We start from the raw sequence: 55,788 nt of genomic DNA on the forward strand, positions 1-55,788 counted from the left end.
ACTGCTCCATCCCGCGTCTGTGTGTCGGCATTCTACAGAGGATCGCCGGGGTGTCAACCTTGAATCTGGATAAATCTGTTCCTGTTCAATCGGTTAGCGCTTTTTCCAGTGCAGGAGACGGGCGCGCAGGGCAGGCGGGACAAGGGTTTCAGCTCTATCGGCCGGTGATTCTCGATTGAGAAAATAAATTCATCGTGGTTTTCCCACAGGCTGAAAAGAACATTCAGACCACTGGTGCTATATACAGGTGTCAGTGAGATACTGCGTTTCCGGCTCGCCATGTTTCCTTTTCTGTCATGACCCAGCGAAAAATCATCCACGTCGACTGTGACTGTTTCTACGCCGCCATCGAGATGCGCGACGACCCGAATCTGGCCGGCAAGCCGCTGGCGGTGGGCGGGTCGGCGGATCGGCGTGGGGTGATTGCTACCTGTAACTATGAAGCACGGGCGTATGGCGTGCGTTCGGCGATGTCATCCGGACATGCCTTGAAGCTGTGCCCCGACCTGACCATCGTCAAGCCGCGCATTGAGGCCTATCGCGAAGCCTCGAAGGAAATCCATACGATCTTTCGCGATTACACCGACCTGATCGAGCCGCTGTCGCTGGATGAGGCCTACCTCGACGTCTCCGACAGCGCGCATTTTGGCGGCAGTGCCACGCGCATCGCGCAGGATATCCGCCGGCGGGTCTCCAATCAGTTGCACATCACCGTGTCTGCAGGCGTGGCGCCGAACAAGTTTCTGGCCAAAATCGCCAGCGACTGGAAGAAGCCCAACGGGTTGTTCGTGATTACCCCGGACCAGGTCGAGGATTTCGTCAGTGGCTTGCCGGTGAGCAAGTTGCACGGCGTCGGCAAAGTCACTGCCGACAAGCTGGGCAAGCTCGGCATCGTCGATTGCCTGCAACTGCGCGAGTGGGACAAGTTGGCGCTGGTGCGCGAATTCGGCAGTTTCGGTGAGCGACTCTGGAGTCTGGCCCGTGGGATCGATGACCGGTTGGTGCATAACGACAGCCGCCGACAGTCAATCAGCGTGGAAAACACCTACGACGTCGATCTGCCGGATCTGCGCAGTTGCCTCGACAAACTGCCGGAGCTGCTGGAAACCCTGAAAACCCGCATGGCGAGGATCGACAGCAGTTATCGACCGGGCAAGCCGTTCGTCAAAGTGAAGTTTCATGACTTTACCCAGACCACACTGGAACAGGCCGGGGCAGGGCGTGATCTGGGCAGTTATCAGTTGATGCTGACGCAGGCGTTCAACCGGGGCGGGAAACCGGTGCGGTTGTTGGGTGTGGGGGTGAGACTTGAGGATTTGCGCGGCGGGTTTGAGCAGATGGAGTTGTTCGAGCGGTAGATTTGTGGTGTCTGTCAGGACCTCTTCGCGAGCAGGCTCGCTCCCACATTAGATTGCATTCCACTGTGGGAGCGAGCCTGCTCGCGAAGCTTTTGCTGTTAATTCGGTCCCGGATCGGCGACCAGGCGCCCCGCATCCTTGGTCAGCGACTTGAGAAATTCCGCCTGCAACTCAGGATCGTTACGCGTCAGTTCAATGAGGCTTTGCTCCAGCTCGCTGGCTTCTTCTTCCAGACCCAGTTCCGACAGACGCTTGACCCGGTGGACCCACTGGCTCACTTCGTCGTCTTCCAGATCGTCGTAAATCAACCCGTGCGCTTCGAGCAACTTGCTGCGCAAATGGCTGCTGATCGCCAGGGATGAGTCGCTGTGCACGTCATCTTTGCCGTCTTCGACGCTGATCTGCAGTTTGCCGATATGATTCAGGTCATTTTCGGCGAACGGACTGTCCAGCAGGTTCAGGCGCAGCACGCCGTTGCGGTCGGTGGTCATGTCGAAGGTCTGCTTGCCGGCCTTGACTTGCACCGGACGCTCGCTCCACGGCAGGCTCGAATACTCCGTGCGCTTGTCGCGCTGGACTTCATCGATACCGGCCAGATTCTGTTGCGCACGACCGTGGGACTGCACGTTCATGAACGGGTTGACCCCGGCAATGCCGTAGTTCAACCAGTCCTTGGTCACGCTGTCCGGCAGGTTGCCCAGAGCGAATACGTTGACCACATTGGCGCCGATACCGGCAACCACGGCCACCGCGCCCAGCGGAATCTCGTAGATTTCGCGCCAGGGTTGGTAAGGCGTGTAGCGATCGTAACGGCGGGTGACCTCAAACTCGGTGACTTCGAAGGTCTTCTGTTCGTTGATTTTCACGCGACGCTGCGGCAGTTCGAGCACCTTAGGCTCACCGACATCGATCTGCAGGCTGTGATCGAGCAGTTTGCGCTCGACCCGCTCTTCGTGCTCGCTGCGCTGTGACATCTGATTGGCACAGCCGCTGACCAGCAGGGCGCCGCACAAGGCGGCGCCACCGAGGCCCAAGGTGTTTCGCTTGAACATGAGGTCTCTATCTGGATTCAGCGGCGGATACGGGCCTGAAGGAAGGACAGCACATCGGCAACCGGCAGCGCTTGCGCTTCGGCCTCGGTGCGGCTCTTGTATTCCAGGTTGCCTTCGGCGAGGCCGCGGTCGCTGACCACGATCCGGTGAGGAATGCCGATCAGCTCCATGTCCGCGAACTTGATGCCCGGGCTGGTTTTCTTGTCGCGATCGTCCAGCAACACTTCGAAACCGGCCGCCGTCAGTTCTGCGTACAGCTTGTCAGTGGCTTCGCGCACCTGCTCGGTTTCATAACGCAGCGGTACCAGAGCGATCTGGAACGGCGCCAGGGTGTCGCTCCAGATGATGCCTTTGTCGTCGTTGTTCTGCTCGATGGCGGCAGCGACCACGCGGGATACGCCGATACCGTAGCAACCCATTTCCAGGGTGACCGGCTTGCCGTTCTCGCCCAGTACTTCGCACTTCATTGCCTTGCTGTACTTGTTGCCCAACTGGAAGATGTGCCCGACTTCGATGCCGCGCTTGATTTCGAGGGTGCCTTTGCCGTCCGGGCTTGGGTCACCGGCCACGACGTTACGCAGGTCGGCAACGGTTGGAACCGGCAGATCGCGCTCCCAGTTCACGCCGAAGTAGTGCTTGTCGTCGATGTTCGCACCGATGCCGAAGTCGCTCATCAGTTCGACCGAGCGGTCGATGATGATCGGCAGCGGCAGGTTCAGCGGGCCGAGGGAACCGGCGCCGGCGCCAATGGCGTCACGCAGTTCGGCATCGGAAGCCATGACCAGCGGACTGGCCACGCCTGGCTGGTTGGCAGCCTTGATTTCGTTCAACTCGTGGTCGCCACGGATGATCAGGGCAATCAGCTTGCCTGGCTCTTCGGCATGGACGATCAGGGTCTTGATGGTCTTTTCAATCGGCAGATTGAATTTTTCCACCAGCGCGGCAATGGTCTTGGTGTCTGGAGTGTCGACCAGGCGCAGCTCTTCGGCCGGCGCTGGACGCGAGGTTTCGCGTGGCACGGCTTCGGCTTTCTCGATGTTCGCCGCGTAGTCGGAACCATTGCTGAAGACGATGTCGTCTTCGCCGGACTCGGCCAGTACGTGGAACTCGTGGGAGCCAGCGCCACCGATCGAGCCGTTGTCGGCTTCAACCGGACGGAATTTCAGGCCCAGACGGGTGAACACGTTGCAGTACGCCTGATGCATGCGGTCGTAGGTGACCTGCAGCGACGCCTGATCGGCGTGGAACGAGTAGGCGTCCTTCATGATGAATTCGCGGCCGCGCATCAAACCGAAGCGTGGGCGGATTTCGTCACGGAATTTGGTCTGGATCTGGTACAGGTTGATTGGCAGCTGTTTGTAGCTGCTCAACTCGTTGCGCATCAGATCGGTGATCACTTCTTCGTGGGTCGGGCCCGCGCAGAAGTCGCGACCGTGGCGGTCTTTGATGCGCAGCAGCTCAGGGCCGTATTCTTCCCAGCGCCCCGATTCCTGCCACAGCTCGGCCGGTTGGGTGCTCGGCATCAACACTTCAAGAGAACCGGCAGCGTTCATTTCTTCGCGAACGATGGCTTCAACCTTGCGCATTACCCGCAAGCCCATCGGCAGCCAGGTGTACAGGCCCGAAGCAAGTTTGCGGATCATGCCGGCGCGCAGCATCAGCTGGTGGCTGACGACGACCGCATCGGAAGGCGTTTCTTTCTGTGTGGCGAGCAAAAATTGACTGGTGCGCATGGTTGGCCGTTGTCGGTTGCTATGACTGGAAATGACGGAGCAGTGTACCGGCGAGATTTGCCGACGTACAGGATTGCGCTCGGCGGTGAGGCTCAACGGCGGGAATCCTCCCGCCGTTGCTGAAATGTCCTACGACTCCTCGACGACGGAGGTTGGTGCAGGCTTTGGCGTTGGCGTCGGGCCCGCACGGCGATTTTCCTGGAACCAGTGCAGGGCGATCAGCAGCAGTGTCGGCACGCCGAGCAGCGCCGTGATCATGAAGAAGCTGTGGTAGCCGAACTTCTCGACCATCACTCCGGAGTAACCACCCATCAGGCGTGGCAGCAACAGCATGATCGAACTGAGCAGGGCGTACTGGGTGGCCGAAAACTTGAGGTTGGTCAGGCTCGACAGATAGGCGACGAACGCCGAGGTCGCAAGCCCGGAACTGAAGTTGTCGAGCGAAATGGTGACCACCAGCATCTTCAGGTTCGGCCCCATATCGGCGAGCATCACGAACAGCAAGTTGGTCGCCGCCGACGCCGCGCCACCGATGAACAGGATCGGCAGGATGCCGAAGCGCACGATCAGCAGGCCGCCCATGCCGGCGCCGACCAGGGTCATGATCAGGCCAAAGATCTTGCTGACGCTGGCGATCTGGTCCTTGGTGAAGCCCTGATCGATATAGAACACGTTGGCCATTACGCCCATCACCGTGTCGGACATCCGGTAGGTGGCGATCAGTCCGAGCAGCAGCAACGCCTGCCAGCGGTAGCGCAGGATGAAGTCGTTTACCGGAGTCAACACTGGCGCCAGGCCGCGACGGCCCATGGTCGACAGGCACAGGCCGGTGAGCAGGGTATAGAGGATCGCGCGCAGGAAAGCGCGGTCTTCGAGCAGCAGGTCGAGCGGACTCATCTGGCCGAACAATACGCTGGCGAAATCGGTGTTGTAGAGCTGGGTGAACATCGCCGGAACCGACACCAGCAACACGATCAGTACGAATACCGAGGCCAGTTGATGCGCGAAGCTGTAGCGGCCGGCCTGCAGCTGCGTGCGCAGTGGCACTGGCGGCTCGCGCATCAGCAGCGAAGTCAGCAGGGCAGGGACCATCAACACGCCGAACAGCGCGTAGGTGCCGGTCCAGGCCGAATGTTGATAGTTGAAACCGGTGGAGCCGAAGCCTTCGGCAAAGAACAGCGCGCCCGCCGTGGCGAGCAGGGCGGCGACGCGGTAGCCGGACATGTAACTGGCAGCCAGCGCGGCCTGGCGGCTGTCGTCGGCGATTTCCAGGCGATAGGCGTCGACCGCAATGTCCTGGGTGGCGGAAGCGAAGGCGACGATGACGGCAATGGCGATCAGCCAGGACAGGTGTTTCTGTGGATCACAGAAGCCCATGCCGATCAGGCCCAGAATCACCAGCGTCTGCGAGAGCACCAGCCACGAACGGCGGCGGCCCAGCTTGCCCAATAAAGGCAGGCGCCATTGGTCGAGCAGCGGTGACCAGACCCATTTGAAGGCGTACGCCAGACCGATCAGGCTGGCGTAGCCGATGGTTTCACGGGCAACGCCGGCCTCACGCAGCCAGACGGAAAGCGTCGAAAACACCAGCATGTACGGCAGGCCGGCAGCAAAACCGAGCAACAACAGCACGAGCGTCGAAGGACTGGCATAGGCGGCGAGCGCGGCGCGCCAGGTTTTACGGGGCATGGGCTGAAGTCTGCCTCAAGATTGCGAAAACAAAGCGCGCACTCTAACCGCTGTGCTCTATCGGACGCCAGCCATGGCGCTGAATATCCACACGATTGTTCAGGACGGTGACGCCTTCAGAACGCAATCGTGCCCGTTGTTCGTCCCCCGAGGGGCTGCCCAGTGGCAGACTGATCCGACCGCCGGCACCCAGTACCCGGTGCCATGGCAGTTTGGTATCGCCGGGTAATTGGCTCAGGGTCCGGCCGACCCAGCGGGCGGCGCGCCCCAACCCTGCGAGTTCAGCTAACTGACCATAGCTGACCACCTTGCCCTCAGGCACTTGGGCAAGGGTGGAATAAAGCGCCGTGCGTCGGATTTGCGCTTCGCTTTCCTCGGGATGATTCGGCTCTTTCACCTGCGCGGTTCCTGAACAATAGTCGTATCGATGGGCTCAAGCGTAATCGCTCGTTGGCCAGATGAGAAATGAACTCAATGGAAATCGCTCGGTCAGTCCTTGTCAGGGTCTTATTCCTACGGATAATGCCGACCTTTTTCGCAAACTTGAGCCCTCGATCCGCTTATGTTGTCCAGAACCTTGCTGTGCCTTGCTGTTTTCAGTGCCTCCACGCCGCTGCTTGCCGATACCGTCTGGTTAAAGAACGGTGACAAGCTGAGCGGTAAGATCTCCGTTTTCGATGGCGGCAAATTGCTGATTCAGACCCAGTATGCGGGTGCGGTCAGCATCGACTGGAAAGAGGTCAAGACCCTGCAAAGCGATCAGGAACTGCTGGTCAAACAGGATGCCTACAACGGTGAAAAAGCCAAGTCGCTGACCGCTGCCGATGACGGCAAGGTCACCCTGGCCAACGGCGAGGCGCCGAAGACCGTCGAGCTGGCGAGCATTCAGCAGATTCTCAAACCCAAACCGGTGGTCGAGGATCTGGTATGGAAAGGCAATATAGGCCTGGCGATGGATTATCAACGGGCGGAAAAGGACACCGACGACTACGACATCGACTTCAAGACCACCGCGCGTCATGGCCGCTGGCGGCACACCGCCGAGGGCGAATACAACCGCGAGGTGCAGGACGAGCAGGTCACCACCAATAACTGGCGCGCCGAATACGCACTTGACCGCTTCCTCACCGACAAATGGTTCTGGCAGGGCCGTCTGAACTACAAGCGCGACTACGTTGAAGAGCTGTCGCGTCAGCGTGTGGTCGGTACCGGTCCGGGTTACCAGTTCTGGGACGACGAGCTGGGCGCGTTCTCGCTCGGTTCGCTGCTCAACCGCACCGATTACGAGTACAGCGATGGCGGCAAGGACAACTTCTATTCGGTCGCCATGAAGTGGGATTACAACCGTTACCTTATCGGCAAAAAAGTCGAGTTCTTCACCAATGGCGAACTGGGCAAGCCGCTGTCTGACGTAGCCAACTATGCGCTCGATGCCGAGATGGGCTTGCGCTACAAGGTCACCGACTGGGCCTCGCTCAATCTCAAGGCCGAACGCGACATCATCAGTGGTACCAAGGATGCGGACTTGAACAAAACCCGCTACACCGCAGGGTTTGGCGTGGCCTGGTAAGGCAAGTCGAAAAAAAGCAGCCGTGAGGGCTGCTTTTTTGTGGCCGTTAAAAAACACACGCCCACAAAAAAGCCCCGCTTTGAGGGCGGGGCTCTTTTCTAAAGAAGCTACAAGTTAGATAACTTGTACTTCTTCAGCTTGCATGCCTTTCTGACCGCGGGTAGCGATGAAAGAAACCTGTTGGCCTTCTTTCAGGCTTTTGAAGCCGTCGGATTGGATAGCTTTGAAGTGAACGAACAGGTCGTCACCGGATTGTGGAGTGATGAAGCCGAAGCCTTTTTCATCGTTGAACCACTTAACGGTACCGGTTTGGCGATTAGACATGGTGTAACTCCTTGAACAAAGATAACTGCGACTCAGGAAGAACCCTGGCCGAGACTGAGTGCAAAGAGCAGGAAAAATTCTTGTAGATGGTTGGATCGAAATTCAACATATCGTGTAGAGATTCTCAGTGACACAAGCAACACAGTGGCGCCACCTTAACCCTTTTTCCGGAACGTGCCAATGTTTCTTGCGAAGGTTTCTCTGTTTTAGGGATCGACGGTGTGACGGTTCGTCGCCAGGGCCTGTATTTCCAGGGTGTTCGGCGAGAATTGCAGCGCGGACTTTGAACCCGGCGGCGCGCCCGGTAAGATGCCGGACAGATTTTTTCCACCTCGCTATTCAGGACACCCGCCATGAGCATCAAATCGGACAAGTGGATTCGCCGCATGGCGCAGGAACACGGCATGATCGAGCCCTTCGTCGAGCGCCAGGTGCGCGGCAGCGACGACAGCCGTGTGATCTCCTACGGTGTGTCGAGCTATGGCTACGATGTACGCTGCACCAATCATTTCAAGGTGTTCACCAACATCAATTCGGCGATCGTCGATCCGAAAAACTTCGACGCCGGCAGCTTTGTCGACATCCACAGCGACGTCTGCATCATCCCGCCGAACTCCTTCGCCCTGGCCAGCACCGTCGAATACTTCCGCATTCCGCGCAACGTATTGACCATCTGCCTGGGTAAAAGCACCTACGCGCGCTGCGGTATCATCGTTAACGTCACCCCGCTCGAGCCTGAGTGGGAAGGCCACGTGACCCTGGAATTCTCCAACACCACCAACCTGCCGGCGAAAATCTACGCTAACGAGGGCGTGGCGCAGATGCTGTTCCTCGAATCCGACGAGCAATGCGAAGTTTCGTACAAGGATCGCGGCGGCAAATATCAGGGCCAGCGTGGCGTGACCCTGCCGCGTACCTGATCCATCCGGCAGTTCGCGGGAATTCTTTGGCGGGCAGACACTCTATGGGGTGTACTGCCCGTTTTTGCTTCTGGCAAAGCGGGCCTTCGCCGAGGAGGTTGCATGAAGATCGATCCGCATATCACCGCCCAACTGGCAAGGCTTGAGCCCAATCAGGTTGGCGTTTTGGCCTGGTCATTGTTGGCACACCCGGCTTTCCATATGGCAGGCGGCATTCCCGGTCAGCCTGATCCCGACACCCCTAACGAACAACCGACCGAACCCGGCGAGCCGACGCTGCCGGACGAGCCGCCACCCGCGCCAGTGGCCTGAGTCGCTACTCCATGAATGGCCAGTCGGCTGAGGTTTGCCCAAGACCTCAACTGACGGGCCATATTTCATTGTCGCCGATGACGAAAATCCTGCACTGAGCGTCTTTCTCGACCTGATAACCACCGGTAAAGGCACCAAAGGCCGGCAGCAGGCTCAATCGCTCACCCAGTCGAAAACATGCCAGGCGCAAACGCTGCCGCCCCTTGCCGTTGAGCCGATAGACCGGATGCACATGCCCGGCCAGCACGTGTCGTTCGGGATGCGGGGCGGGTTCGTGTTGCAGGGCAAACGGCCCGAGCAGCATCGGTTCCGGAACCACCCGGATATTCAGCGCCGTCGGTGGATCCCCGGCACGTTTGTCGTGGTTGCCGCGAATCAGCGTCATCGGCAGATCCGCGTGCCGTGCACGCCATTCGGCCAAGGCATTCAGCGTACCCGTCGCATGCGAACCGGGGCCGTGCAGAAAGTCACCGAGGAAAATCAGCTGCCTACAGGGCAGTCTGGCCAGCAAGCGGTCGAGCACTTCGATATTCGCCGTCGTGGTGCCTTGTGGTACCGGCTGGCCGAGGCTGCGATAGGCCGCGGCCTTGCCGAAATGCACATCGGCGATCAGCAGTGCTTGCTGCGCCGGCCAGTACAGGGCCTTTTCCGGCAGCAGCCAGAGTTCTTCACCGGCCAGGCGCACTGGATACGCTGCACTCATGAGGCTTGACCCTTGTCGGCGGATTTCTCCAGATCGCCGACCATGCGCCGGATGCGGTCAGCGAGTTTTTCCGAACTCATGCTTTCGCGCATGCGCTCCACCAGCAACGGAAAGCCTAGCGGTGTAGGACGTTTGATCAGGTGCATGTCCAGTTTCATCCGGTTGATCCGCTCCAATGTCTGTTCCAGACGACGAATATCCAGTTCTTCGCGCAGGACTTCTTCCCCGGCCTGGGCCAGCAGCAGGTTGTCGGCGTCGTACTGCTTGAACACCTCGAAGAACAATCCGCTGGAGGCCTGTACCTGTCGGGTACTTTTCGGCGCGCCGGGATAACCGGCGAACACCAGCCCGGCGATCCGCGCGATCTCGCGAAAACGCCGCAACGCCAACTCCCCGGCATTGAGGCTGGCCAGCACGTCGCGCAGCAGATGCTCGGGGCTGAGCAGCGCCGCATCGAATTGCTCGAACCAATCGACCGGCGTGGCGCTGAGCAACTCCAGCCCGTAATCATTCACCGCAATCGAGAACGTCAGCGGCTGGCGCTGACTCACGCGCCACGCCAACAGGCTGGCGAGCCCCAGATGCACCTGGCGCCCGGCAAACGGATAAAGGAAAAGGTGCCAGCCTTCACGGGATTTCAGCGCTTCGGCCAACAGACTGTCGGAGGTGGGCAGACCCGACCAGCGCGCCTGGGTTTGCAGCAACGGTTGCAGCGCCTGCATTTCCGGGCCGGCGAACTCACCGCGCGCTGCCGCCGTGAAGCGGCTGACCACAGCGGCGGCCAATTCGTTGGAAAGCGGCATCCGCCCGCCATTCCAGCGCGGCACGGCGGCTTTTTTCGCGGTGCTGCGTTTGACGTACGCGGTCATGTTCTCCACCCGCACCAACTCCAGCAGGCGCCCGGCAAAGAGAAAGCCGTCGCCCGGTTTCAGCCGCGCGATAAAACCTTCCTCGACGCTGCCCAACTGCTTGCCGCCGCCACCCTTGCTCCAGAATTTCAGATTAATGCTCGCGTCGCTGACGATGGTGCCGATGCTCATGCGATGACGGCGTGCCAATCGCGCATCGGGTACCCGCCAGACGCCGTGTTCATCCGGTTCGACCCGGCGGTAATCCGGATAGGCCGTCAGAGAAAGCCCGCCGTGACGTACGAAAGCCAGCGCCCAGGCCCAATCTGCCAGTGTCAGATCACGATAAGCCCAGGCACCACGCACTTCTTCGTACAGTTCTTCGGGAATAAAGCCACCGCCCAGCGCCATGCTGACCAGATGCTGCACCAGCACATCCAGCGGTTTGTGCGGCGACAGACGCGGTTCGATGAGTCGTTGCTCCACCGCGTCACCTGCGGCGGCGGCTTCGATCAGTTCCAGGCTGTGGGTCGGCACCAGCGTCACGCGCGAGGTGCGCCCCGGCGCGTGACCGGAGCGCCCGGCGCGTTGCATCAGCCGCGCTACGCCTTTGGCCGAGCCGATCTGCAGGACCCGTTCCACCGGTAAAAAGTCCACGCCCAGATCCAGGCTCGAGGTGCAGACCACGGCTTTCAAATTCCCGTCCTTCAAGGCTTGCTCGACCCAGTCGCGGGTCTCGCGGGACAGTGAACTGTGGTGCAGCGCGATCAGCCCGGCCCAGTCCGGCCGCGCTTCGAGCAACGCCTGATACCAGATTTCCGACTGCGCGCGGGTGTTGGTGAACACCAGGCTGCTGGCGCAGGCGTCCAGTTCGGCAACAACCTGCGGCAGCATCTTCAGACCGATGTGCCCGGCCCAGGGAAAACGCTCGATGGCCGGTGGGATCAAGGTGTCGACCTTGAGTGATTTTTCGCTCTGGCCCTGCACGCTGATCCCGCCGCCCTGTGGGATCAGCACCTGTTCGGCGTGGGCTTGATTGCCGAGGGTGGCGGACACGCCCCAGACGATCAGCTCGGGTTGCCAATGGCGCAGACGGGCGAGGGCCAGTTGCAGTTGTACGCCGCGTTTGTTGCCGAGCAGTTCGTGCCATTCATCGACAACGATCATCCGCAGGCTCGACAACGCAGTCCTGGCGTCGGCACGGGCGAGCAGCAGGGTCAGGCTTTCCGGGGTGGTGATCAGCGTGGTCGGCAGGCGCCGGCCCTGACGCGCACGTTCGGCGCTGCTGGTGTCGCCGGTGCGCAGACCGATGCTCCACGGAATCTGCAAATCGCTGACTGGCGCTTGCAGGGCGCGTGCGGTGTCGGCGGCGAGGGCACGCATCGGCGTGATCCACAGCACGGTCAACGGCTCGTTCTGGGATTTGCGTTTGCTGGTCGTTGCAGTTGGCGGCAGAAGGCGGGCGAAGCGGTTGAGCGCGGCGAACCACACCGCATAGGTTTTACCGGCGCCGGTGCTGGCATGGAGCAACCCCGACTGACCTTTTTTAACGGCGGCCCACACCTGCTTTTGAAAGGCGAACGGCTGCCAGTTGCGTGCGCTGAACCAGGTTTTTGCGAGGTCGGTGGAGGTGGGCATACCGGCGGCGTGCGCTCTGAAAGTGTTCCTTCAGTGACCGCGCCGTTGCGGGACAAGTTTAATTTTGTGCGATTACCTACACCATTGTGGGAGCGGGCTTGCTCGCGAAAGCGGTGTGCCAGTTAGAACAGTTTTGACTGACACACCGCTTTCGCGAGCAAGCCCGCTCCCACAGGTTTTTATCTGCGTCTGTTACTTGAGGTTCCCGCTGAGGAACTGCTTCAGCCGTTCGCTCTTCGGGTTGCCCAGCACGTCTTCCGGCGCGCCTTCTTCTTCCACCAGCCCTTGATGCAGAAACAACACCTGGCTGGAGACCTTGCGGGCGAAACTCATTTCATGGGTCACCATGATCATCGTCCGACCTTCTTCAGCCAGACCCTGAATCACCCGCAACACCTCACCCACCAGCTCCGGGTCGAGTGCCGAGGTCGGTTCGTCGAACAGCATCACTTCCGGCTCCATCGCCAGCGCCCGGGCAATCGCCACCCGCTGTTGCTGGCCGCCAGAGAGAAACGCCGGGTACTGATCGGCAACACGCGCCGGCAGGCCCACTTTATTTAGATAACGGCGGGCGCGGACTTCAGCTTCCTGCTTGCTGCAACCCAGCACCCGGCGCGGGGCCATGGTGATGTTTTCCAGCACGGTCATGTGGCTCCACAGGTTGAAGTGCTGGAACACCATGGCCAGTCGCGTGCGCAGGCGTTGCAGTTCATTCGGGTCGGCGACGTGCATGCCGTGGCGGTCGGTGACCATGCGGATCGCCTGGCCATCGAGGCTCATGGCGCCGTCGTTGGGTTGTTCGAGGAAGTTGATGCAGCGCAAAAAGGTGCTTTTGCCCGAGCCGCTGGCGCCGATCAGGCTGATCACGTCGCCGGTTTTGGCCTTGAGCGAAACGCCTTTGAGTACCTGATGGTCGCCATAGCTTTTGTGCAGACCTTCAACAGTCAATTTGTACATGGGACAGACATCCTCAAGGCGAAAGTAGATAGCCGCTGCGATAGGCTTCGGCGCCCGCCACGTGGGCGATCACCATACCGGCAGTAGCCATGCGCCGCAGCGAGCGGGCGTACAGCAGGCCGGCGGCAGTGCAATGAATGGGGGTGACCCGGTCGTGGATCGGGTCGATGATTTCGGCAATCTGTTGCCCGGCTTGCAGGTATTGCCCGGCCGTGGCGGTGTACACCAGCAAGCCGCCCACCGGCGTGGTCACCGGTTCGACGCCGGCCAGCGGTGTGGCGGGGAACGGCAGGGGCGGCTGCGGCTTGGTCTCGCCGACGATCGCATCGAACTGGATCAGGTAATCGATCAAGGCCTGGCAGTCACGACTGGCCATTGGGTGATTGACGTCACCCTGGCCGCGCAACTCCACGGTCACCGAAAAACTGCCCAGCGGAATCTCGAAGTGTTCGCCAAAGCGCTCCTGCAGTTGCCACCACAACAGGGTGAAGCATTCGTCGAATGACTGGCCGCCGGAATCGGTGGCCAGCAGACTGGCCTGAGCTTCGATGTAACGCGCCAGCGGCTCGACCTGCGGCCACGCTTCGGGCGTGGTGTAGAGATGAACCACGGATTCGAAATCGCAGTGCAGATCCAGCACCATGTCGGCATCGCACGCTAGCCGTTGCAAGGTCAGGCGCTGGGAGTGCAGTTGTGTGCCGGGCGTTTGACGGGCGAGGGCGTTGCGCAGGCTGGCGCGGATCAGCTCAAGGTTGCGCTGCGGGTCGTCGCCCAGTTTGCCCTCGATGTCGTTGCCGATTTCTTCGCTGAGGTCGACGAACCAGCGATTGAAGTTCTGCCCGCTCTCCATCTCGTACCGGCCCAGCGGCACGTCCATCAGCACTTGTTCGAGGCCGACCGGGTTGGCCACCGGCACCAGCACAATCTGGCTGCGCAGGCGCCCGGCGGCTTCCAGCTCCGCCAGTCGCTGCTTGAGGTGCCAGGCCACGAGCATGCCGGGCATTTCGTCGGCATGCAGCGAGGACTGGATGTAGATCTTGCCTTGGGCCTGCTCCGGGCCGAAGTGGAAGCTGTGGATCTGTCGTGCGGTCCCCGGCACCGGGGCCAACAGGTCATGGATCTGGTGTCGCATTACAGGTTTTCCTAGTGGGTCGGCCCGAGGAATGCCAGCCATCGGCGTTCGGCGAGGCGGAACAGGCCGACCAGCGCGAAGGTAATGGTCAGGTAGATCAGCGCGGCGATGCCGAACGACTGAAAGGTCAGGTAGGTCGCCGAGTTGGCGTCCCGCGCAACTTTCAGGATGTCGGGGATGGTCGCGGTGAAGGCCACGGTGGTCGAGTGCAGCATCAGGATCACTTCGTTGCTGTAATACGGCAACGACCGGCGCAGCGCCGACGGCATGATCACGTAGGCGTACAGCTTCCAGCCGGTCAGGCCGTAGGCCTTGGCCGCTTCGACTTCGCCATGGTTCATGCTGCGGATCGCCCCGGCGAAAATCTCCGTGGTGTAGGCGCAGGTGTTCAGGGCGAACGCGAGGATCGTGCAGTTCATCGCATCGCGAAAGAAACTGTCGAGCAACGGCTGCGCGCGCACGGCGGCCAGGCTGTAGATCCCGGTGTAGCAGATCAGCAACTGGATGTAGAGCGGCGTGCCACGGAACAGGTAGGTGTAGAACTGCACCGGCCAGCGCACATAGAAATGCGAAGACACACGGGCGATCGACAACGGGATCGACACCAGAAAGCCAATGAAGATCGAGGCGCTGAGCAGCCACAGGGTCATCGCCAGACCGGTGATGTTGGTGCCGTCGGTATAAAGGAAGGGTTTCCAGTATTCCTGCAGGAGTTCGATCATCGTACGGCCTCCCGGGCACCGGCGGCGTAGCGACGCTCAAGCCAGCGCAGGATGACGTTGGATGCACTGGTGATCAGCAGATAGATCAAGGCGGCGAGTACCAGGAAGTAGAACAGTTGATAGGTGCTTTTACCGGCGTCCTGCGCGGCTTTGACCAGATCCGCCAGACCGATGATCGACACCAGTGCGGTGGCCTTGAGCATCACCATCCAGTTGTTGCCGATGCCCGGCAAGGCGAAGCGCATCATTTGCGGGAACACCACAAAGCGAAAACGCTGGCCACGCTTGAGGCCGTAGGCGGTGGCCGCTTCGACCTGACCGCGTGGTACGGCGAGGATCGCCCCACGGAAGGTTTCGGTGAAATACGCGCCATAGATGAAGCCCAGGGTGATCACCCCGGCGGTAAAGGAGTCGATCTCGATGTAGTCCCACTCCATGACGTCGGTCAGGGCGGTCAGCCAGGTTTGCAGGCTGTAGAAAATCAACAGCATCAGCACCAGATCCGGCACCCCACGAATCAGCGTGGTGTAGAGCTGGGCAGGCAGGCGCAACAGTTTGGATTTCGACAGTTTGGCACTGGCGCCCAAGAGGCCGAGCAACACGGCCACCAGCAGCGACAACGCCGACAATTTGATGGTCATCCAGGTGCCTTCCAACAGCAACGGACCGAAGCCCTTGAGGCTGAAGGCGGAGAGCCCCAGATTTTGTAAGAGGTTTTCGAACATAAATCAGCAACCTGAGCGGATGGAAAAGGCGCCCATCGACTGATGGGCGCCAGGGCATTATTTACCGCTGTACAGATTCAGATCGCCAAAGTGTTTCTTTTGAATCTCGGCGTATTTGCCGTCATCGTGTAACGCTTTGATACCTTTATCTAAAAGCGCCTTCAGCTCTTTGTTACCTTTCTTAATACCGACAGCGGTTTTGGCTGGCAGCAGTTCGCTGTCAACTGGCTTGCTGACTTCGTAGTTGGCGCCATCCGGCGACTTCAAAAAGCCCAGTTCGGCTTGCAGCATGTCCTGGATCGAGGCGTCGAGACGGCCGTTTTTCAGGTCGGCGTAGACCTGATCCTGGTTGGCGTACGCCTGGATTTTTACCCCGGCCTTTTCCAATACGGCCTTGGCGTAGGCTTCCTGGATGGTGCCTTGCTCGTAACCCACAGACTTGCCCTTGAGGGAAGCGACGTCATCGCTCAGGCCGGAGCCCTTCTTGAACACGTAGGAAGTCGGGCCGGAGAACAGCTCGCTGGAGAAGTCGATCGCCTTTTCACGGGCCGGGGTCACGGTCATCGACGAGATCACACCGTCGAATTTGTTGGCGTTGAGGCCCGGAATCATGCCGTCGAAGTCGCTTTCAACCCATTTGCACTTGACCTTCAGCTCGGCGCAGATCGCGTTGCCCAGGTCGATGTCGAAGCCCACCAGGCTGCCGTCGGCCGCTTTCGACTCGAACGGTGCGTAGGAAGGATCAACGCCAAAACGCAGCTCTTTGTATTCCTTGGCCAGCGCGGAGCCGGCAGCCATGCACAACGCCAGTGCAGAAAGGGTCAGCAATGCTTTTTTCATTATTCAATCCCTAAGAACCAATATGAGCGCTTGTGGCGCAGAATTATTGTTACTGGAACGCGTACGACCTATAGAAAGTAGCAATTTCCGAACCAGAGTCCCGAACAAGTGTTTTAAAAGGTTGGGGGAGGGAGGAGGGAGAGGGATTGGTGCACGGGAATGGGCGGCTGTTGAAGGCTGCACCAAGTTGGGTCGATGCACGCATTTTTAAGTGATTCAGAATACTTGTAGAGAGGGGATTTATCCCCGATCGGCTGCGCAGCAGTCGCAAATCCGGTACACGCGGTTTACTGAAAGAATGATGGGGGGCCGCTTCGCGGCCCATCGGGGATAAATCCCCTCACCACAAGATCTCCTCACCAGAAAATCCACTCACTACAGGATGTTCATTCAGGATGATTGGAGGTTTGTCCCCGGAAACCGGGTCAGGCCAGCAAATCCTGCAACGTTGCCAGGCTATCGGCCTCATCCACCGTCTTGTCCTGCCGCCAGCGCAGCATCCTTGGAAAACGCACGGCGATCCCGCTCTTGTGCCGCCGCGACAGGGCGATGCCTTCGAAACCCAGTTCGAACACCAGACTCGGCTTGACGCTGCTGACCGGGCCGAACTTTTCCACGGTGGTCTTGCGCACGATGCTGTCGACCTGGCGCATTTCCTCGTCGGTCAGCCCCGAATAGGCCTTGGCGAACGGCACCAGCGCTCGCTGACTGGACTCGGGCGGGCCGTCCCACACGGCGAAGGTGTAATCGCTGTACAGGCTGGCGCGCCGGCCATGTCCGCGCTGGGCGTAGATCAACACCGCATCGACGCTGAATGGGTCGACCTTCCACTTCCACCACACGCCCATGTCCTTGGTCCGGCCTACGCCATACAGGGCGTCGCGGGCCTTGAGCATCATGCCCTCGACACCGAGGCGCCGTGAGGCTTCACGCTGGCGGGCGAGATCGAACCAGTCGCTGCCGGTCAGAATCGGCGAGGCCAGTAACACCGGGTTGTTACCGTGAGCGATGACCTGCTCCAGTTGCGCGCGTCGTTCGGCCTGCGGACGGTTGCGCCAGTCTTCGCCTTGCCACTCCAGCAAATCGTAGGCAAGCACCACCACCGGCACTTCTTCGAGGATTTTCTTGTCGAGGGTTTTACGCCCGATGCGTTGCTGCAGCAGCGCGAACGGTTGCACCGCCGGCGGTGCGCTCGATTGCGGATCGAAAGCGTCTTTGGTGCTCGGATGAGTGCTTTTCCAGACCACGATCTCTCCGTCGATTACCGTGCCGTCGGGTAACGCGTGGACCAGTGTGTCGAATTCGGGGAAACGCTCGGTGACCAGTTCTTCACCCCGCGACCAGACCCACAGCCGACCCTCGCGCTTGACCACCTGCGCGCGGATGCCATCCCACTTCCATTCCACTTGCCAGTTGCTCGCCGGCCCCAGCAGCGCTTCAAACTCCTCGACCGGTTGCGACAAGGCATGCGCGAGGAAAAACGGGTAGGGCTGGCCGCCACGTTGCGCATGTTCGTCGGCGGATTCCGGCGCGATCAGTTTCAGGTAGCTGGTCGCGTTCGGCCGGTTCGACAGGTCGGTGTAACCCACCAGGCGCTGCGCCACGCGTTTGCTGTCGAGGCCGGCCATCGACGCCAGAGCGCGGGTGACCAGCAGTTTCGACACGCCGACGCGGAAACTGCCGGTGATCAGCTTGATGCACAGCATCAGGCTCGGCCGATCCAGTTGCGCCCACAGCGCGGGCAGGTGGCGGGCGAGGTACTCCGGGGTTTCACCGCGCAGTGGCAGCAGCTTGTCTTCAATCCATTCGGCAAGGCCGGCCTCGGAGCTGTGCGAATTTTCCGGCAGCACCAGGGAAATGGTTTCCGCCAGATCGCCAACGGATTGATAACTTTCCTCGAACAGCCATGGTTGCAGTCCCGAGACTTCCACCGCCAGTTCGCGCAGGATGCGCACCGGCACCAGTTGCCGCGGGCGTCCACCGGACAGAAAGTACACCGCCCATGCCGCGTCCTGTGGTGCTGCTTGAGCGAAGTAGGTTTGCATCGCCGCCAGTTTGGCATTGCTTGACGTGGTGGCGTCGAGTTCGGCGTACAGCTCGGCGAAAGCTTTCATGCTTGCACCTCGGCGATAACCGGCTCGGCGCCAATGTTCTCCTCTTCATCGTCGCCGTATTCGGTGTTGAAACCCTGCGCGTCCAGGCCTTGTTCGCGCAGATGCCGGACCAGCACACCGATCGAGCCGTGTGTGACCATCACCCGTTCGGCGCCGGTCTGTTCGATGGCCCAGAGCAGGCCCGGCCAGTCGGCGTGATCCGACAGCACGAAACCGCGATCCACACCGCGCCGCCGGCGGGTGCCGCGCAGGCGCATCCAGCCGCTGGCAAAGGCGTCGCTGAAGTCGCCGAAACGGCGCATCCAAGTGCTGCCACCGGCCGAGGGCGGGGCGATCACCAGCGCCTGACGCATGATCGGGTCGGATTTTTTGATGTCGCCGGCGTAGATCGTCGGCGGCAGGTACACGCCGGCCTCGCGGTAGACCCGGTTCAGTGGCTCGACGGCACCGTGACTGAGGATCGGGCCGAGGCTGGCGTCGATGCCGTGCAGGATCCGCTGAGCCTTGCCGAACGAATAACAAAACAGCACGCTGGCCTTGCCCGCCGCGATGTTCGCCTGCCACCACTGGTTGATCTCGCTGAACACCTGCGCCTGTGGCTGCCAGCGGTAGATCGGCAGGCCGAAAGTCGATTCGGTGATGAAAGTGTGGCAGCGCACCGGTTCGAACGGCGCGCAGGTGCCATCGGGTTCGATCTTGTAATCGCCGGACGCGACCCAGACTTCGCCGCCGTATTCCAGACGTACCTGGGCCGAACCGAGCACGTGCCCGGCGGGATGGAAACTCAAGGTCACGCCGTGATGGGTCAGCCGCTGGCCGTAGGCGAGGGTTTGCAGGTTGATGTCCTGACCCAGACGCGCACGCAAAATCCCTTCGCTGGCGCTGCTGGCAAGGTAGTGCTGATTGCCGTTACGGGCGTGATCGCCGTGGGCATGGGTGATCACCGAGCGCTCGACCGGGCGCCACGGATCAATGTAGAAATCCCCGGCAGGGCAATACAAACCTTCGGGGCGGGCGATAACAAGGTCCATGTCGTTACCAGAATGGGGGGCTTGTTAGCTATGAGGTTGGCGCGAGTCCGGAAGTTCTATCGATTATTTTAGAGTCGCTACAAAACCAATGTGGGAGCGGGCTTGCTCGCGAATGCAGTGTGTCAGGCGATACAAAATCGCCTGACACGACGCCTTCGCGAGCAAGCCCGCTCCCACAGGGAGATTGCGTTTATTTGCCGGGGGTCAGGGTCAAACGCGTCTTGCCATACACCCGGTCAAAGTTCTGCGGCTGCATCGGCAAGCCGATGTACTGACCCTTGAGCCAAGCGTCGATGCCGTTGAGGTAATTCGGGCTGGCCGGGTTACCGGACTGGCCGGTGCCGTTCTGCCCCATCAGCGGTTCGCTCTGGCTGAAGTCGACGATGAAACGCATCGACGGCGCACGCGTGGTGCTGAAGTCCTGACCCCAGGCAAACGCCGCGGTATTGAGCGTGGTGTGATCGCCGCCGGCTGCCAGCGGGCCGCGAACGGTCTGGCCATTGGCGTTTTTCCACGTGTAGCTGTGCAGTTTGCCCCACTGCCAGGCCTTGCGGTCGCCGCCCAACTGACTGTCGCCAGCGTTGATCGCGGCGGCCAGACTGCGCGCCAGAATCACGGCTTTGTCTTCTTTCTGCGGTGTACGCAAGTCATCCCAGAACGGGCTGTCTTCGCGCCCGAGCAGGTGATCGGCCTGCGCCGCGTAGGACAAGTCGCCATTGGCAACAAAGGCTTTCCACGCCGGGCTCGACTCCGGGCCGAGCTCATCGAGGAAGATCTGCTTCATGCTTTCTTGCAGGAACAGTTCATAGATCGCCGCATCCGCCGAGGTCGGGTTGAGCTTGCCGTCGAACGCCATCAACCGGGTGAAGGCCTCGCGCGCCTTGCTGCGATCGGCTTCCGGCAGGGCGTCGATCGCCTGTTTCAGCGGCTGCTTCATGCCCGGCGCTTCAAACATTTTCTTCAGCTTGGCAGCGAAGGTGGTGGTCTGGTCGTACTGCATAGCGATCACGCTGCGACCGTCCTGTTTGCCGCTGTTGGCCAGTTCCGCCAAGCGCTCACCGCGCTCCGGCGCCGCCCACGAGTTGGACAACTGCATGCCGTAGCCGTGAGGAATGACCCGCTGGTTGGCGGTGCCGAGCCAGCCCTGGGTCGGGTCCTGATCGTACGGGTGCAACATCGGGTCGGCGTAACCGTCCCAGTCGTAACGACCTTCCCACCCCGGCGATGGCAGCAAACCTTCGCCTTCGCGACGGTTGGGGAAACGCCCGGTGACCTGCCAGCCGATGTTGCTGGCGTCGGCGAATACCATGTTCAGGGCGATGGCGCGGATCTCGCGACTGGCGTCTGACGCGCGTTCAACGTTCTGCGCGCGGGTCAGGTCAAAAAATGCGTCCAGTGATTTGTCGTCGGTGAAGCTCGGGGTTTGCAGGGCCAGGCCAAAACCGTTGCCCTGTATGGCCTGAGCACTGTTGAGCAGCGCGCCGTGGCGGGTTTCGTACACCGCTTCGCGAATTGGTCGCTGGCCTTTGACGAAATAGGTTTCGTTGCGCACGCCCAGCGGCTGCCATTTGCCATTGACCTCATAGGTCAGGCTGTTGCCCTGACGGCGGATTTTTTCCAGGAACAGGTCCTGATTGTCGCCGAGCACGCTGGTGGCGCTCCACGCGACTTTGCCGTTGAAGCCACCGAGGACCATCGGCAAACCGGCAACGGTGACACCGGCAGCCTGATACTTCGGCGCGCGGATCTGCACGAAGGTCCACAGCGACGGTGCCGCCAGTGGGCCGTGGCTGTCACTGGCGAGAATGCTTTTGCCGCTGCGGCTGCGTTGCGGGGCGATGGCCCAGTTGTTCGAGGTGCTGGCGCCGAGCAGATTCACCGCCGCCAGTTGTTGGCTGGCGTTGCTCAGCTCCGTCAGGCCGGGAATCTGCCCGTTGAGCTTGAGGCCTTGCAGCTTGTCAGCCTCGGCCAGTGGCAGGTTTTCATCCGGTGCGGACGGGGTCAGCCAGGCGAGTTTGTCGCTGCTCACGGTTTGCGCCAGCACCAGCGAGGCAATCTCTTCCGGCAGGTTGGCCGACTGGCTGAAGTTCAGCAACGCGAACATCAGTGCCGAATCTTCCGGTTTCCAGTATTCCGGCTTGTAGCCACTGGCGGCGAGATCGCCCGGCAGTTTGTCGGCGTAGCGGAACAGGTAGGCGTTGACGCCCCGCGCATAGACTTCGAAGAAACGCTTGAGGCGTGGCGACGAGGCCTTGTACAGCTCGTCGGCGCTTTTCTTCAGGTTGACCGCGCGCATGTAGCGGTCGGCGTCGAGCATCGAGGCGCCGGACATTTCCGCCAGACGCCCCTGGGCCAGCAGGCGCAGGGTGACCATTTGGTTGATGCGGTCGCTGGCATGCACGTAACCGAGGGTGAACAGCGCGTCGTGGAAGCTGTTGCTTTCGATCAACGGCATGCCCATGGCATTGCGTCGTACCGAGACGTTCTGTGCCAGACCCTTGAGCGGTTGCACGCCGGAGGTGGGAGGAACGGTGTCCTGCGCGTTCCAGGTCTGGCAACCGGACAGGCTCAAGACACCGGTCACTGCTGCGGCAACGCCGAACCGGGGTAGAAAATGTGTAAGGGCTGGCGAGGCCATGGCAAAGCTCCTGCGGGGGTGTAGAGGCTGGGGGCGCAATAAAGCCGCTACGTTAGTGAGCAGGAGATGGCCGCGCAAGCGGGGCGAGTGGTTATTTCTTGCCATTGATCGATGATTGTCTGATGGCTTGCTTATTTGCAGGGGTGGGTGATGAGGTGCGGGAATCAAATGACTCTCGTGAGAAGACGCCATGGAGCTCAAGGCCAACGCTGCACTGATCATCATCGACCAGCAACAAGGCATTCTGCAGCCGCGCCTGGGGCGGCGGAATAATCCGCAGGCTGAAGAGCGCATGCTCGATTTACTGAGGGCGTGGCGCAGTAGCGGGCGGCCGGTGATTCATGTGCAGCATCTGTCGCGTGAACCGGATTCGGTGTTCTGGCCCGGGCAGTCAGGGGTGGAATTTCAGCAGCGATTCATGCCGCAGGACGGTGAATGGCTGATCCAGAAACAGGTACCGGATGCGTTTTGTGCCACGGGGCTGGAAGCGCAGCTGCGTGAGGCGGGGATCGGGCAATTGATCATTGTTGGTGTAGCGACCAACAACTCGGTGGAATCCACAGCGCGCACGGCGGGCAATCTGGGGTTTGAGACGTGGGTGGCGGAGAATGCGTGTTTCACCTTCGACAAGGCCGATTATTTCGGCACACCGCGTTCAGCCGAAGAAGTGCACGGGATGTCGCTGGGGAATTTGCAGGGGGAGTATGCGACGGTGGTCAGCGCTGCGCAGATTCTGGCGGCTGTCTGAACATTTTGGGGGTGAATGTACCGGCCCATTCGCGAGCAAGCCCGCTCCCACAGTCGACTGCGTTCAGTCAGCGGGAACGCGGTCAACTGTGGGAGCGGGCTTGCTCGCGAAGGCAATGTGTCAGGCGAAGAATATCTTCACCTGAAGCATCAAGCGCCGTGGCACTTCTTGAATTTCTTGCCGTTGCCGCATGGGCAAGGGTCGTTGCGGCCGACGTCTTTCAGGGCGTTGCGCACCGGTTCCTGGTGGGCGTGGCCGCAGTTCGGGCCGTGGACATGGCCATGGTCGTGATCGTGATGATGGTCATGATCGTGGTTGCAGTCAGGGCCATGGACATGAGGTTGCTGAGTCATCGGTTGTGCTCCGGAATTAAATCGGCGGGGATTATCACGCCATTGCGCTCCAGGTGCACGTAGTGGGCGATGAATAAACCGGTTTCCATCTCGCCCTGCAATCGATAGGGCACCTGCTGGTGCTGACTTTTCAGCATTTTCACCACGTCCTTGACCCGCGGCCACAGGTTGGTGCGAATCGGTATCCGATAGAACGCGCTGCTTTTCGGCCCTACCGTGATCCAGTGTTCATGCTCGCCTTCGGCCAGCAACAGGTCTGCCAGATGAATGCGATATTCCATGCCGCGCACGGTCAGGTCGCTGTCGTTGGGGTTGTCGATGCGAAAGTGCAGGATGAATTTCTGTTCGAGCAGCTTGGCCCGCACCACCTCGACTTTTACCAGGTGCACGGCGGGGTCGACGCTGTCGTCGCTGAACCATGAGGCGCAACCGCCGAGGTTCAGGATCAGCATCAATAACAAGCCATGCAGTGTGCGACAGTGACCGAGCATCGAAAAAACTCCCTTTGTGCCCAGTCTAGTCGGCACTTCCCTTTATGCGCCGAAATACCCCGCACAGCACTTCTTGAACTTCTGCCCGCTGGCACACGGGCACGCGTCATTGCGCCCCAGCTTCAACTGCACGGTCGGGTCGATGAAGTACCAGCGCCCGGCGTTCTGCACGAAAGATGAGCGCTCGCGGTGGCTGTGTTCGCCCTGGCTGTCGTGCCAGCGCGCGGTGAAGGTGACGAAGGCATGCTCGGGCTGGCCGCCGAACACTTCCGAGCTTTCGACGTCAAGGCCGAGCCAGGTGCTCTGCGCGCTCCAGGCGCTGATCGACTGGCGATCCAGACCGGCCTGCTGGGCGGGCAGGGTGGTGGCCACCAGATAATCGATCAGCCCCAGCACGTAGGCGCTGTAGCGCGAACGCATCAGCGCTTCGGCGCAAGGCGCCGGGTGGCCTTCGTGATAGTGGCCGCAGCAGGCCTCCAGCAGGTTGCCGCTGCCGCACGGGCAAATGGCTGTACTCATTGCATTACCACCAGTATTTGCCGAAGTTTTCCGGATTGGCCCAGAATCGCGAGTTGAGCCAGTCGGGGACTTGTTTGTAGTCAAGCAGATCATAGGTGAACAGGGTCAGTACCTGATCGTCACGCTGGAAGCGTTCACTGGCCTGCAGCGCCAGCGAGTAGAAATCGGTTTCCTGCCAGCCGCTGGCCGGCAGATCCGCCAGCACTGCAATGCGACTGGCGTTGAGGTTGCGAATCCCGCCCAGCAGATTCAAGCCGTCACGCTTGGGCAGGTGCTCCAGGCAATCGACCACCAGCGCCAGGTCGAAGCGCCGCGCCGCCAGTTCGGCGGGCAATGCACCGGGTGCGGCGTGGGCCACGCAGGTGTCCGGATGTGCCTGCTTGAAAGCGGCGAGCGCCGGAAATTCGCTGGCGCCGATCAGCAGTAAACGCGCCGGGGCATAGCGATCCAGTAAAGCAGCCAGCGCCTGTTGCGGCGTGCGCGAAGAAATGGCGACGTTCATCGAAGCTCCTCAATCAGATCGCCAAGACTAGCGCGCCAGACGGATCCGGCCTAGACCCCGTTTTGTCACGCCTGGCAAAAGTGCCGAATCCCTGTGAACACGGTCCCAAATGCCAGTGGCCTATTGCTGGCGGAGATTAAAACTCCGGTCTTTACTCCGTGAATCGGTTCTAAGCCGATCCCTCAGGAGAAAACCAGATGAGCATAGTTCGGACAGCATTACCTTTGATTCTGCTAACCAGTGTGTTGACTGGTTGCGCAGGTTTGCAGAAAACCGACTGGCCGACCTGTGCGGCGGTCGGTGGTGTGGTCGGTGCCGGTCTCGGCGCGACGGAAAGTTCGGCGTGGGCCGGTTATGGCGCGCTGGTGGTCGGTGGTACGGCAGCCGCCTATTGCTGGGTGCACGGTGATGGCGACGAAGACGGCGATGGTGTGCCGGACAGTCGCGACAAGTGCCCGCACACGCCTAAAGGCGTGCAGGTCGATGCTGACGGCTGCCCACCACCTGCCCCTGCGCCAGTGGTAGAAGAGGCGGTTGTGGTCAAGGAAGAAACTATCGTCATTCGCGATGTGCACTTCCAGTTCGACAAAGCCACCCTGACCGGCTCCGACAAACAGGTGCTGGATAAAGTCGCCACGCGCCTGAAACAAGAGTCGTCCACGGCGCAACTGACCGTGACCGGCCACACCGACAGCGTCGGCAGCGATGCCTACAACAAAAAACTGTCGGATCGCCGTGCGCACTCGGTGGTGGAATACCTGATCCAGCAGGGTGTGCCGCGTGCCAGCTTCGTTTCGGTCTCGGGCATGGGTGAAAGCCAGCCAGTGGCGGATAACAAAACCGCAGACGGTCGCGCACAGAACCGTCGTACCGAAATCAAAATCGTCCGCTAGCCCCTCTCGCATCTGCGGCTTGTGCAGTCGCGGATGCGGGTCTTTACTCCTGTGTAACCGGTATGGGCCGGTGACACAGGAGCTTTCACAATGACTGTTTTCTCAAGGTCCGTCTTGCCGGTGCTGCTGCTGGGCAGCCTGCTCACCGGTTGCGCCACTCATAGCGATGGCGATGCCCCCCTCAATCAACGTACGTGGCCGATCTGCAGCCTGATCGGCGGGCTGGTCGGTGGCGGTCTTGGCGCCATTGAAAGTGGCGGCTGGGCCGGTGGCGGTGCGGCGTTGGGGATTCTGACTGGCGGGCTGATCTGTTATGCCCAGGATGGCGATGAAGACGGCGATGGCGTGTTCGACCGCCGCGACCGTTGCCCTGACACCCCGGCCAATACCCCGGTCGATCATCGCGGCTGTCCGCTGCCGCAATATCCGGTCACTGCAAAAACTCCCGAACCTGCACCGCAATCGGAAGTCATCACCCTCAGCGATGCCGGCAATGTGTTGTTCGATTTCGACAAGTCGGATCTGACCCCGGCCGCCAAGGCCCAGCTCGATACGCTGATGGACAAATTGCGCAACGCCGACGTGGTCAGCATCAAGGTTATCGGCCATACCGACAGCAAAGGTTCGGACGCCTACAACCAGGCACTGTCGGAACGACGCGCCAGCAGCGTGGCGGCGTACCTGCTGAGTCAGGGCATGGCGCCGGACAAACTGACCAGTGAAGGTCGCGGCGAGAGCGAGCCGGTGGCTGACAACGCAACGGACGAGGGACGGGCAAAAAACCGTCGGGTGGAGTTGCATATCAATCGCTAGGACTTGTCTGTAGTCCGCAGGCTAGAGCTGCCGGTCGACGATCGTCGTCGAACCGGCAGCGATCCGACGACTGACAAATGTTTTTTCTTTTGCCCCTCTGGCTTATCCCCCGCGTAAGCCGTTACTGTGCGCCCAAAGAATAATTCCGACACGGGGGAGCGTATGAAGGTTTTCTGGGGGCTGGGGCGTTTGCTGACCCTGCTGTTCTGGTGCGTGGTGGTGGTCAATCTGCTGCTGCCGTTTGTGCATCCGCTGCATGCGCTGGTCAATCTGGCCGGTGCCTCGCTGCTGGCGCTGCATGTGCTGGAGTTGCTTTTCTCGCGCCTCAAAGGGCGTCCCAACCCGTGGCGCGACCGTCTGCGCATCCTGCTGTTCGGCGTTTTTCACCTGCAAACCATCCCGGCCCCGGCCGCTCCGGAGGCTTCTTCCCATGCGTAAACTTTGCCTGCTCGCTGCATTCATCAGTCCTCTGGCCTGCGCCCAGGTGGTCAGCGTCGAAACCAACTCCCTGATGCGTTTGCCCAACACCGCCAGCACCTTGCAGCTGGAACGCCTGGAAGTGGCGGACTACGGCACCTTGCTGATTCCTGCCAATGTGACCGAGCTGACCGTCGGTGAATTGCGTCTGGGCCATGAAGCGCGCATCGCGATCGTCCCGAGTGAACAGGCGCTGGACATGAAAGTCATTCGTGCCGAACTGTCCGAAGGCAGCCTGATCACCGCACGCGGCGCGCCGGGCACCTATGAAAAAGCCGCCCGTGCCGGGCGCAATCTGAATTTGCAGTTCAAGGCGCTGAGCGCGCCAAAACTGTTTGTCGATGCCCGTGGCGGCACCGGTGCACCGGGTTTCGTCGGCCTGGATGGCGGCAACGGCGAAGATCCGGGCTGCACCTGGGGCGCGGCCGGTCACGGTTTTGATGGCAGCAACGGCAGCGACGGTCAGCCGGGCGCACCGGGTGCGTTGGTGCGTCTTGAAGTGCCGCGCGAGTTTCCGGCCGAGCTGATCAAGGTCAACGTTGCGGGCGGCGCAGGAGGTCCGGCAGGTGTTGGCGGCAAGGCGGGCAAGGGCGGCCAGTCCAAGGGCTGCCTGGTGTATCGCGCCGATGGCGGCAAGAACGGCAAGGCCGGGGCGGATGGTCAGCCTGGGCCGGTGGGTGCGGCGGGGGCTGTGACCGTACAGCGCCTCTGAATAACAGCACTGTTCACAATTGAGGTGAGGGGTTAAATCCCCTCACCTCAAATAGTGCTTTTAGTGCTTGCCGTCAGCGGGTCAGAACATCGGCCGCGCCGCCGCAATCGCCACCAGCACCAACCCCACAATCAAATTGATCCCTACCACTCGGCGAATCCGCCCCAATACCGCCGCACCCGCCGGCCAGTCCTTGGCTTCCACCGCTTTACGCAATTCCGGCAGCAGCAAGCCCTGAATCCGGATAAACAGCGCCGTCATTACCACATACAGCCCGATCATCACCTGTACGTACTTCGGCGCGGTCTCTAAACCGACCTGCTGCAAGTGCAACATGCCCACGCCGCTGATCGGCAACAGGATCACCGCGACCCAGACCCAGCGGAAAAAACCTTGAAACACTTCCACCCACAAGGTCAGGCGGCCAGGGCCGTCGAGAGCCTTTACAGCCGCCGGACGCAGGACCATCCAGGCGAAAAACATGCCGCCGACCCAGACCAGGGCGGACAGGACATGCAGCGGATAAACGAGGCTAAAAGGTGTCATTGGGGCACTCCGTTCTGCGCGGGATTAATTAGCGGGGTATGATAGCCGCCATCCGAAACCACTGAAAATTTATCCAGCGTTTTTAGCGCCCGACAATCAATGATCAGCACTGAACTCAAAACCACGATCCAGGGCGCCTATTCGCGTTTTCTTGAAGCCAAGAGCCTCAAGCCGCGTTACGGCCAGCGCCTGATGATCGCTGAAATCGCCAAAGTCCTCGGGGATATCGACACCGACGACGAAGGCCGGCGCAGTGGCGACCCCGCGATTGTCGCGGTGGAAGCCGGCACCGGTACCGGCAAGACCGTGGCCTACAGCCTGGCGGCGATCCCGACGGCGAAGCTGGCCGGCAAGCGCCTGGTGATCGCCACCGCGACCGTGGCTCTGCAAGAGCAGATCGTCTACAAGGACTTGCCCGACCTGATGCGCAACAGCGGGCTGAACTTCAGCTTCGCGCTGGCCAAGGGCCGTGGCCGCTACATGTGCCTGTCCAAGCTCGACATGCTGCTGCAGGAAGGCCACGCGCAAACCGCCACCGCCCAGCTGTTCGAAGAAGAAGGCTTCAAGATCGAGGTCGATGAGGCCAGTCAGAAGCTGTTTACCAGCATGATCGAGAAGCTCGCCGGCAATAAGTGGGACGGCGACCGCGACAGTTGGCCCAACGCGCTGGAAGACGCCGACTGGGCGCGCCTGACCACCGATCACAGCCAATGCACCAACCGTCATTGCCCGAACTTTGGCCAGTGCGCCTTCTACAAAGCGCGCGAAGGCATGGGCAAGGTCGACGTGATCGTCACCAACCACGACATGGTGCTGGCTGACCTCGCTTTGGGCGGCGGCGCGGTACTACCGGATCCGCGCGACACCATTTACGTATTCGACGAAGGTCACCACCTGCCGGACAAGGCCATCGGCCACTTCGCCCACTACACGCGTCTGCGTTCCACTGCCGACTGGCTGGAAACCACCGCGAAGAACCTCACCAAATTGTTGGCCCAGCATCCGTTGCCGGGCGATCTCGGCAAGCTGATCGAGCAAGTGCCCGAGCTGGCGCGCGAGATCAAGACCCAGCAGCAGTTCATGTTCACCGCGTGCGAGCAGATTGCCGATTTCAAACCCGGCGAAGACGTCGAAGGTCGCGAGCGGCCACGCCATCGTTTCGTCGGCGGGGTGATTCCCGAGCACATGCGCGAAATGGGCATCGAGCTGAAAAAGGGTTATTCGCGGCTCAACGATCTGTTCACCCGCCTGACCGACCTGCTCAAGGAAGGCATGGACGGCGAGGTCAACATCGGCATCGCCAGCAATCAGGCCGAGGAGTGGTATCCGCTGTTCGGCAGCCTGTTGTCGCGGGCGTCGGGCAACTGGGAGTTGTGGACCGCGTTCACCGCCGAAGACCCGGAAGACAGCCCGCCGATGGCCCGCTGGCTGACGCTGGCGGAGAGCGGTTCGCTGTTCGACATCGAGGTCAACGCCAGCCCGATTCTTGCCGCCGAAACCCTGCGTCGCAGCCTGTGGAACGTGGCCTACGGCTGTCTGGTGACCTCGGCAACCCTGACTGCGCTGGGCACCTTCGACCGGTTCCGCATGCGCGCCGGTCTGCCGAAAAAAGCCGTCACCGCCGTGGTGCCGAGCCCGTTCCATCACGCCGATGCCGGTGTGCTGCGGGTGCCGGATCTGAAGGCCGACCCACGCGACGCCGCGGCTCACACCGCGGCGATCATCCGCGAGTTGCCGGATCTGGTCGAAGGCTCGCGCGGCACGCTGGTGCTGTTCTCCTCGCGCAAACAGATGCAGGACGTGTTCGACGGCCTCGACCGCGATTGGCGCAAGCAAGTGTTCATTCAAGGCAACCTGTCGAAACAGGAAACCCTGAACAAGCACAAGGCGCGGGTCGATGGCGGCGATTCCAGCGTGCTGTTCGGTCTTGCCAGTTTCGCCGAAGGGGTGGACTTGCCGGGGGCGTACTGCGAGCACGTGGTGATCGCCAAGATCCCGTTCTCGGTGCCGGACGACCCGGTCGAGGCGGCGCTGTCGGAGTGGATCGAGGCCCGTGGCGGCAATCCGTTCATGGAAATCTCGGTGCCTGACGCCTCGTTGAAGCTGGTCCAGGCCTGCGGGCGTCTGCTGCGTACCGAAGAAGACCGCGGCACCATCACCTTGCTCGATCGGCGCCTGGTCACCCAGCGCTACGGCAAGGCGATCCTCAATGCGTTACCGCCATTCCGTCGTGAAATATCCTGAGACAACGGTGGGCAGTTTTGCCCGCCGCGCTGTCTATCTCTCTGCCATGCTTTTCCATTGGCCTTAGTTGGTCGTTAGGGAGAACTCCGTTCTTATGATTCGCCGTTCGTTGCCTGCCGTATTCGCCTTGATTTTCGCTGCCCCGTTACTGGCGGCGCCTGCGGGTCAGCAGACCCTGTTCAACTTCGTCCGTCCTGCCGACGTGGTGAAAGTCGTCACCGAAAACACTGACCTGCCACAAGCCAACGCCGAGCAAACCCCGGAAGGTGAAGTGCTGCGCCGGGTGACGTTCAACCCGGTGGCTCGTCCGACCCTGCGCCTGACCCCGCAAACCGGCGCCTGGGACTGGTCGCAGTCGGGCATGATGAGCCTGCGTCTGCAAAGCGCAATGAACTGGGCCGTGACGGTCTATGTGCAAATCCAGAGCAACAACGGCCAGACCCTGACCAGTCGCGTCGACCTGCCGGCCGGCCCGGCGCAAACCCTTTTGGTGCCGCTGGTGGCGACCTCGCCGCTGAGCCAGGGCATGAAGGCCGGGCCGCCGATGCCGATGACCGTCGACGGTCAGCGGATTCTGCTGGCCAGCAGCAGCGGTGAACTCGATCGCAGCCAGGTGGTGTCGGTGAGCTTGTGGATGGATCAGCCGAAAGCCGCGCAGAGCCTGCTGCTCGAACGTTTCGGCGTGCAGGACGGCGATGCCGTGACCCAGGCTGTCTACGGCAATCTGGTGGACGCCTACGGTCAATCGACCCGCAGCAAATGGCCGGAAAAAATCAGCAACGACGAACAACTGAAATCCGCCGCCGCCAAGGAACAGCAACAGCTGAAAACCTGGCTGGCCGAGCGCGAAAAGTCCTCGCTGGACAAGTTCGGTGGCTGGAATAAAGGCCCGGCGTTCAAGGCCAGCGGGTTTTTCCGCACCGAAAAGCGTGACGGTCGCTGGTATCTGGTGACCCCTGAAGGGCATCCGTTCTATTCGCTGGGGGTCAACACCGTCAGCCCGCAGGTCAACCAGACTTACGTGGCCGGGCGTGAGTGGATGTTCGAATCCCTGCCCAAGGCCGACGAGCCACTCGCCAGCCATTTCGGCGAGGGCGACAACCGTGGCGGCAACGGTGCCGATCAGGGCCGTGGCTATGGCAACGGGCGCTGGTACGATTTCTACGGCGCCAACCTGCAGCGGGTTTACGGCGAGCCCTGCAAACCGGACAGCGATACCAAGGCCGGAATTGCTGAAGCGGCCAAGGCTGGTGCGGTTGAAGAAACCGCAGTAAAAGCTGCCGAGCCTGTGCCAAAGTCAAACGAGGCGAAGGCCGGTGTCGCCGCAGCGGCGAAAACAGACGCCGTAGCGACGACTGCTGAAAAGGCTGCCGATCAACCCGTCGCTGCGCCGTGCAAGGCCACGGTCGATCAGCAGAAGTGGGCCACGCACACCCTCGATCGCCTGCAGGCCTGGGGTTTCAACACCGTCGGCAACTGGAGTGCCGACTCGCTTGCCGACGCCGAACGGGTGCCGTACACCTTGCCGCTGTCGATCGTCGGCGACTACACCAGCATCAGCACCGGCAGCGACTGGTGGGGCGGCATGCCTGACCCGTTCGACCCGCGTTTCGCCATGGCCACCGAGCGTGCCGTGGCCATTGCTGCCCGCGATCATCGTGATGATCCGTGGTTGATCGGCTACTACGCCGACAACGAACTGGCCTGGGCCGGCCCCGGCGACGACCCGCAGTCGCGCTACGCTCTGGCCTACGGCACATTGAAAATGACCACCGACGTGCCGGCCAAGCGCGCATTCCTCAAGCAACTGCGCGACAAGTACCGCAACCAGGCGGGGCTGTCGAAAGCGTGGGGCATTGATCTGCCGGCGTGGGAATTGATGGAAGACCCGGGTTTCGTGCCACCGATGCCGAATCCGGAGCACCCGGAAATCGAAAACGACTTCAAATACTTCCAGAAAGTGTTCGCCGACACTTACTTCAAAACCATCTCCGATTCGCTGAAGTGGCACGCGCCGAATCAGTTGCTGCTCGGTGGCCGTTTCGCCACCAGCACTCCGGAAGCGGTTGCGTCCTGCGCGCAGTATTGCGACGTGTTGAGTTTCAACATGTACACGCTGAAACCACAGGACGGCTATGACTTCGCCGCTCTGCGCGCCCTCGACAAACCGGTACTGATCACCGAATTCAACTTCGGCTCCAGTGATCGTGGCCCGTTCTGGGGTGGCGTGACGCAACTGGCGCGGGAAGAAGATCGTGGCCCGGCGTACGCCAATTTCCTCAAACAGGCGCTGAGTGAACCGTCGATTGTCGGCGTGCACTGGTTCCAGTATCTGGATCAACCGGTGACCGGGCGTCTGCTCGATGGCGAGAACGGGCACTTCGGCCTGGTGGGGATTACCGATCTGCCGTATCAGGGCTTTGTCGAGGCGGTGCGCAAGAGCAATTTGCAGGCGATCGATCAGTTGGGCAAGGAGGCTGAGAAAGCGGCCGCCGCCGGTCATGAAGCCGAAGGCGGGCGCAAGGCTGAAGCCGGCAAAGGCCCGGGGGGCGGGCATGCCGGTGGGCACTCGGGCAATGGTCATTAAGGTTTAGACCGCGTCATCGTTCTTCGCGAGCAGGCTCGCTCCCACATCGGATTTGTGAACACCATCGATCCAGTGTGGGAGCGAGCCTGCTCGCGAAGGCGTCAGCCGCCTCACTACAGCATTCAACCGTCCGGCCCGCAGCTGTTCCCAAATCCCTCAAGGGCTGGAACAATGCGGGCCACTTTGTAGAGCGTTTTCGCGGGGGAGTTGCGGGTGCAGATTCAGGGACATTACGAGCTTCAATTCGAAGCGGTGCGCGAGGCTTTCGCGGCACTGTTCGACGATCCCCAGGAACGCGGCGCAGCCCTGTGCATCAAGGTCGGCGGAGAAACCGTCCTCGACCTCTGGTCCGGTACGGCCGACAAGGACGGAACCGAGGCCTGGCACAGCGACACCATCGCCAACCTGTTTTCCTGCACCAAGACCTTTACCGCGGTCACCGCATTGCAATTGGTGGCCGAAGGCAAACTGCAACTGGATGCACCGGTTGCCCGCTACTGGCCGGAATTCGCGGCTGCCGGCAAAGAATCCGTCACTTTGCGCCAATTGCTCTGCCATCAGGCCGGTCTGCCGGCCCTGCGCGAGTTGCTGGCGCCCGCGGCCCTCTACGAATGGCAAACCATGGTCGACGCCCTTGCGGCCGAAGCGCCCTGGTGGACGCCCGGCACCGGCCACGGCTATGCCGCCATCACCTATGGCTGGCTGGTCGGGGAGTTGCTGCGCCGCGCTGACGGTCGCGGGCCGGGCGAGTCGATCGTCGCCCGTGTCGCCAAGCCGCTGGGGCTGGATTTCCATGTCGGTCTGGCTGACGAAGAGTTCCACCGCGTGGCGCACATCGCTCGCGGCAAGGGCAACGTCGGCGATGCCGCGGCCCAGCGCCTGTTGCAAGTGACCATGCGCGAACCGACCGCCATGACCACTCGCGCCTTCACCAATCCGCCGTCGGTGCTCACCAGCACCAACAAACCGGAATGGCGCCGCATGCAGCAGCCGGCCGCCAATGGTCATGGCAACGCGCGCAGCCTGGCCGGTTTCTACGCCGGTTTGCTCGACGGCAGCCTGCTTGAAAGCGAAATGCTCGAAGAGCTGACCCGCGAACACAGCTACGGCGAGGACAAGACCCTGCTGACCCGCACCCGCTTCGGTCTGGGCTGCATGCTCGATCAACCGGACATGGCGAACGCCACCTACGGCCTCGGCCCGCGGGCGTTTGGTCATCCGGGGGCGGGCGGTTCAGTGGGTTTTGCTGATCCCGAGCACGATGTCGCGTTCGGTTTTGTGACAAATACCCTTGGGCCGTACGTCTTGATGGATCCGCGTGCGCAGCAACTGGCGCGGGTACTTGCCACTTGTCTGTAAAGCTTTACATGAGGTTCCAGGGTTGGAACCAGATCCGGTTTTTCGATTCAAAGCGTCAGTTTATCCGGGCAAAAGAGCTCTGATTTTTCATTACTTCACTTTGTGGATTTTCAATGTCATCCAAAAAAACTCTCGCCCTGGCCCTGTGTGTTGCGATCACCGGTTGTGCACAGACTCCTAAAAACGATGCGGACGGCGGTAGCTGGTGGCCGTTCGGTTCCTCCGACAAAGTGGCGGCCAAAGAGCCGGCCCCAGCCCCGGCTCCTGCCGTAGCCCCGGCGCCGCTCAAACCTGCCGCGACCGCACCGGTGGCCAAGACTGAAAGCAGCAGCCACTGGTACTGGCCGTTCGGCGGTTCCGATGATGGGGCGGCCAAAGCCGAGGTGAAACCCGAAGTCAAACCAGAAGCCAAACCGGCGGCAGTGGCCAAGGCCGATGCCGACACCGGCACGAAGTGGTGGTGGCCGTTCGGCGGCAAGGATCAATCGACTGCCAAAGTGGTGCCGATGCCTGACCCGAAAGTCACCCAAGCCTGGCTGGATGACTATGAGCCACGTCTGCGTGCAGCGATCAAGGACAGCAATCTGCAACTTGAGCGCCGTGACAACGTGCTGGTGGTGATCGCGCCGGTTGAAGGCTCGTTCAACCCGAAGCGTCCAGCGATGCTGCTGCCGGTGACCCTCAGCCCGTTCACCAATGTCGCGAAAATCCTCGAAGCTGACCCGAAAACCGCAGTCCTGGTGCTTGGTCACAGCGACAACACCGGTGCCGCGCCGGCCAACGTCAAACTCAGCCAGGAGCGCGCCCAGTCCGTGGCGGCGATCTTCCGTCTGAGCGGCTTGCAGCGTGATCGCCTGATGCTGCGTGGCATGGGCGGCGATGCCCCGCGTGCGGCCAACGACAGCGCCGAAGGCCGTGCCCTGAACCGTCGCGTCGAACTGCTGGTGACCCCGCAGAACACCATGGTTGCGCTGCTGAGCAAGTACAACATGCCAGCGCCGGCACCGACCACGATGCTTGCGGCACAGGACGTCAAGCCTGCAGCCAAACCGGTAACTCCGGCGCCGGCTGCTTCGAAGGCCGCCGTACCTGCAACCAAAAAGGCTCCAGCGAAGAAAGCCGCCGCCAAGGCGCCTGCGAAAAAAGCGGCGACCAAGGCACCGGCAAAAAACCCTGCCAAGAAAACCGCCCCGGCTAAAGCCGCAGCGACTGACAAGAAAGTTGCTGCAAGCGATACTTCCAAGCAGTGATCCGCTAACGAAAAGGAATGCGCCATGACCCAGGCTCTGGCAGATATGCGTCGTGATTACACCCGGGACGGACTGACCGAGGCGCAAGCCCCGGGCGAACCGTTTGCGCTGTTCCACCAATGGTTTGCCGACGCGGTGAAAACCGAACAGGCGCCAGTGGAAGCCAACGCCATGACCTTGGCCACGGTGGATTCGGACGGGCGGCCGCATTGCCGCATTCTGCTGCTCAAGGGGCTGGACGCGCAGGGCTTCACCTTTTTCACCAACTACGACAGCGCCAAGGGCCAGCATCTGGCGGCGAATCCTTTCGCGGCCATGACGTTTTTCTGGCCAACCCTGGAACGTCAGGTGCGCGTCGAAGGGCGAGTGGTGAAGGTCACGCCGCAAGAGTCCGACGCGTATTATCAGGTGCGTCCGCTGGGCAGCCGGCTCGGCGCCTGGGCCTCACCGCAGAGCCGGGTGATCAACGGGCGCGGCGAGCTGGAAGATCTGCTCAAGGCGACTGAACAGCGCTTCAGCGACACCCAGCCCGACTGCCCGGAACATTGGGGCGGTTACCGCCTGCTGCCTGAGCGCATCGAGTTCTGGCAGGGCCGTCCAAGTCGTCTGCACGATCGCCTGAACTACCGTCAGCAGGGCGCCAACTGGATTCTTGAACGTCTGGCGCCCTGAGCAGTCTACCGAGCGGGATAGCCTGCCGCAGCGGCCTCAAGCCACTTCGGCAGGTCCCGACGCTTGATCCTCTGCACGCGGGCATCGGCCAGTCGTTCCAGCATGAAGGCGCGTTTGTCTTCATCCTTGCCCGCCAGCGACAGGGCCAGATCACGATCCATCCAGCGTTTGATCCGCACGTACAGCCACCAATGGAAGTACAGACCGGCGACGGTGGTGACGAAAATGATCAGGTAATCCATGAAAATCCTTGGGTCGGCAGGGCGGATTGAGCGATTTGGCGCTACTGTTGGGTGAGTTTGCAGGTGCCTGTACCGGGCCTGAATAAAATCAAGTTTATCCGGGCTGCGTCGTGACAGGCGTCAAGCAGCGGGGTTTAATGAACACATGTTCTTTTGGAGTTGATGCTATGCGTAAGTCTGTTCTGCTGGTTGCTTCCTTTTCCACGATGGCGATGTTGCTGACCGGCTGCCAGTCGAGCCTGACCGGTGACTCCTACTCCCGTGACGAAGCGCGTCGTGTGCAGACGATTCGCATGGGCACCATCGAATCCCTGCGTCCGGTGAAAATCGAAGGCACCAAGACCCCGATCGGCGGCGCTGCAGGCGCAGTGGTCGGCGGTGTCGGCGGCAGCGCCATCGGTGGCGGCAAAGGCAGCATCGTCGCGGCGGTCATCGGTGCTGTGGCCGGTGGTCTGATCGGTTCCGCGACTGAAGAAGGCCTGACCCGCACCCAGGGCGTGGAAATCACCGTGCGCGAAGACGACGGCAGCATGCGCGCCTACGTGCAACAGGTTCAGGAAAACGAAGTGTTCCGTGTCGGTGAGCGCGTGCGCATCTCCACCGTCGGTGGCACCAGCCGCGTTTCGCACTAAGCGGCAACGAGCGGTGAAAGAAAACCCCGATCAGGTGACTGGTCGGGGTTTTTTATGATTTGAGGTGCCGCTTACCAGACGTCGCTGTAGTCGAACGAAATTTGATAGTCGTAAGTCGTTAGGGAAATATTATTTTGAAAGTAAGGTTGAAGGACAGGTTTCCAACTTTCGAGTACGTTGAAGCCGCCATTATTAATGTTGTTTTCCACCGGTATACCCAAGGCATTCAAAACGGTTTCATCGTCGCCTAAATCCTCGGAATATTCTTCGCCCTCGCATAGATGGGTTTGCTTGTCGTACCACTCCAGCCTTAGTTTTAATCCCATCATCACCCTCACAAGTATTTTTTTCTGATGCTTCTTTCATCTTTCGGGTCTTCTCGTCGCTCTCCTGTAAAAGGGTCAAAAGCGCCTAGGTGAGTTCCGTCACTTGCACGGTAAACTTCCAACTCGCCGTGCATCGAGTCCCACTCATAAATTCTCCTGCCTTTTGCATCCTTCCATCGTTCCCGAAGTCCGCCACCTCCTTGTACGGGATTCATTTTCTGTGCCTTTTTCAGGCCGGGAAACGCGGTAATTTCCTCTGCTTTCGGCGGTTTATGATAGCTGTGTCCTGCTGGTGGTAAGCCTTTGCGCGAGGTGTTGACCACGATGTATAGAGGCCGAACCCCCGAATCCGCCGGAAACACCAGAATGAAATCCCGATACTCCGGCGGATAAACCGGATTCACCAGAATCCCGTCCGCCGCTTTCGTCGGCGGATACACCCAGATATGCGGTGCCTGCGGAGCGGGGATGCCGAGGATGTCGGAGCCGTCCACGGCGGGCGTCCAGATCAGTTCGATGCCTTCGCCGAGGTCTGCGACAAAGCGGTTATCACGTGCGGTGAACTGCGCGACATCGACCATTTCCCAGTCGCGATTCTTGCCGGTGTAAAAACCATAACCCTTGAGGCTGCCGTCGGCCTGTTGTTCGACATGTAGGCGCACGCGGGTTCGAGCCTGTCTGAGGGCGAGCAACTGGTCTTCGGTGTAGAGGGCGCTGTCGCCCAGGTTCGATGGCATGAGCAACGCCACCAGCCCGACCAAAGGTGTCACAACGGCGGCGGAAGCGATGGCGGGCAATGCCTTGAACGCCTCACCCGCAAAGGCGAAGGTGCCCAGGCCTGCCGGGATGGCAGTGCCGCTGATTTTCTTGAGTGGAACGCCGCCGCTGTCATCGGCTTCACGGCCGCCGAGCAGGACCAGATCTCCGTAATCTTTCAGGCTGTCGGTGGGTACCATCCCCGAAGGATTCGCGTAGTCGATGATCGCGTCCGGCAATTTGCAGGACTTGGCGAACACTCACCCGGCGCGTACGGGATCAGGCTTTTTCGCCGCAACCTCTCGACTGCGCTCGAAAGCCTCCTGCCGCGCCAGCATGGCGTCGTATGCATTTTGTCGGGCGTCGCGCTCGGCCAGTTCAGTGGCCGTCATGTAGCGCCAGGTGACGTGATGACCGTCGCCCGCCGGCGGGTTGGGAACCCGGGGAATGTCCTTGTTGCGAGCCACTGAGCGTCCTTTCGTTCATCCATCGACAACCCTTCGAAAGGGCTGCACGACGTTAACGAAGCGGACAATTGCTGGCTGTAGGACGGATCTTTGATTAAGTGCGGATTGTTCGCTATTTGTCTGGCAGGGGGGCGAGCAGGCCGCTTCAGTTCAAAGAACGGGGAGATGGGTTCTGCGCAATTACTGCAAAAGCCTGATACCCATTTGCCCAGAACCTGGCAGTTGGTGGATGAATTGAGCCTCAGCTGTATCTGTGAGCCTTGCCGGTTTTTTCCTATGCTGGGGGACTGAGCCTGTGACAAGGCTACTCCTGCCCGACTCAACGAGAGCATGACCATGAGCGACAACCGCCAGTGGGCCCGCGAAGCCATCCGCATCATCGAAGCGGACTTCCAGCGCAGCGCCGACACCCATCTGATCCCCTTGCCGCTGCCGGGGTTTGCAGGCATCGAGTTGTATTTCAAGGACGAGTCGAGCCATCCCACCGGCAGCCTCAAGCACCGTCTGGCGCGGTCGTTGTTCCTGTATGCGTTGTGTAACGGCTGGCTCAAGCCCGGCGCGCCGGTGATCGAGGCGTCCAGCGGTTCGACGGCGATTTCCGAGGCGTATTTCGCGCGCATGCTCGGTTTGCCGTTCATTGCGGTGATGCCGGCGACCACCTCGAAAGAGAAGATCGCGCAGATCGCCTTCTATGGTGGCCAGAGTCATCTGGTGAAGGATCCGACGCAGATTTACGCCGAATCCGAACGTCTGGCCCGCGAGCATGGCGGCCACTTCATCGACCAGTTCACCTACGCCGAGCGGGCCACCGACTGGCGGGCGAACAACAACATCGCCGAGTCGATCTTCCAGCAGATGCGTTTCGAGAAACACCCGGAACCGAGCTGGCTGATTTCCAGCCCCGGCACCGGCGGCACCACCGCGACCCTCGGCCGCTATGTGCGTTATCGCCAGCATTGCACCCGAGTGTTGTGCGCCGACGCCGAGCGTTCGGTGTTCTTCGATTACTACCAGACCGGTGACGCCAGTCTGCGTCTGGACTGCGGTTCGCGGATCGAAGGCATTGGCCGGCCTCGGGTGGAAGCGTCGTTCCTGCCCAAGGTTATCGATGCAATGGTCAAGGTGCCTGACGCCTTGTCGCTGGCGGCCATGCATTATCTGGCGCAGCGTCTGGGACGGCATGTCGGCGGGTCGAGCGGCACCAATCTGATCGGCGCGCTGATGGCGGCGCAGCAAATGAAAGCGGCGGGGGAGTCGGGGTCGATCGTGGCGATTCTGTGCGATGGCGGCGAGCGTTATGCCGACACCTATTACGATCAGACGTGGCTCAAGGCGCAGGGCTATGAGCTGGAGGGATTGATTGCGGCGGTGGCGGCGAGTGCCGAGAAAGGTGAGGCGCTGCCGACTTCAGTGCTGCGCGCCAATATCTGAAGTAACACAGAAACCACTGTGGGAGCGGGCTTGCTCGCGAATGCGGTGGGTCAGTCAACATTGTCGTCGACTGACCCACCGCATTCGCGAGCAAGCCCGCTCCCACAGGAGGTTGGTGTTACTTCAAGACAGATGTATCAGGCTTCGAGGCCTAGAATGTCCCGCGCCACAGCTTCCGCAATCCGAATCCCGTCGACCCCCGCCGACAGAATCCCGCCCGCATAACCCGCACCTTCACCCGCCGGGAACAGACCTTTGACGTTCATGCTCTGCAGCGATTCGTTACGCGTGATGCGCAGCGGCGACGAGGTACGGGTTTCGATCCCGGTCAACACCGCGTCGTGCAGCGAGTAGCCGCGAATCTGTTTCTCGAACGCCGGCAACGCTTCACGAATCGCTTCGATGGCAAAGTCCGGCAGCGCCAAGGCCAGGTCGCCCAGGGCCACGCCCGGTTTGTACGACGGCTCGACTTCGCCCAGTTCGGTGGACGGGGTGCCGTTGATGAAGTCGCCGACCAGTTGCGCCGGGGCCTTGTAGTCGCTGCCGCCGAGGATGAACGCGTGGGATTCCAGACGCTCCTGCAACTCGATCCCGGCCAGCGGGCCGCCCGGGTAATCGACTTCCGGGGTGATGCCGACGACGATCCCGGAGTTGGCGTTGCGCTCGTTACGCGAGTACTGGCTCATGCCGTTGGTGACCACGCGATTCGGCTCGGAAGTCGCCGCCACCACGGTGCCGCCCGGGCACATGCAGAAGCTGTAGACCGAACGGCCGTTCTTGGCGTGGTGCACCAGTTTGTAGTCGGCGGCGCCCAGCTTCGGGTGGCCGGCGTACTTGCCCAGCCGCGCACGGTCGATCAGCGATTGCGGGTGCTCGATGCGGAAACCCACCGAGAACGGCTTGGCTTCCATGAACACGCCACGGCTGTGAAGCATGCGGAAGGTGTCGCGGGCACTGTGGCCGAGGGCCAGAACCACGTGTTTCGAATGCAGGGTTTCACCGCTCGCCAGCTCGACGCCGACCAGTTGACCGTCTTCGATCAGCACGTCGGTGACGCGTTCCTGGAAGCGTACTTCGCCACCCAGGGCGCGGATCTCTTCACGCATGGTCTCGACCATGCCGGTCAGACGGAACGTACCGATGTGCGGTTTGCTGACGTAGAGAATCTCTTCCGGCGCACCGGCCTTGACGAACTCGTGCAGGACTTTGCGGCCAAGGAACTTCGGATCCTTGATCTGGCTGTACAGCTTGCCGTCGGAGAACGTGCCCGCGCCGCCTTCGCCGAACTGCACGTTGGACTCGGGGTTGAGCACGCTTTTACGCCACAGGCCCCAGGTGTCCTTGGTGCGCTGACGAACTTCGGTGCCGCGTTCAAGGATGATCGGTTTGAAGCCCATCTGCGCCAGCAGCAGGCCGGCGAAAATCCCGCACGGGCCGAAACCGACCACGATCGGGCGCTGGCTCAGGTCGCTTGGCGCCTGACCGACGAATTTGTAGCTGACATCCGGCGCCACGTTGACGTTACGGTCGTCGGCGAACTTGCCCAGCACCTTGGCCTCGTCGCGCACGGTGAGGTCGATGGTGTAGATGAAGCACAGTTCGGAGGACTTTTTGCGCGCGTCGTAGCTGCGCTTGAACAAGGTGAAATCGAGCAAATCATCGCTGGCGATGCCCAGGCGCTGCACGATGGCGGCACGCAGGTCTTCTTCGGGATGGTCGATTGGCAGCTTGAGTTCGGTGATTCGTAACATGGCGAGGATCCGGATTCGCGGGGCGCACAACTGCGCCAGGGCGTTTGAAGGCCGCGATTATAAGCCGCAAAGGCCGGATCCGGTGAGGCTAAAACGCTCAGTCGTTACGCGATCCGCCGAAATACCCGCAACCACGCTCGACCTTGCCGTCGATGCGCAGCTCGGCGCTCATGTGCTGCACGCTGCCGGTGCTGCTGTCGACGCAGCGCTGCGGCGCGACCCACAACTCGATGCGCTGGTTGTTGGCTTCGCTGCTGAGGTTGAAGCGGCCGTCGCCCAATTGCTCTTCGACATAAGGCACCGCCAGCGCCGGCTGGCCTTCACGGTCGATGACCATGCCCTTGCCGCTGACTTTGACGTTCCATTCGGGCCCGTGGCCGGCGGCACGCAGGATCAACAGCTTGAAGTTCGGGTCATCGCACGCGGTGCCGGAACGCTCGACGCGATACAACTGACCGAGGTCGAGGCGGTCGCCGGCGATCTTCCCGCGCACATCGGCAAACAGCTTGCCCTGCTGATCGGCGAGGGTCGCGGCTTCTTGCAGCACGCTGGTGCCGCCGATGTCGTTGACCACATACTGACGCTGTTCGCCACACGGCTGGAACACCAGTTTGCCGTCGGCCGCCGTCAACTGCCCCTGCATCCGGGTCTGCCCGACGTGGGACGCGCTTTCACGCGGGCCATCGAGCAATTGGCAGGCGGCGAACAACGGCAGCAGGGCAACAACGATCAACGAACGGGCAACACGCATCTTCGGCTCTCCAGACAAGTGCCGCCACGTTACGCAGGCTGACCGTTGATCACAAGGGTTTAGCCCACGTGAAAGGTCTGACCGGTTTGCAGGCCTTCGACACTTTTCGCGTAGGCCAATGCCACATCGGCTGCCGCAACCGGCTTGTAGCCACGGAAGTACGGGGCGTAGCTGCCCATGGCTTCCAGCAGCACGGTCGGGCTGATCGAGTTGATGCGCAGGCCACGCGGCAATTCGATGGCGGCGGCTTTGACGAAGCTGTCCAGAGCGCCGTTGACCAGTGCCGCCGAGGCGCCGGTACGGATCGGGTCGTGGCTGAGCACGCCGGTGGTGAAGGTGAACGAGGCACCGTCGTTGGTGTATTCGCGGCCGATCAGCAGCAGGTTGACCTGGCCCATCAGCTTGTCTTTCAGGCCCAAAGCGAAACTGTCAGCGTTCATCTCGCCGAGCGGAGCAAAGGTCACGTTGCCGGCGGCGCAGATCAGCGCGTCGAACTTGCCGGTCTGCTCGAACAGCTTGCGAATCGAGGCGCTGTCGCTGATGTCCACCTGGAAGTCGCCGCTGCTGCGACCGATGCGAATCACTTCGTGACGCTGGCTCAGCTCTTTATCCACGGCCGAACCGATGGTGCCGGCAGCACCGATCAACAGAATCTTCATGGGACTGTTCCTCAATGGGTTGAACGAGGTTCAGTCTAGAGTGGTTTTTTCTGCGGATAAGCGCACTAATAGGCAACCTTTGGTTTTCAAATGGAAACAATCCATGAGTGAAATGGATGATCTGGCGGCGTTTGCGGTGTTGATCGAGGCTGGCAGCTTTACCCTGGCGGCGCAGCAACTGGGTTGCAGCAAGGGCCAGTTGTCCAAGCGCATCAGCCAGTTGGAAGCACAGTTTTCCGTGGTGCTGCTGCAACGCACGACGCGTCGTTTGAGCCTGACTGCCGCCGGCGCCGCGTTGCTGCCACAGGCGCAGGCGCTGGTCGTCCAGGTGGAGCGCGCGCGGCAGGCATTGGCGCGTTTGAAAGACGACATGGCCGGGCCGGTGCGGATGACGGTGCCGGTGTCGCTGGGGGAAACGTTTTTCGATGGCCTGCTGCTGGAGTTCTCGCAGCAATACCCCGAGGTGCTGATCGAGCTGGAGCTGAACAACCACTATCGCGACCTGTCCCGGGATGGCTTCGATCTGGCGATTCGCTCCGAGGTGGCCAATGACGAGCGGCTGGTGGCCAAGCCGCTGCTGGCGTGGCAGGAAATGACCTGCGCCAGCCCGGCCTATCTAGAACAGTTCGGCGAACCGCTGACCCCGCAGGAGCTGGCCGAACACCGTTGCCTGCTCAACAGCCACTACAGTGGCCGCGAGGAATGGCTGTATCACCAACAGCACGAATTGCTGCGGGTGCGGGTGTCGGGGCCGTTCGCCAGCAACCATTACAACCTGCTGAAGAAAGCCGCACTGGCCGGCGCCGGTATCGCTCGGTTGCCGTCGTACCTGCTGCAAACGGAGTTGGCTGATGGCCGGTTGCGCTGGCTGCTGCGCGATTTTCAGACGCGCCGGATGCCGATGTATCTGGTGCATCCGTACCAGGGCGGCTTGCCCAAACGCACGCAAGTGCTGGCGGATTATCTGATTGGCTGGTTCAAACGCAGCGGCGAGGCGTTGGATCGTCTGGCGCATTGACTACGATGCCCGTGATACCCGTAATACCTCTGTAGGAGCTGCCGAAGGCTGCGATCTTTTGACCTTAAAAATCAAAAGATCGCAGCCTTCGGCAGCTCCTACAGAGACATCAGAGACATCAGCGTTTGTAGTACCTGGCGATCATGTGATCAATTGACAATTTCCCCGGCCCGGTCGCCATCAGGTACAGCAACACTGCCGCCCAGGTGCCATGGGTCGGGTAGGCATCGGGATAGACGAACACCTCGATGACCAGCGTCATGCCCAACAGCGCCAGCGCCGAAAACCTCGTGGCGAAGCCGATCAATATCAGTGCCGGAAAGAAGTGTTCGGCAAACGCCGCCATGTGCGCGGCGATTTCCGGTGACAGCAGCGGTACGTGGTATTCGCTCTGGAACAACGGAATCGTCGAGTCCGCCAAATGTGGCCAGCCGAGTTGCAAGGTGCCGTCGATCAAATCGATGGCCAGCCCCTCGACCTTGGTCTGCCCGGACTTCCAGAACACCGCGGCAATCGAGAATCGCGCGATGAAGGCGATCAGGCTGTGGGGGATTTTTTCCATTAATCCGATGGCGCGAATGATGAGGTTGTTCATGGCGATACCTTGGTGTTCAGGTCGGTGATGGCGTTGTGGCCGATCAGCAGGGCGAGGGTCTGCGGCAGATCGAAGGGCGGACTGTCTTGCGCCGCTTGCAGCAGCGGTCGGTGGTTGAGCAGATGGCGGATGAATACGCTGGCGCCGTGATCGAGAGCAAACACCTCGACCTCCAGACCGTTGCGCAGCACCAGTGCGTGTTGCCCTTGATGGATGTCGATGCCTGCCAGCGTCGCGTCTCCTTGATGTGCGGCCCAGATCGAAACCACCGCACAGGCCGAATCGAGCAGGTGCAGCGAGGGATGCAGGGTGATGTTCAGTTCGGCGAGTGTTTGCGGATCGGCCAGTGCAGCGCTGATCTGTTGCGCACTGACCGTCGCGGCATCGGCGGCGTGATAAGCGCGGGTGCGCAAGCGTTCGAGCCGTGCGACATCGGCCAGATACGGCACCTCGGCCGCCGCTTCGAATGCGTCAATGAAGTCCGCCAGACCGTCGCCGTAACGGCTCATCAACGGACTGTGCGGCGGCTGCTGCTGGATGAATATGCCGGCCATGCCACGGAAGAATTCCTCGCCGACCAACTGCTGCACCACCGGATAACTGTCGGCCAGCGCGTTGATTAACGAACCTTGCACGTTATTGCGATACACCGAGAATCGGCTGGCAGGATCGGCACCGTTGGCGCTGCACAGGCCGGCGGGGCAGGGCAGGCGAGTGTCGAGCAGGGCGGCGCTGAAGTCGGCTTGAGTGCTCATGGCCGACTCCCAGCGTGCAGCAACAACGCTTCGGCCTGCTGCGCCTCGCCCAGCAGCACATTGAACGCCGGGACCTGATTGTCCCGCTCGATCAACGTTGCCACCGGGCCAACGCGTTCGAGCGCCTGTCGGTATAGCGCCCAGACCGCGTCATCAATCGGCGCGCCGTGATCATCGATCAGCAAGCGGTCGCCGAGGCTGTCGGCGTCTTCGGCGAACCCGGCCAGATGAATCTCGCCAACCGCGTGCAACGGCAGCGCGTCGAGGTAGGTCAGTGGATCGCGTTGATGATTGATGCACGAGACGTAGACGTTGTTGACGTCGAGCAGCAAACCGCAGCCGCTGCGACGGATCACCTCGGCGATGAACGCCGGCTCATCGATGGTTGAGCGTTCGAAGCCGAGATAGGTCGCTGGATTTTCCAGCAGCATCGGGCGCTTGAGGCTGTTCTGCACCTGGTCGATATGCGCGCAGACGCGGTTCAGCGTCGGCGTGTCATACGCCAGCGGCAGCAGGTCATTGAGGAACACCGGGCCGTGGCTCGACCAAGCCAGGTGTTCGGAAAAGGCTTGCGGTTGATAGCGCTCGATCAGTGTTTGCAGGCGTTGCAGGTGCTGAATGTCCAATGGCCCTTCGGCCCCGATCGACAGCCCGACACCGTGCAGCGACAGCGGATACTGCTCGCGGATCAAGCCGAGAAAATGATGAAACGGACCGCCGTCGACCATGTAGTTTTCGGCGTGGACTTCAAAGAAACCGATGTCCGGTTGGGTGCCGAGCACTTCAACAAAGTGCCCGGTCTTGAGCCCCAGCCCCGCGCGGGGCGGGAGCCCGCAGAGGGCTGCCCGAGTGCGCGGTGGGACAGGTTCGTTGGTGGTGAACATGGGCGTCACTCGGGCAGGCAATGGATCAGGACTTGGCTTTGAAGGCTTCCATCTGACCGAAACCGGTCGGCGAGGTCTTGCTCTCGGTGGTGGTGCAGGTGCCTTTCGGCACGAACTTCCACGAGTTGGCCTGGTAGTCCATCTTCGCTGTGCCGGCACAGGTAGTGCCCGCGCCCGCGGCGCAATCGTTGTGACCCTTCATGGCCACGCCGAAGCATTTTTCCATGTTGCTGTTGTCGGCGGCATTGGCGCTGGAAACGGCGGTCATGCTCAGGGCGGAACCAAGAGCCAGAACCAGTGCAGCGGCGGACAGGGTGCGAGTGGTAGCAGTCATGATGTTTCTCCAGATTTGAGCTTGGGTTTTACAAGCGAAGTGCGCTTGCTTACCCCACTAGAGAACGCTCATGGCGATGCGTTACAGCGCAGTGCAAATTTTTCAGAAAAATCTTCGAACACGGCAATCCACTGTGGGAGCGGGCTTGCTCGCGAAGGCGGTGTGTCATCAAGCATCAATGGCGTCTGACACTACGCCTTCGCGAGCAAGCCCGCTCCCACAGGGGATCTGTGTTGGATTCAATCTATCTGCCAGGCACAAAAAAACGGCCCGAAGGCCGTTTTTCTGTTCAGCGAAAAGGATCAACCGCCGAGGTACGCCTCGCGCACCTTCGGGTCGGTCAGCAGCGCTTCGCCGGTGCCTTGCATGACCACGCGGCCGTTTTCCAGAACGTACGCACGGTCAGCGATTTTCAGCGCCTGGTTGGCGTTCTGCTCGACCAGGAACACCGTTACACCGTCCTTGCGCAGCTGTTCGATGATGTCGAAGATCTGCTGGATGATGATCGGTGCCAGGCCCAGCGATGGCTCGTCGAGCAGCAGCAGTTTTGGCTTGCTCATCAGCGCCCGGCCGATGGCAAGCATCTGCTGTTCGCCGCCGGACATGGTGCCGCCGCGCTGGTTGAAGCGTTCTTTCAGGCGCGGGAACAGGCCGAGGACCTTGTCCATCTGCTCCTGATAGTCGCCCTTGTCGGTGAAGAAGCCGCCCATGGACAGGTTCTCTTCGACGGTCAGTCGGGCGAACACCCGACGACCTTCCGGCACCACGGCGATGCTCTTGCGCATGATCTGCGACGAGTCCTGGCCGACCAGTTCCTCACCCATGTAGCGGATGCTGCCGCTGTGCGCCTGCGGCGAACCGCAGAGCGTCATCAGCAGCGTGGACTTGCCGGCACCGTTGGCACCGATCAGGGTCACGATCTCGCCCTGGCGGACTTCGACGTTGACGCTGTGCAGGGCCTGGATCTTGCCGTAAAAGGTGGAAACGTTTTCGAACTGCAGCATTTACGCTTCCCCCAGGTAGGCTTTGATCACTTCAGGATTGTCGCGGATCTGTTCCGGCGTACCGTCAGCCAGAGGTGTGCCCTGGTTGATCACGACGATGTGGTCGGAAATGCTCATGACCAGTTTCATGTCGTGTTCGATCAGCAGCACGGTGACGTTGTGCTCTTCACGCAGTACGCTGATCAGCGCCTTGAGGTCTTCGGTTTCCTTCGGGTTCAGACCGGCGGCCGGTTCGTCGAGCATGAGGATCCGCGGACGGGTCATCATGCAGCGGGCGATTTCCAGGCGCCGTTGCTGACCGTAGGCCAGGGTGCCGGCGGTACGGTTGGCGAACTCTTTCAGGTTGACCTTTTCCAGCCAGTATTCGGCGTATTCCATGGCCTCGCGTTCGCTCTTGCGGAACGCCGGGGTCTTGAACAGGCCGGACAGGAAGTTGGTGTTCAGGTGACGGTGCTGGGCGATCAACAGGTTCTCGACCGCCGTCATGTCCTTGAACAACCGCACGTTCTGGAAGGTGCGCACCACGCCCTTGAGGGCGATCTTGTGCCCCGGCAGGCCCTGGATCGGCTCGCCGTCCAACAGGATGCTGCCGCCCGATGGCTGGTAGAAACCGGTCAGGCAGTTGAACACGGTGGTCTTGCCCGCGCCGTTCGGCCCGATCAGCGCCACCACTTGTTTTTCCTTGACGGTCAGGGCCACGCCATTGACCGCCAGCAAGCCGCCGAAGCGCATGCTCAGGTTTTCGACTTTAAGGATCTCGCGGCTCATTTTCGCAACTCCATGTGTGGGCGTTGCATCGGCAGCAGACCTTGTGGACGCCAGATCATCATCAACACCATCAGCGCACCGAACATCAACATCCGGTATTCGCTGAACTCACGCATCATTTCCGGCAACAGGATCATCACCACGGCCGCGAGAATCACGCCCAGCTGCGAGCCCATGCCACCCAGCACGACGATGGCGAGGATGATCGCCGACTCGATGAAGGTGAACGATTCCGGCGTCACCAGACCCTGACGGGCAGCGAAGAAGCTACCGGCGAAACCGGCGAAGCTCGCACCCAGGGTGAACGCCGACAGCTTGATGATCGTCGGATTCAGACCCAGTGCACGGCAGGCGATTTCATCTTCACGCAGCGCTTCCCACGCACGGCCGATCGGCATGCGCAGCAGGCGGTTGATGATGAACAGCGCTGCCAGCGCCAGCAACAGGGCAACCAGGTAGAGGAAGATCACCTTGTTGATCGAGTTGTATTCGAGGCCGAAATATTCGTGGAAGGTTTGCATGCCTTCCGCCGCTTTACGTTCGAAGGTCAGGCCGAAGAACGTCGGTTTCTCGATGTTGCTGATGCCGTTCGGGCCACCGGTGATGTCGGTCAGGTTACGCAGGAACAGACGAATGATTTCGCCGAAACCGAGGGTCACGATCGCCAGATAGTCACCGCGCAGTCGCAACACCGGGAAGCCCAGCAGGAAGCCGAACGTCGCCGCCATCAGGCCGGCAATCGGCAGGCAGATCCAGAAGCTCAGGCCGTAGTAGTGCGACAGCAGCGCGTAGCTGTAGGCGCCGACGGCGTAGAAACCGACGTAACCCAGGTCGAGCAGACCGGCCAGACCGACGACGATGTTCAGGCCAAGGCCGAGCATCACGTAGATCAGGATTAGCGTGGCGATGTCCACCGCTCCACGGGAGCCGAAGAACGGCCACACCAGTGCACCGAGGATCAGCGCAATGATGATGTAGCGTTGCGTGGTCGGCAGGGTCAGGAAGTTGCTGGCCTTGGCCGGGATCAACGGCAGGCCCGACGAGGATTTCCACGCCTTGCTGATCTGCTGGTTGAACAGCACGCGCAGGAACATCAGCACCGAGCACACGGCGATGGTCGCCAGAATGGCCGGGCTGGTGCCGTGCACTTCGAGGTTGATGCCGACGATGGTCAGTTTCAGACCGAGTACCGGATACGCAACCGCCCAAACCAAGAGCGCACTGAAGAGTGCTTGCTTAAGATTTTTAGTCATACCTTCTCAACCTCCGGACGGCCCAGAATGCCGGTCGGACGGAACAACAGCACCAGAACCAACAAGCCGAAAGCCACGACGTCCTTGTACTGGTCGCCGAAGATATCGGCGCCAAAGGCTTCCGCCACCCCGAGCACCAGCCCGCCGAGCATGGCGCCGGGGATGCTGCCGATCCCGCCGAGTACCGCAGCGGTGAAGGCCTTGAGGCCGACGAGGAAACCGGCGTTCGGGTTGATCACGCCGTACTGCATGCTCAGCAGCACTGCGGCGACGGCTGCCAGCGCAGCACCGATGACGAAGGTCAGGGCGATGATGTTGTTGGTGTTGATGCCCAGCAGGTTGGCCATCTTGATGTCTTCGGCGCAGGCGCGGCAGGCGCGACCCAGGCGAGAGCGGGAGATGAACAGCGTCAGGCCGAGCATGGCGACCAGGGTCACCACGAACACCACGATTTGCATGTAGGAAATCAGCACTTCATGTGCACCACCTGGCCCGATGGAGAAGTTGCCGGGGATCAGGTTGGGGATGGATTTGTCCTTGGAGTCTTGCGCGAGCAGAACCGTGTTCTGCAGGAAGATCGACATACCGATCGCGGAAATCAGCGGAATCAGACGGTTGCTGCCGCGCAGGGGGCGGTAGGCGATCCGTTCGATGCTGTAACCATAGGAACTGGTGACGACGATGCTCGCGATGAACGCGGCGGTCATCAACAGCGGGACGTTGTCGATTCCCATCATGGCCAGCCCGGCGATGGCGATGAACGCCACGTAGGAACCGATCATGTACACCTCGCCGTGGGCGAAGTTGATCATTCCAATGATGCCGTAAACCATCGTATAGCCGATGGCGATCAGGGCATACGTGCTGCCAATGGTCAGGCCATTAACCAGCTGTTGGAAGAAGTGATAGATGTCAGGCATTACAACGCTCCTAAAAACCTGATACGCATTTCACTGGTGGAGTCATTTTCCCGCCCGGCCCCGTGGATCTTTATCCACTTCGAATCCGGGTTTTGCCAGCGAACCGCTGATGACGGTTTTGAGATTTTCAGGTGGGGAGACTGGCGGATCACGCCAGCGCGGCCCATACATTCGTAAAACAAAGCCCACGGCACGCCGTGGGCTTTATTGGCAGTCAGTCAGGGCGCGCCTTACTGAGGCGAAACTTCAGTTTTCGGTTTGCCGAAGTGCCACTCGTAAACCACAAATTTGAAGTCCTTCAGGTCGCCCTTGGCGTCGAAGCTCAGGTCGCCGGTAGGGGTCTTGAAGGTGCCGGCGTGGATGGCTTCGGCCACTTTGGCCGCGTCTTCGGATTTGGCTGCCTTGATGCCTTCGGCAATCACTTCAACCGCCGAGTAGGAAGGGAACACGAACGGGCCGCTCGGGTCTTCTTTCTTCGCCTTGAAGGCATCTGCCAGGGCAACGTTGGCCGGATCCTGGTCGAAGGATTTCGGCAGGGTCACCAGCAGGCCTTCGGAGGCGTCTTTGGCGATCTGCGAAATGGAGTCGTTACCCACGCCTTCCGGACCCATGAACTTGGCTTTCAGGCCCTTTTCCTGAGATTGACGCAGGATCAGACCCAGCTCCGGGTGGTAGCCGCCGTAGTAGACGAAGTCGACGTTGGCTTGCTTGAGCTTGGCGATCATCGAGGAGAAGTCCTTGTCGCCGGCGTTGACGCCTTCGAACACGGCGACTTTCACGCCTTTCTTCTCCAGGGTCGCTTTGACTGCGGTAGCGATGCCTTCACCGTATTGCTGCTTGTCGTGCAGTACGGCGACGATTTTCGGCTTCACGTGGTCGGCGATGTAGTTACCGGCGGCAGGGCCCTGGGCGCTGTCCAGACCGATGGTGCGGAAGACCATTTTGTAACCACGGGCGGTGATGTCCGGGCTGGTGGCAGCCGGGGTGATCATCACGACACCTTCGTCTTCGTAGATGTCCGAAGCAGGCTGAGTGGAGCTGGAGCACAGGTGACCGACCACGAACTTGACGCCGTCGTTGACGACCTTGTTCGCCACCGCTACCGCTTGTTTCGGATCGCACGCGTCATCGTATTCAACGGCTTCGAGTTTCTTGCCGTCGACGCCGCCCTTGGCGTTGATCTGCTCGATGGCCATTTTCGCGCCACTGAACTGCATGTCGCCGTATTGGGCTACAGGACCGGTTTTAGGGCCGGCGATACCGATCTTGATGGTGTCAGCGGCGAACGAATGGCTGGCAACCCCGGCCAGAACCATAGCGGCAAACAGTTTGGAAATCTGCTTAGTAGCCTTAGTCATAGTGCTCCACTCTTACTGTTGTAATTTTTTTGAGTTCTGGCGCCGTAGCAGCAGAACCGGGTCAGATATCTTTGCGATACCCTCCGGAAATGCCCCCGGCAACTGTACCGGTACAGTGTAGAGCGCCGGTTGTTGGCCTGGGAAGCAGGCGCCGAGGGGCAAAACTTGGAGGTGTCGCATTTTTGAATGAAAAAGACAGAATTGCGGCGGGGCTTTCGTGGGCATATATCCCAAACACCAGCATTCCTTGGCGTTCCTGCTCTTTTCGTTCGGTGAAGCCATTTGCAACCGGGTTTTTCTGCCGGACCACCGACGTTATCATTCGCGTCGATTTCTTTTCCGGACAGTCCCATGAATCAAGAACCTAGCACCCTCTATGCCAAGCTGCTTGGTGAAACCGCATCTATTACCTGGAAAGAGCTGGAGCCGTTCTTCGCCAAGGGTGCCCTATTGTGGGTCGACCCAGCCCTGGATTTGATCGCCGCCGCCGAGGCCGTGGCATCGGATGATGGCGAGAAAGTCGCCGCCTGGCTGGCCGAGGACAAGGTCGCCAAGCTGTCTGAAACGCGGGCGCTGGATATTTTCGAGCGTGATCCGCAGCTATGGGCGGTGGTGGTGAGTCCATGGATTCTGATCCAGGAAAGGGCGGCCGTCTGAGCTTGTGCACCTTTGTAGTGCGCCTGGCCAGCAGCGAAAAGTGTGTAGCCGAGTAGCGTGATGGCACGTTGCCGTAGAGAAAGGCCACAAGCGTGGGTGGCCTCACGGTGACGTAAACGTAACGGGAACAGTTTATTGAGCAGCCTGAGGGCTGCTTAATTGTTTCTGGATATTGGAAGGGCTGAGATTTTCAGGGAATTTGAGGGCCCCATCGCGAGCAGGCTCACTCCTACAGGGGAACGCATTTCAACTGTAGGAGTGAGCCTGCTCGCGATAGGGGCAACTCGGTCTGGGATCAGACCGAGTAAGTCTTCCCGGTATGGTTATTCAGCGAAATAACCTTGGTCTTGCCGATCCGGTGACGGTAGATCTCGCGCAGGTACTTGATCGACTTCTTCACGCAATCGCGCGACAGGCGAATGTCGTTGATCGAGACGAACTTGTCCTTGTCGTTGATCAGCTCGCGGTACTTCTTCTCGTACATCGGCTTGATCGCGTACCAGTTGGTGTCGAGGATCTTCGCCGGGTTCTCGAACTCGTTGAGCAGATCGTCGATGCGGTCTTCGTCGAAGTCTTCATTGATGATGAAGTCGAGGATCGAGTTGTCCAGAGTCTCGTCGAAACGGTACGGGGTCTTGGCGAAGCAGCGCTTGATGAACGCCACGATCAACGTCAGGAAGTCGTCCGACAGGCACGGGCTCTTGGCGATCAGGGTGGTCAGCGACAGGTTGGCCGAAGCGCCGATCACCAGCGCATAACGCTTGAGCGTGGTGTTGGGGAACAGGCTGTTGAGGTGGGTCTTCAACCGGTTCAGGTCCATGTACGACAGTTTGTAGTCTTTGGGCAACGAGACGATCGAGACCACCGACGAGCAGTTCTTGAAGAAGTGCAGGTCGTGCAGCGCCGCGGCGTCGTAGCCGGAATTCTTGTACTGCTCGAGCGAGGCGCGATAGCGCTTGGATTCGATCGGCAGCAGGCTGATGCCTTCGATGGCCTGGGTGACTTTATTGAAGTGCGGCAGGTCGATCGAACGGAAGAACAGGTCATCGATGTTCAGACGCTGCGGCTCTTTGTCGAAGACCTTGAACTTGTCGCTGCTCGGCGGCGGGGTTTCCGGCACCACCGATTCGGCGTAGGCAATCGCCACCGGGCCGGCCAGACTCATGAACAGGTCGTTGGCATCCAGGCGAATGGTTTCGCCGATGTCGATGCCGGCGCGGCGGAAGTAGTTCTGGTCGTAGTCGGTGGTCACCGCCTGCGCCGTCAGAATGTTGAAGATCTGCTGCGAGATGTACTGGTTGGCGTGCTTCTCCATCGCATTGACATCAATGTTCTGGATGTTGCCGTCATCGCTCTCTTCGGCGTAACGCATGATGTCGTTGGAGATCAGCATCATCGCGTTCCATGGGCGGATACGGCCCATGACGCTGGCTTCGCTGCTGTCTTCATTGGCGAAGTTGTAGGAGAAATCCCATTCTTCCGACAGGTATTTGCACAGCAGGCGGCCGGCGTTGATGTGCAGCGCCTCGGACATTTCACTGCGGTGATCGGAAATGTTCGGCAGCACGCAGATGCCGCTGGTGAAGATCGGCTCGAACACGAACGAATGCCCGCTCTTGCCGTCGTGCTCGTCCATCGGCTTGGTGTCGAACGTCTTGTTCATGTACGAGTGCTGCTGGGCCAGACCGAACTCCGAGGCCATGCCCGAACCGGTACCGCCGCCGGCACTGAAGATCGAGAAGTACAGGCGCGACTGGTTGGCTTTGATGCCGCAGCTGTCGATCAGGTACGAGTGGATCATTTTCCAGTCAGGGCTGGAGAAGCGCTGGGTGTCCTTGTTGAGGATGATCTTCGCCAGATACTGGCCGAGGATCGGCGCGTTACCGGCGCCACCGGCGTGGACTTCGGACAAGTCCATGATCTTCATTTTGCTGTAATCGCGCAGGAAGCCGCTTTTCTCGCCCTTGCGCGAGAAGCGGATGCGCCCGGCGATGTCCTTGTCGAGGTCGCCGAGCATCACCAGCGGTTCGACGAGGAACACCGGTTTGCTCGACTTGTTGGTGCCGATCCGCAGGTTGTTTTTGATCCACTGCGCCGGGCTGTAGCCCTTGTCGGCCAGACGCCGATCCGCCGCGCGGTCTTCATTGTTGAATTCGTTGAGGTAGAACTTGCGCGCGTTGTACACCAGCTCCGCGACATCGAGGGCGATGTTCGAGCCGCAGCGACCGAGGCCGATCAGGCACACCGAGGGAAATTCCTGATCGTTGTGCTGTTCGTTGTCGCCTTCCAGGTGCGGTGGACGCGGGAACACCAGATCACGCAGGCCATCGAGGTTGTCGAGGATGCGGTCGGTGTTGGTTTCGGTGTAGTACAGATATTGCTGAGTGCCCAGCGGGCGCGAGGGAGGCAATGGCTTCGATGATGACGGGCTATTTGCGGCAGGGCTCAGGGTCAGATCGGATACCGCAGTGGCGGGATTGTTTTTAGAAGTCATTGTGCGCCATATACCTGGACTGGTTGGTCCGCTGACCAGTGTCAGCGAGCCTCACGGAATAAGATCTCGCGTCTTTTATTGCGCGAATTTGGCCCGGGCGTCAGGGGCTTGGCCTGATCGTCGCACGGGGGAATCCTTTCCTGATCGCTCATGAATCGGCCATTATTCAGTGATCTTTAATCAAAAAGAGGCGAAATGATGTCAACGCTCCCTTCGTTGGGTTTTGCCGGAATCGGTCTGATGGGCCTGCCGATGTGCCGC

At 60.7% G+C, this 55,788-nt stretch carries 54 protein-coding genes, 1 tRNA gene and 1 pseudogene (2 of these 56 running past the window's edge); 19 read left to right on the forward strand and 37 right to left on the reverse strand.

What is annotated here, in order from left to right; translation table 11 throughout:
- A tRNA-Met gene (locus AC3WMV_RS01895) sits at positions 1-16 on the reverse strand (it extends 161 nt beyond the left edge of the window).
- A gap of 280 nt (positions 17-296) precedes the next feature.
- Here AC3WMV_RS01895 and dinB point away from each other — a divergent pair.
- Positions 297-1,358 (forward strand): DNA polymerase IV, encoded by a 1,062-nt coding sequence (gene dinB, locus AC3WMV_RS01900; RefSeq protein WP_103367811.1) that lies wholly within the window; start codon positions 297-299, stop codon positions 1,356-1,358.
- Positions 1,359-1,456: 98 nt separating this feature from the next.
- Here dinB and AC3WMV_RS01905 read toward each other — a convergent pair whose 3' ends face one another.
- The 4 genes from AC3WMV_RS01905 to AC3WMV_RS01920 form a co-directional block, all read right to left on the reverse strand.
- A complete protein-coding gene (locus tag AC3WMV_RS01905) occupies positions 1,457-2,410 on the reverse strand; it encodes a hypothetical protein (RefSeq protein ID WP_027614341.1) in 954 nt (317 codons plus the stop codon).
- Positions 2,411-2,427: 17 nt separating this feature from the next.
- Entirely contained in the window at positions 2,428-4,143 is a 1,716-nt protein-coding gene (locus AC3WMV_RS01910) for a proline--tRNA ligase (RefSeq protein ID WP_041070725.1), read from the reverse strand.
- Positions 4,144-4,272: 129 nt separating this feature from the next.
- On the reverse strand, positions 4,273-5,832 hold the full coding sequence (locus AC3WMV_RS01915; RefSeq protein WP_097086529.1) for an AmpG family muropeptide MFS transporter: 1,560 nt from the start codon (positions 5,830-5,832) through the stop codon (positions 4,273-4,275).
- Between the two features lie 43 nt (positions 5,833-5,875).
- Complete coding sequence (locus AC3WMV_RS01920) at positions 5,876-6,229, reverse strand: MGMT family protein (protein ID WP_098967536.1); 354 nt, start codon at positions 6,227-6,229, stop codon at positions 5,876-5,878.
- Between the two features lie 165 nt (positions 6,230-6,394).
- Between AC3WMV_RS01920 and AC3WMV_RS01925 the strand changes: the two genes are divergently transcribed.
- Positions 6,395-7,402 carry a DUF481 domain-containing protein gene (locus AC3WMV_RS01925; RefSeq protein WP_027614345.1) on the forward strand — a complete coding sequence of 336 codons (1,008 nt, stop codon included), beginning with the start codon at positions 6,395-6,397 and terminating at the stop codon, positions 7,400-7,402.
- A gap of 114 nt (positions 7,403-7,516) precedes the next feature.
- Here the strand turns inward: AC3WMV_RS01925 and AC3WMV_RS01930 are convergent, their stop codons facing one another.
- Positions 7,517-7,726 (reverse strand): cold-shock protein, encoded by a 210-nt coding sequence (locus AC3WMV_RS01930; protein WP_002554837.1) that lies wholly within the window; start codon positions 7,724-7,726, stop codon positions 7,517-7,519.
- 353 nt (positions 7,727-8,079) lie between these two features.
- On the opposite strand from AC3WMV_RS01930, the gene dcd reads away from it, so the two are divergent.
- A complete protein-coding gene (dcd, locus tag AC3WMV_RS01935; protein WP_003222308.1) occupies positions 8,080-8,646 on the forward strand; it encodes a dCTP deaminase in 567 nt (188 codons plus the stop codon).
- Between the two features lie 102 nt (positions 8,647-8,748).
- Positions 8,749-8,958 (forward strand): hypothetical protein, encoded by a 210-nt coding sequence (locus tag AC3WMV_RS01940; protein WP_027614346.1) that lies wholly within the window; start codon positions 8,749-8,751, stop codon positions 8,956-8,958.
- Between the two features lie 46 nt (positions 8,959-9,004).
- On the opposite strand, the gene pdeM is transcribed toward AC3WMV_RS01940, so the two are convergent.
- The 10 genes from pdeM to AC3WMV_RS01990 all read right to left on the reverse strand — a co-directional run bounded on the left by pdeM (position 9,005) and on the right by AC3WMV_RS01990 (position 22,306).
- Positions 9,005-9,661 carry a ligase-associated DNA damage response endonuclease PdeM gene (gene pdeM / locus AC3WMV_RS01945; protein ID WP_027614347.1) on the reverse strand — a complete coding sequence of 219 codons (657 nt, stop codon included), beginning with the start codon at positions 9,659-9,661 and terminating at the stop codon, positions 9,005-9,007.
- Positions 9,658-12,147 carry a ligase-associated DNA damage response DEXH box helicase gene (locus AC3WMV_RS01950; RefSeq protein WP_103367809.1) on the reverse strand — a complete coding sequence of 830 codons (2,490 nt, stop codon included), beginning with the start codon at positions 12,145-12,147 and terminating at the stop codon, positions 9,658-9,660. Before AC3WMV_RS01950 ends, pdeM begins: the two co-directional genes overlap by 4 nt.
- Positions 12,148-12,339: 192 nt before the next feature.
- Positions 12,340-13,104, reverse strand: a complete 765-nt coding sequence (locus tag AC3WMV_RS01955; protein WP_103369638.1) for an ABC transporter ATP-binding protein — start codon at positions 13,102-13,104, stop codon at positions 12,340-12,342.
- Positions 13,105-13,117: 13 nt separating this feature from the next.
- Entirely contained in the window at positions 13,118-14,236 is a 1,119-nt protein-coding gene (locus tag AC3WMV_RS01960) for a succinylglutamate desuccinylase/aspartoacylase family protein (RefSeq protein ID WP_103369637.1), read from the reverse strand.
- An 11-nt stretch (positions 14,237-14,247) separates the two neighbouring features.
- A complete protein-coding gene (locus AC3WMV_RS01965; protein ID WP_097086541.1) occupies positions 14,248-14,958 on the reverse strand; it encodes an ABC transporter permease in 711 nt (236 codons plus the stop codon).
- On the reverse strand, positions 14,955-15,683 hold the full coding sequence (locus AC3WMV_RS01970; RefSeq protein WP_003222319.1) for an ABC transporter permease: 729 nt from the start codon (positions 15,681-15,683) through the stop codon (positions 14,955-14,957). The genes AC3WMV_RS01965 and AC3WMV_RS01970 overlap by 4 nt, the downstream gene beginning before the upstream one ends.
- Before the next feature lie 57 nt (positions 15,684-15,740).
- Positions 15,741-16,523, reverse strand: a complete 783-nt coding sequence (locus tag AC3WMV_RS01975; RefSeq protein WP_003222321.1) for a transporter substrate-binding domain-containing protein — start codon at positions 16,521-16,523, stop codon at positions 15,741-15,743.
- Between the two features lie 425 nt (positions 16,524-16,948).
- Complete coding sequence (locus AC3WMV_RS01980) at positions 16,949-18,637, reverse strand: ATP-dependent DNA ligase (RefSeq protein ID WP_103369636.1); 1,689 nt, start codon at positions 18,635-18,637, stop codon at positions 16,949-16,951.
- Positions 18,634-19,668, reverse strand: coding sequence for a ligase-associated DNA damage response exonuclease (locus tag AC3WMV_RS01985; protein ID WP_098967542.1), 1,035 nt, complete (start codon positions 19,666-19,668; stop codon positions 18,634-18,636). The genes AC3WMV_RS01980 and AC3WMV_RS01985 overlap by 4 nt, the downstream gene beginning before the upstream one ends.
- Positions 19,669-19,858: 190 nt before the next feature.
- Positions 19,859-22,306 (reverse strand): penicillin acylase family protein, encoded by a 2,448-nt coding sequence (locus AC3WMV_RS01990; protein ID WP_103369635.1) that lies wholly within the window; start codon positions 22,304-22,306, stop codon positions 19,859-19,861.
- 190 nt (positions 22,307-22,496) lie between these two features.
- On the opposite strand from AC3WMV_RS01990, the gene AC3WMV_RS01995 reads away from it, so the two are divergent.
- Complete coding sequence (locus AC3WMV_RS01995) at positions 22,497-23,054, forward strand: cysteine hydrolase family protein (protein ID WP_103369634.1); 558 nt, start codon at positions 22,497-22,499, stop codon at positions 23,052-23,054.
- 149 nt (positions 23,055-23,203) lie between these two features.
- Here the strand turns inward: AC3WMV_RS01995 and AC3WMV_RS02000 are convergent, their stop codons facing one another.
- Genes AC3WMV_RS02000 through AC3WMV_RS02015 form a run of 4 tightly spaced genes read right to left on the reverse strand, consistent with a single transcriptional unit; the run spans position 23,204 to position 24,919 of the window.
- Positions 23,204-23,407 (reverse strand): SEC-C metal-binding domain-containing protein, encoded by a 204-nt coding sequence (locus AC3WMV_RS02000; RefSeq protein ID WP_003198420.1) that lies wholly within the window; start codon positions 23,405-23,407, stop codon positions 23,204-23,206.
- Positions 23,404-23,898, reverse strand: coding sequence for an LEA/WHy family protein (locus tag AC3WMV_RS02005; RefSeq protein ID WP_027614355.1), 495 nt, complete (start codon positions 23,896-23,898; stop codon positions 23,404-23,406). Before AC3WMV_RS02005 ends, AC3WMV_RS02000 begins: the two co-directional genes overlap by 4 nt.
- 42 nt (positions 23,899-23,940) lie before the next feature.
- Positions 23,941-24,417, reverse strand: coding sequence for a YchJ family protein (locus tag AC3WMV_RS02010; protein WP_103369633.1), 477 nt, complete (start codon positions 24,415-24,417; stop codon positions 23,941-23,943).
- A gap of 4 nt (positions 24,418-24,421) precedes the next feature.
- On the reverse strand, positions 24,422-24,919 hold the full coding sequence (locus tag AC3WMV_RS02015) for a DUF6231 family protein (RefSeq protein ID WP_027614357.1): 498 nt from the start codon (positions 24,917-24,919) through the stop codon (positions 24,422-24,424).
- A 197-nt stretch (positions 24,920-25,116) separates the two neighbouring features.
- On the opposite strand from AC3WMV_RS02015, the gene AC3WMV_RS02020 reads away from it, so the two are divergent.
- The 4 genes from AC3WMV_RS02020 (at position 25,117) to AC3WMV_RS02035 (ending at position 27,814) form a co-directional block, all read left to right on the forward strand.
- Positions 25,117-25,812 (forward strand): PA1041 family peptidoglycan-binding anchor lipoprotein, encoded by a 696-nt coding sequence (locus tag AC3WMV_RS02020; RefSeq protein ID WP_098967546.1) that lies wholly within the window; start codon positions 25,117-25,119, stop codon positions 25,810-25,812.
- Between the two features lie 90 nt (positions 25,813-25,902).
- Positions 25,903-26,625 (forward strand): PA1041 family peptidoglycan-binding anchor lipoprotein, encoded by a 723-nt coding sequence (locus tag AC3WMV_RS02025; protein WP_103369632.1) that lies wholly within the window; start codon positions 25,903-25,905, stop codon positions 26,623-26,625.
- A 162-nt stretch (positions 26,626-26,787) separates the two neighbouring features.
- Positions 26,788-27,063: a DUF1145 domain-containing protein gene (locus tag AC3WMV_RS02030; protein WP_027614360.1), complete on the forward strand. Its 276-nt coding sequence runs from the start codon at positions 26,788-26,790 to the stop codon at positions 27,061-27,063.
- On the forward strand, positions 27,056-27,814 hold the full coding sequence (locus AC3WMV_RS02035; RefSeq protein ID WP_103369631.1) for a hypothetical protein: 759 nt from the start codon (positions 27,056-27,058) through the stop codon (positions 27,812-27,814). Before AC3WMV_RS02030 ends, AC3WMV_RS02035 begins: the two co-directional genes overlap by 8 nt.
- An 81-nt stretch (positions 27,815-27,895) precedes the next feature.
- Here the strand turns inward: AC3WMV_RS02035 and AC3WMV_RS02040 are convergent, their stop codons facing one another.
- Positions 27,896-28,360, reverse strand: a complete 465-nt coding sequence (locus tag AC3WMV_RS02040; RefSeq protein WP_103369630.1) for a CopD family protein — start codon at positions 28,358-28,360, stop codon at positions 27,896-27,898.
- 99 nt (positions 28,361-28,459) lie between these two features.
- On the opposite strand from AC3WMV_RS02040, the gene dinG reads away from it, so the two are divergent.
- The 5 genes from dinG to pdxH all read left to right on the forward strand — a co-directional run bounded on the left by dinG (position 28,460) and on the right by pdxH (position 36,472).
- Positions 28,460-30,604 (forward strand): ATP-dependent DNA helicase DinG, encoded by a 2,145-nt coding sequence (dinG, locus tag AC3WMV_RS02045; RefSeq protein ID WP_003222341.1) that lies wholly within the window; start codon positions 28,460-28,462, stop codon positions 30,602-30,604.
- A gap of 94 nt (positions 30,605-30,698) precedes the next feature.
- Entirely contained in the window at positions 30,699-33,191 is a 2,493-nt protein-coding gene (locus AC3WMV_RS02050; protein ID WP_103369629.1) for a beta-galactosidase, read from the forward strand.
- 213 nt (positions 33,192-33,404) lie between these two features.
- Positions 33,405-34,550, forward strand: a complete 1,146-nt coding sequence (locus AC3WMV_RS02055; protein ID WP_098967554.1) for a serine hydrolase domain-containing protein — start codon at positions 33,405-33,407, stop codon at positions 34,548-34,550.
- A gap of 113 nt (positions 34,551-34,663) precedes the next feature.
- A complete protein-coding gene (locus AC3WMV_RS02060) occupies positions 34,664-35,800 on the forward strand; it encodes an OmpA family protein (protein ID WP_103369628.1) in 1,137 nt (378 codons plus the stop codon).
- Positions 35,801-35,824: 24 nt separating this feature from the next.
- Positions 35,825-36,472: a pyridoxamine 5'-phosphate oxidase gene (gene pdxH, locus AC3WMV_RS02065; RefSeq protein WP_103369627.1), complete on the forward strand. Its 648-nt coding sequence runs from the start codon at positions 35,825-35,827 to the stop codon at positions 36,470-36,472.
- A gap of 5 nt (positions 36,473-36,477) precedes the next feature.
- On the opposite strand, the gene AC3WMV_RS02070 is transcribed toward pdxH, so the two are convergent.
- Complete coding sequence (locus tag AC3WMV_RS02070; RefSeq protein ID WP_103369626.1) at positions 36,478-36,714, reverse strand: hypothetical protein; 237 nt, start codon at positions 36,712-36,714, stop codon at positions 36,478-36,480.
- Between the two features lie 167 nt (positions 36,715-36,881).
- Here AC3WMV_RS02070 and AC3WMV_RS02075 point away from each other — a divergent pair, with 167 nt between their 5' ends.
- Complete coding sequence (locus tag AC3WMV_RS02075) at positions 36,882-37,346, forward strand: outer membrane lipoprotein (protein WP_007969461.1); 465 nt, start codon at positions 36,882-36,884, stop codon at positions 37,344-37,346.
- A gap of 71 nt (positions 37,347-37,417) precedes the next feature.
- Here the strand turns inward: AC3WMV_RS02075 and AC3WMV_RS02080 are convergent, their stop codons facing one another.
- Positions 37,418-37,675, reverse strand: a complete 258-nt coding sequence (locus AC3WMV_RS02080; RefSeq protein ID WP_371917799.1) for a colicin E3-like toxin immunity protein — start codon at positions 37,673-37,675, stop codon at positions 37,418-37,420.
- Positions 37,676-37,680: 5 nt separating this feature from the next.
- Positions 37,681-38,895: pseudogene (locus AC3WMV_RS02085) on the reverse strand (colicin E3/pyocin S6 family cytotoxin).
- 336 nt (positions 38,896-39,231) lie between these two features.
- Here AC3WMV_RS02085 and AC3WMV_RS02090 point away from each other — a divergent pair.
- Complete coding sequence (locus tag AC3WMV_RS02090) at positions 39,232-40,326, forward strand: PLP-dependent cysteine synthase family protein (RefSeq protein WP_103369625.1); 1,095 nt, start codon at positions 39,232-39,234, stop codon at positions 40,324-40,326.
- 137 nt (positions 40,327-40,463) lie between these two features.
- Here AC3WMV_RS02090 and AC3WMV_RS02095 read toward each other — a convergent pair whose 3' ends face one another.
- The 3 genes from AC3WMV_RS02095 to AC3WMV_RS02105 all read right to left on the reverse strand — a co-directional run bounded on the left by AC3WMV_RS02095 (position 40,464) and on the right by AC3WMV_RS02105 (position 43,487).
- Entirely contained in the window at positions 40,464-42,077 is a 1,614-nt protein-coding gene (locus AC3WMV_RS02095; RefSeq protein WP_003222357.1) for an NAD(P)/FAD-dependent oxidoreductase, read from the reverse strand.
- A gap of 97 nt (positions 42,078-42,174) precedes the next feature.
- On the reverse strand, positions 42,175-42,828 hold the full coding sequence (locus AC3WMV_RS02100) for a COG3650 family protein (RefSeq protein WP_003222359.1): 654 nt from the start codon (positions 42,826-42,828) through the stop codon (positions 42,175-42,177).
- A 59-nt stretch (positions 42,829-42,887) separates the two neighbouring features.
- Positions 42,888-43,487, reverse strand: a complete 600-nt coding sequence (locus tag AC3WMV_RS02105) for a short chain dehydrogenase (protein ID WP_103369041.1) — start codon at positions 43,485-43,487, stop codon at positions 42,888-42,890.
- A gap of 103 nt (positions 43,488-43,590) precedes the next feature.
- Here AC3WMV_RS02105 and AC3WMV_RS02110 point away from each other — a divergent pair, with 103 nt between their 5' ends.
- The gene (locus AC3WMV_RS02110; protein WP_103369040.1) at positions 43,591-44,505 is read left to right on the forward strand and encodes a LysR family transcriptional regulator; all 915 of its coding nucleotides are present in this window, start codon (positions 43,591-43,593) and stop codon (positions 44,503-44,505) included.
- Between the two features lie 118 nt (positions 44,506-44,623).
- On the opposite strand, the gene AC3WMV_RS02115 is transcribed toward AC3WMV_RS02110, so the two are convergent.
- From AC3WMV_RS02115 to AC3WMV_RS02155, 9 genes are all read right to left on the reverse strand, one after another.
- Positions 44,624-45,100, reverse strand: coding sequence for a DoxX family protein (locus tag AC3WMV_RS02115; RefSeq protein WP_103369039.1), 477 nt, complete (start codon positions 45,098-45,100; stop codon positions 44,624-44,626).
- Positions 45,097-45,855 (reverse strand): HvfC/BufC N-terminal domain-containing protein, encoded by a 759-nt coding sequence (locus tag AC3WMV_RS02120; RefSeq protein WP_103369038.1) that lies wholly within the window; start codon positions 45,853-45,855, stop codon positions 45,097-45,099. The genes AC3WMV_RS02115 and AC3WMV_RS02120 overlap by 4 nt, the downstream gene beginning before the upstream one ends.
- Positions 45,852-46,739, reverse strand: a complete 888-nt coding sequence (bufB, locus tag AC3WMV_RS02125; RefSeq protein WP_103369037.1) for an MNIO family bufferin maturase — start codon at positions 46,737-46,739, stop codon at positions 45,852-45,854. The genes AC3WMV_RS02120 and bufB overlap by 4 nt, the downstream gene beginning before the upstream one ends.
- Before the next feature lie 25 nt (positions 46,740-46,764).
- A complete protein-coding gene (locus AC3WMV_RS02130) occupies positions 46,765-47,073 on the reverse strand; it encodes a BufA1 family periplasmic bufferin-type metallophore (protein WP_007969475.1) in 309 nt (102 codons plus the stop codon).
- A gap of 302 nt (positions 47,074-47,375) precedes the next feature.
- Positions 47,376-48,077: an ABC transporter ATP-binding protein gene (locus AC3WMV_RS02135; RefSeq protein WP_003222380.1), complete on the reverse strand. Its 702-nt coding sequence runs from the start codon at positions 48,075-48,077 to the stop codon at positions 47,376-47,378.
- Positions 48,078-48,845: a high-affinity branched-chain amino acid ABC transporter ATP-binding protein LivG gene (livG, locus tag AC3WMV_RS02140; protein ID WP_007969480.1), complete on the reverse strand. Its 768-nt coding sequence runs from the start codon at positions 48,843-48,845 to the stop codon at positions 48,078-48,080. It abuts the gene before it with no gap.
- A complete protein-coding gene (locus tag AC3WMV_RS02145; RefSeq protein ID WP_103369036.1) occupies positions 48,842-50,098 on the reverse strand; it encodes a high-affinity branched-chain amino acid ABC transporter permease LivM in 1,257 nt (418 codons plus the stop codon). The genes livG and AC3WMV_RS02145 overlap by 4 nt, the downstream gene beginning before the upstream one ends.
- The gene (livH, locus tag AC3WMV_RS02150; RefSeq protein WP_027614381.1) at positions 50,095-51,018 is read right to left on the reverse strand and encodes a high-affinity branched-chain amino acid ABC transporter permease LivH; all 924 of its coding nucleotides are present in this window, start codon (positions 51,016-51,018) and stop codon (positions 50,095-50,097) included. Before livH ends, AC3WMV_RS02145 begins: the two co-directional genes overlap by 4 nt.
- Positions 51,019-51,248: 230 nt before the next feature.
- Positions 51,249-52,376: a branched-chain amino acid ABC transporter substrate-binding protein gene (locus AC3WMV_RS02155; protein WP_027614382.1), complete on the reverse strand. Its 1,128-nt coding sequence runs from the start codon at positions 52,374-52,376 to the stop codon at positions 51,249-51,251.
- Between the two features lie 351 nt (positions 52,377-52,727).
- Between AC3WMV_RS02155 and AC3WMV_RS02160 the strand changes: the two genes are divergently transcribed.
- Entirely contained in the window at positions 52,728-53,033 is a 306-nt protein-coding gene (locus AC3WMV_RS02160; protein ID WP_027614383.1) for a DUF2288 domain-containing protein, read from the forward strand.
- 295 nt (positions 53,034-53,328) lie between these two features.
- On the opposite strand, the gene AC3WMV_RS02165 is transcribed toward AC3WMV_RS02160, so the two are convergent.
- Positions 53,329-55,527 (reverse strand): hypothetical protein, encoded by a 2,199-nt coding sequence (locus AC3WMV_RS02165; protein ID WP_103369035.1) that lies wholly within the window; start codon positions 55,525-55,527, stop codon positions 53,329-53,331.
- Between the two features lie 195 nt (positions 55,528-55,722).
- Here AC3WMV_RS02165 and AC3WMV_RS02170 point away from each other — a divergent pair, with 195 nt between their 5' ends.
- On the forward strand, positions 55,723-55,788 hold the beginning of the coding sequence (locus AC3WMV_RS02170) for an NAD(P)-dependent oxidoreductase (RefSeq protein WP_178085263.1). 831 nt of this gene lie beyond the right edge of the window; 66 of the gene's 897 nt are visible here — the first part of the coding sequence; its start codon is at positions 55,723-55,725; its stop codon lies off the right edge, out of view.

The sequence above is a fragment of the Pseudomonas sp. FW305-3-2-15-E-TSA4 genome (assembly GCF_058787295.1).

Coding starts and splice junctions, on each gene's coding strand:
- dinG (WP_003222341.1), top strand. CDS start 28,460: ATGATCAGCACTGAACTCAAAACCACGATCCAGGGCGCCTATTCGCGT.
- AC3WMV_RS01925 (WP_027614345.1), top strand. CDS start 6,395: ATGTTGTCCAGAACCTTGCTGTGCCTTGCTGTTTTCAGTGCCTCCACG.
- AC3WMV_RS02135 (WP_003222380.1), bottom strand. CDS start 48,077: ATGCTGCAGTTCGAAAACGTTTCCACCTTTTACGGCAAGATCCAGGCC.
- AC3WMV_RS02070 (WP_103369626.1), bottom strand. CDS start 36,714: ATGGATTACCTGATCATTTTCGTCACCACCGTCGCCGGTCTGTACTTC.
- AC3WMV_RS02000 (WP_003198420.1), bottom strand. CDS start 23,407: ATGACTCAGCAACCTCATGTCCATGGCCCTGACTGCAACCACGATCAT.
- AC3WMV_RS01975 (WP_003222321.1), bottom strand. CDS start 16,523: ATGAAAAAAGCATTGCTGACCCTTTCTGCACTGGCGTTGTGCATGGCT.
- AC3WMV_RS01905 (WP_027614341.1), bottom strand. CDS start 2,410: ATGTTCAAGCGAAACACCTTGGGCCTCGGTGGCGCCGCCTTGTGCGGC.
- AC3WMV_RS01950 (WP_103367809.1), bottom strand. CDS start 12,147: ATGCCCACCTCCACCGACCTCGCAAAAACCTGGTTCAGCGCACGCAAC.
- AC3WMV_RS01990 (WP_103369635.1), bottom strand. CDS start 22,306: ATGGCCTCGCCAGCCCTTACACATTTTCTACCCCGGTTCGGCGTTGCC.
- AC3WMV_RS02025 (WP_103369632.1), top strand. CDS start 25,903: ATGACTGTTTTCTCAAGGTCCGTCTTGCCGGTGCTGCTGCTGGGCAGC.
- AC3WMV_RS01980 (WP_103369636.1), bottom strand. CDS start 18,637: ATGAAAGCTTTCGCCGAGCTGTACGCCGAACTCGACGCCACCACGTCA.
- livG (WP_007969480.1), bottom strand. CDS start 48,845: ATGAGCCGCGAGATCCTTAAAGTCGAAAACCTGAGCATGCGCTTCGGC.
- AC3WMV_RS02165 (WP_103369035.1), bottom strand. CDS start 55,527: ATGACTTCTAAAAACAATCCCGCCACTGCGGTATCCGATCTGACCCTG.
- AC3WMV_RS02010 (WP_103369633.1), bottom strand. CDS start 24,417: ATGAGTACAGCCATTTGCCCGTGCGGCAGCGGCAACCTGCTGGAGGCC.
- AC3WMV_RS02090 (WP_103369625.1), top strand. CDS start 39,232: ATGAGCGACAACCGCCAGTGGGCCCGCGAAGCCATCCGCATCATCGAA.
- AC3WMV_RS02050 (WP_103369629.1), top strand. CDS start 30,699: ATGATTCGCCGTTCGTTGCCTGCCGTATTCGCCTTGATTTTCGCTGCC.
- AC3WMV_RS02115 (WP_103369039.1), bottom strand. CDS start 45,100: ATGAACAACCTCATCATTCGCGCCATCGGATTAATGGAAAAAATCCCC.
- AC3WMV_RS02160 (WP_027614383.1), top strand. CDS start 52,728: ATGAATCAAGAACCTAGCACCCTCTATGCCAAGCTGCTTGGTGAAACC.
- dcd (WP_003222308.1), top strand. CDS start 8,080: ATGAGCATCAAATCGGACAAGTGGATTCGCCGCATGGCGCAGGAACAC.
- AC3WMV_RS02060 (WP_103369628.1), top strand. CDS start 34,664: ATGTCATCCAAAAAAACTCTCGCCCTGGCCCTGTGTGTTGCGATCACC.
- pdxH (WP_103369627.1), top strand. CDS start 35,825: ATGACCCAGGCTCTGGCAGATATGCGTCGTGATTACACCCGGGACGGA.
- AC3WMV_RS01910 (WP_041070725.1), bottom strand. CDS start 4,143: ATGCGCACCAGTCAATTTTTGCTCGCCACACAGAAAGAAACGCCTTCC.
- AC3WMV_RS02100 (WP_003222359.1), bottom strand. CDS start 42,828: ATGCGTGTTGCCCGTTCGTTGATCGTTGTTGCCCTGCTGCCGTTGTTC.
- AC3WMV_RS02005 (WP_027614355.1), bottom strand. CDS start 23,898: ATGCTCGGTCACTGTCGCACACTGCATGGCTTGTTATTGATGCTGATC.
- AC3WMV_RS02130 (WP_007969475.1), bottom strand. CDS start 47,073: ATGACTGCTACCACTCGCACCCTGTCCGCCGCTGCACTGGTTCTGGCT.
- AC3WMV_RS01955 (WP_103369638.1), bottom strand. CDS start 13,104: ATGTACAAATTGACTGTTGAAGGTCTGCACAAAAGCTATGGCGACCAT.
- pdeM (WP_027614347.1), bottom strand. CDS start 9,661: ATGAGTGCAGCGTATCCAGTGCGCCTGGCCGGTGAAGAACTCTGGCTG.
- AC3WMV_RS02155 (WP_027614382.1), bottom strand. CDS start 52,376: ATGACTAAGGCTACTAAGCAGATTTCCAAACTGTTTGCCGCTATGGTT.
- AC3WMV_RS02020 (WP_098967546.1), top strand. CDS start 25,117: ATGAGCATAGTTCGGACAGCATTACCTTTGATTCTGCTAACCAGTGTG.
- livH (WP_027614381.1), bottom strand. CDS start 51,018: ATGCCTGACATCTATCACTTCTTCCAACAGCTGGTTAATGGCCTGACC.
- AC3WMV_RS01965 (WP_097086541.1), bottom strand. CDS start 14,958: ATGATCGAACTCCTGCAGGAATACTGGAAACCCTTCCTTTATACCGAC.
- AC3WMV_RS02040 (WP_103369630.1), bottom strand. CDS start 28,360: ATGACACCTTTTAGCCTCGTTTATCCGCTGCATGTCCTGTCCGCCCTG.
- bufB (WP_103369037.1), bottom strand. CDS start 46,739: ATGTTCACCACCAACGAACCTGTCCCACCGCGCACTCGGGCAGCCCTC.
- AC3WMV_RS01985 (WP_098967542.1), bottom strand. CDS start 19,668: ATGGACCTTGTTATCGCCCGCCCCGAAGGTTTGTATTGCCCTGCCGGG.
- AC3WMV_RS02120 (WP_103369038.1), bottom strand. CDS start 45,855: ATGAGCACTCAAGCCGACTTCAGCGCCGCCCTGCTCGACACTCGCCTG.
- AC3WMV_RS02105 (WP_103369041.1), bottom strand. CDS start 43,487: ATGAAGATTCTGTTGATCGGTGCTGCCGGCACCATCGGTTCGGCCGTG.
- AC3WMV_RS02075 (WP_007969461.1), top strand. CDS start 36,882: ATGCGTAAGTCTGTTCTGCTGGTTGCTTCCTTTTCCACGATGGCGATG.
- AC3WMV_RS02035 (WP_103369631.1), top strand. CDS start 27,056: ATGCGTAAACTTTGCCTGCTCGCTGCATTCATCAGTCCTCTGGCCTGC.
- AC3WMV_RS01940 (WP_027614346.1), top strand. CDS start 8,749: ATGAAGATCGATCCGCATATCACCGCCCAACTGGCAAGGCTTGAGCCC.
- AC3WMV_RS02015 (WP_027614357.1), bottom strand. CDS start 24,919: ATGAACGTCGCCATTTCTTCGCGCACGCCGCAACAGGCGCTGGCTGCT.
- AC3WMV_RS01970 (WP_003222319.1), bottom strand. CDS start 15,683: ATGTTCGAAAACCTCTTACAAAATCTGGGGCTCTCCGCCTTCAGCCTC.
- AC3WMV_RS02110 (WP_103369040.1), top strand. CDS start 43,591: ATGAGTGAAATGGATGATCTGGCGGCGTTTGCGGTGTTGATCGAGGCT.
- AC3WMV_RS01930 (WP_002554837.1), bottom strand. CDS start 7,726: ATGTCTAATCGCCAAACCGGTACCGTTAAGTGGTTCAACGATGAAAAA.
- dinB (WP_103367811.1), top strand. CDS start 297: ATGACCCAGCGAAAAATCATCCACGTCGACTGTGACTGTTTCTACGCC.
- AC3WMV_RS01915 (WP_097086529.1), bottom strand. CDS start 5,832: ATGCCCCGTAAAACCTGGCGCGCCGCGCTCGCCGCCTATGCCAGTCCT.
- AC3WMV_RS01960 (WP_103369637.1), bottom strand. CDS start 14,236: ATGCGACACCAGATCCATGACCTGTTGGCCCCGGTGCCGGGGACCGCA.
- AC3WMV_RS02030 (WP_027614360.1), top strand. CDS start 26,788: ATGAAGGTTTTCTGGGGGCTGGGGCGTTTGCTGACCCTGCTGTTCTGG.
- AC3WMV_RS02080 (WP_371917799.1), bottom strand. CDS start 37,675: ATGATGGGATTAAAACTAAGGCTGGAGTGGTACGACAAGCAAACCCAT.
- AC3WMV_RS02095 (WP_003222357.1), bottom strand. CDS start 42,077: ATGTTACGAATCACCGAACTCAAGCTGCCAATCGACCATCCCGAAGAA.
- AC3WMV_RS01995 (WP_103369634.1), top strand. CDS start 22,497: ATGGAGCTCAAGGCCAACGCTGCACTGATCATCATCGACCAGCAACAA.
- AC3WMV_RS02145 (WP_103369036.1), bottom strand. CDS start 50,098: ATGACTAAAAATCTTAAGCAAGCACTCTTCAGTGCGCTCTTGGTTTGG.